The sequence below is a fragment of the Citrobacter sp. C348 genome, from assembly GCF_047467975.1.
Taxonomy (GTDB): Bacteria; Pseudomonadota; Gammaproteobacteria; order Enterobacterales; family Enterobacteriaceae; genus Citrobacter; species Citrobacter gillenii.
Genome location: NZ_JASJUJ010000009.1, coordinates 170,746 through 228,416, shown reverse-complemented (window position 1 = coordinate 228,416; position 57,671 = coordinate 170,746). Strand labels below are relative to the sequence as shown.

The 57,671-nt window shown below is 52.3% G+C and carries 54 protein-coding genes and 1 rRNA gene (2 of these 55 only partly in view); 25 read left to right on the top strand and 30 right to left on the bottom strand.

Annotated elements, in window-relative coordinates:
* Window positions 1-112 (top strand): 5S ribosomal RNA (rrf, locus tag QNN86_RS17690); it begins 4 nt to the left of the window's first position.
* Window positions 113-182: 70 nt separating this feature from the next.
* Here the strand turns inward: rrf and QNN86_RS17685 are convergent.
* From QNN86_RS17685 to QNN86_RS17655, 7 genes are all read right to left on the bottom strand, one after another.
* On the bottom strand, window positions 183-941 hold the full coding sequence (locus tag QNN86_RS17685) for an amino acid ABC transporter ATP-binding protein (protein ID WP_096755448.1): 759 nt from the start codon (window positions 939-941) through the stop codon (window positions 183-185).
* A 7-nt stretch (window positions 942-948) separates the two neighbouring features.
* On the bottom strand, window positions 949-2,052 hold the full coding sequence (locus tag QNN86_RS17680) for an amino acid ABC transporter permease (protein ID WP_279278093.1): 1,104 nt from the start codon (window positions 2,050-2,052) through the stop codon (window positions 949-951).
* 9 nt (window positions 2,053-2,061) lie between these two features.
* Window positions 2,062-3,243, bottom strand: coding sequence for an amino acid ABC transporter permease (locus QNN86_RS17675; protein ID WP_181618033.1), 1,182 nt, complete (start codon window positions 3,241-3,243; stop codon window positions 2,062-2,064).
* 69 nt (window positions 3,244-3,312) lie between these two features.
* Complete coding sequence (locus tag QNN86_RS17670) at window positions 3,313-4,338, bottom strand: amino acid ABC transporter substrate-binding protein (protein WP_096755451.1); 1,026 nt, start codon at window positions 4,336-4,338, stop codon at window positions 3,313-3,315.
* Window positions 4,339-4,796: 458 nt separating this feature from the next.
* The gene (locus tag QNN86_RS17665; RefSeq protein ID WP_096755452.1) at window positions 4,797-5,018 is read right to left on the bottom strand and encodes a lipoprotein; all 222 of its coding nucleotides are present in this window, start codon (window positions 5,016-5,018) and stop codon (window positions 4,797-4,799) included.
* Between the two features lie 269 nt (window positions 5,019-5,287).
* Entirely contained in the window at window positions 5,288-8,401 is a 3,114-nt protein-coding gene (locus QNN86_RS17660; RefSeq protein WP_096755453.1) for an efflux RND transporter permease subunit, read from the bottom strand.
* Window positions 8,402-8,412: 11 nt separating this feature from the next.
* A complete protein-coding gene (locus QNN86_RS17655; protein ID WP_115257348.1) occupies window positions 8,413-9,570 on the bottom strand; it encodes an efflux RND transporter periplasmic adaptor subunit in 1,158 nt (385 codons plus the stop codon).
* A 413-nt stretch (window positions 9,571-9,983) separates the two neighbouring features.
* Here QNN86_RS17655 and envR point away from each other — a divergent pair, with 413 nt between their 5' ends.
* Entirely contained in the window at window positions 9,984-10,640 is a 657-nt protein-coding gene (gene envR / locus QNN86_RS17650) for an acrEF/envCD operon transcriptional regulator (protein ID WP_096755455.1), read from the top strand.
* Between the two features lie 62 nt (window positions 10,641-10,702).
* Here the strand turns inward: envR and QNN86_RS17645 are convergent, their stop codons facing one another.
* From QNN86_RS17645 to QNN86_RS17590, 12 genes are all read right to left on the bottom strand, one after another.
* Entirely contained in the window at window positions 10,703-10,867 is a 165-nt protein-coding gene (locus tag QNN86_RS17645; protein ID WP_048213464.1) for a DUF2556 family protein, read from the bottom strand.
* 82 nt (window positions 10,868-10,949) lie between these two features.
* A complete protein-coding gene (yhdJ, locus tag QNN86_RS17640) occupies window positions 10,950-11,834 on the bottom strand; it encodes an adenine-specific DNA-methyltransferase (RefSeq protein ID WP_414211988.1) in 885 nt (294 codons plus the stop codon).
* A gap of 87 nt (window positions 11,835-11,921) precedes the next feature.
* Window positions 11,922-12,218, bottom strand: a complete 297-nt coding sequence (fis, locus tag QNN86_RS17635; RefSeq protein ID WP_000462905.1) for a DNA-binding transcriptional regulator Fis — start codon at window positions 12,216-12,218, stop codon at window positions 11,922-11,924.
* A 24-nt stretch (window positions 12,219-12,242) separates the two neighbouring features.
* Complete coding sequence (gene dusB, locus QNN86_RS17630) at window positions 12,243-13,208, bottom strand: tRNA dihydrouridine synthase DusB (RefSeq protein ID WP_181618030.1); 966 nt, start codon at window positions 13,206-13,208, stop codon at window positions 12,243-12,245.
* 779 nt (window positions 13,209-13,987) lie between these two features.
* Complete coding sequence (gene prmA / locus QNN86_RS17625) at window positions 13,988-14,869, bottom strand: 50S ribosomal protein L11 methyltransferase (RefSeq protein ID WP_181618029.1); 882 nt, start codon at window positions 14,867-14,869, stop codon at window positions 13,988-13,990.
* Window positions 14,870-14,880: 11 nt separating this feature from the next.
* Window positions 14,881-16,332 carry a sodium/pantothenate symporter gene (gene panF, locus QNN86_RS17620; protein ID WP_096755459.1) on the bottom strand — a complete coding sequence of 484 codons (1,452 nt, stop codon included), beginning with the start codon at window positions 16,330-16,332 and terminating at the stop codon, window positions 14,881-14,883.
* The gene (locus QNN86_RS17615) at window positions 16,322-16,564 is read right to left on the bottom strand and encodes a YhdT family protein (RefSeq protein WP_279277590.1); all 243 of its coding nucleotides are present in this window, start codon (window positions 16,562-16,564) and stop codon (window positions 16,322-16,324) included. Before QNN86_RS17615 ends, panF begins: the two co-directional genes overlap by 11 nt.
* A 107-nt stretch (window positions 16,565-16,671) precedes the next feature.
* Complete coding sequence (accC, locus tag QNN86_RS17610) at window positions 16,672-18,021, bottom strand: acetyl-CoA carboxylase biotin carboxylase subunit (RefSeq protein WP_096755461.1); 1,350 nt, start codon at window positions 18,019-18,021, stop codon at window positions 16,672-16,674.
* A gap of 10 nt (window positions 18,022-18,031) precedes the next feature.
* Window positions 18,032-18,502 carry an acetyl-CoA carboxylase biotin carboxyl carrier protein gene (gene accB / locus QNN86_RS17605; protein WP_135324123.1) on the bottom strand — a complete coding sequence of 157 codons (471 nt, stop codon included), beginning with the start codon at window positions 18,500-18,502 and terminating at the stop codon, window positions 18,032-18,034.
* 392 nt (window positions 18,503-18,894) lie between these two features.
* Complete coding sequence (gene msrQ / locus QNN86_RS17600) at window positions 18,895-19,494, bottom strand: protein-methionine-sulfoxide reductase heme-binding subunit MsrQ (protein ID WP_182270900.1); 600 nt, start codon at window positions 19,492-19,494, stop codon at window positions 18,895-18,897.
* Window positions 19,495-20,496 (bottom strand): protein-methionine-sulfoxide reductase catalytic subunit MsrP, encoded by a 1,002-nt coding sequence (gene msrP, locus QNN86_RS17595; protein ID WP_414211974.1) that lies wholly within the window; start codon window positions 20,494-20,496, stop codon window positions 19,495-19,497. It lies immediately after the preceding gene.
* Between the two features lie 77 nt (window positions 20,497-20,573).
* Complete coding sequence (locus QNN86_RS17590; RefSeq protein ID WP_414211972.1) at window positions 20,574-21,548, bottom strand: MDR family oxidoreductase; 975 nt, start codon at window positions 21,546-21,548, stop codon at window positions 20,574-20,576.
* 225 nt (window positions 21,549-21,773) lie between these two features.
* Between QNN86_RS17590 and csrD the strand changes: the two genes are divergently transcribed.
* Window positions 21,774-23,714 (top strand): RNase E specificity factor CsrD, encoded by a 1,941-nt coding sequence (csrD, locus tag QNN86_RS17585; protein ID WP_182270901.1) that lies wholly within the window; start codon window positions 21,774-21,776, stop codon window positions 23,712-23,714.
* A gap of 8 nt (window positions 23,715-23,722) precedes the next feature.
* On the opposite strand, the gene QNN86_RS17580 is transcribed toward csrD, so the two are convergent.
* Window positions 23,723-24,043, bottom strand: coding sequence for a hypothetical protein (locus QNN86_RS17580; RefSeq protein ID WP_153880057.1), 321 nt, complete (start codon window positions 24,041-24,043; stop codon window positions 23,723-23,725).
* Here QNN86_RS17580 and mreB point away from each other — a divergent pair.
* From mreB to tldD, 7 genes are all read left to right on the top strand, one after another.
* Entirely contained in the window at window positions 24,021-25,064 is a 1,044-nt protein-coding gene (mreB, locus tag QNN86_RS17575) for a rod shape-determining protein MreB (protein WP_034498906.1), read from the top strand. The genes QNN86_RS17580 and mreB overlap by 23 nt on opposite strands.
* A 64-nt stretch (window positions 25,065-25,128) precedes the next feature.
* Entirely contained in the window at window positions 25,129-26,151 is a 1,023-nt protein-coding gene (mreC, locus tag QNN86_RS17570) for a rod shape-determining protein MreC (protein WP_096755467.1), read from the top strand.
* Window positions 26,152-26,640 (top strand): rod shape-determining protein MreD, encoded by a 489-nt coding sequence (gene mreD, locus QNN86_RS17565; RefSeq protein WP_103928680.1) that lies wholly within the window; start codon window positions 26,152-26,154, stop codon window positions 26,638-26,640.
* A gap of 7 nt (window positions 26,641-26,647) precedes the next feature.
* Window positions 26,648-27,241: a Maf family protein gene (locus QNN86_RS17560; RefSeq protein ID WP_414211968.1), complete on the top strand. Its 594-nt coding sequence runs from the start codon at window positions 26,648-26,650 to the stop codon at window positions 27,239-27,241.
* Window positions 27,231-28,700: a ribonuclease G gene (rng, locus tag QNN86_RS17555; protein WP_096755470.1), complete on the top strand. Its 1,470-nt coding sequence runs from the start codon at window positions 27,231-27,233 to the stop codon at window positions 28,698-28,700. The genes QNN86_RS17560 and rng overlap by 11 nt, the downstream gene beginning before the upstream one ends.
* 105 nt (window positions 28,701-28,805) lie before the next feature.
* Complete coding sequence (yhdP, locus tag QNN86_RS17550) at window positions 28,806-32,606, top strand: AsmA2 domain-containing protein YhdP (protein WP_414211966.1); 3,801 nt, start codon at window positions 28,806-28,808, stop codon at window positions 32,604-32,606.
* 88 nt (window positions 32,607-32,694) lie between these two features.
* Complete coding sequence (gene tldD / locus QNN86_RS17545) at window positions 32,695-34,140, top strand: metalloprotease TldD (RefSeq protein ID WP_096759323.1); 1,446 nt, start codon at window positions 32,695-32,697, stop codon at window positions 34,138-34,140.
* Between the two features lie 93 nt (window positions 34,141-34,233).
* On the opposite strand, the gene aaeR is transcribed toward tldD, so the two are convergent.
* On the bottom strand, window positions 34,234-35,163 hold the full coding sequence (gene aaeR, locus QNN86_RS17540; protein WP_414211964.1) for an HTH-type transcriptional activator AaeR: 930 nt from the start codon (window positions 35,161-35,163) through the stop codon (window positions 34,234-34,236).
* A 184-nt stretch (window positions 35,164-35,347) separates the two neighbouring features.
* Here aaeR and aaeX point away from each other — a divergent pair, with 184 nt between their 5' ends.
* The 4 genes from aaeX (at window position 35,348) to QNN86_RS17520 (ending at window position 38,860) form a co-directional block, all read left to right on the top strand.
* Complete coding sequence (aaeX, locus tag QNN86_RS17535) at window positions 35,348-35,551, top strand: p-hydroxybenzoic acid efflux pump operon protein AaeX (protein WP_003025177.1); 204 nt, start codon at window positions 35,348-35,350, stop codon at window positions 35,549-35,551.
* Between the two features lie 7 nt (window positions 35,552-35,558).
* Complete coding sequence (aaeA, locus tag QNN86_RS17530; RefSeq protein ID WP_096755473.1) at window positions 35,559-36,491, top strand: p-hydroxybenzoic acid efflux pump subunit AaeA; 933 nt, start codon at window positions 35,559-35,561, stop codon at window positions 36,489-36,491.
* Window positions 36,492-36,496: 5 nt separating this feature from the next.
* Window positions 36,497-38,464, top strand: a complete 1,968-nt coding sequence (aaeB, locus tag QNN86_RS17525; RefSeq protein ID WP_181618021.1) for a p-hydroxybenzoic acid efflux pump subunit AaeB — start codon at window positions 36,497-36,499, stop codon at window positions 38,462-38,464.
* Between the two features lie 117 nt (window positions 38,465-38,581).
* Complete coding sequence (locus QNN86_RS17520; RefSeq protein ID WP_181618020.1) at window positions 38,582-38,860, top strand: hypothetical protein; 279 nt, start codon at window positions 38,582-38,584, stop codon at window positions 38,858-38,860.
* Between the two features lie 58 nt (window positions 38,861-38,918).
* Here the strand turns inward: QNN86_RS17520 and yhcN-B are convergent, their stop codons facing one another.
* Together yhcN-B and argR are read right to left on the bottom strand one after the other, a co-directional pair.
* Window positions 38,919-39,185, bottom strand: coding sequence for a DUF1471 family stress response protein YhcN-B (gene yhcN-B, locus QNN86_RS17515; protein ID WP_096755476.1), 267 nt, complete (start codon window positions 39,183-39,185; stop codon window positions 38,919-38,921).
* A gap of 374 nt (window positions 39,186-39,559) precedes the next feature.
* On the bottom strand, window positions 39,560-40,030 hold the full coding sequence (argR, locus tag QNN86_RS17510; RefSeq protein ID WP_096755477.1) for a transcriptional regulator ArgR: 471 nt from the start codon (window positions 40,028-40,030) through the stop codon (window positions 39,560-39,562).
* Window positions 40,031-40,466: 436 nt separating this feature from the next.
* Here argR and mdh point away from each other — a divergent pair, with 436 nt between their 5' ends.
* Entirely contained in the window at window positions 40,467-41,402 is a 936-nt protein-coding gene (gene mdh, locus QNN86_RS17505; RefSeq protein ID WP_181618019.1) for a malate dehydrogenase, read from the top strand.
* Between the two features lie 187 nt (window positions 41,403-41,589).
* Here the strand turns inward: mdh and degS are convergent, their stop codons facing one another.
* The 3 genes from degS to zapG all read right to left on the bottom strand — a co-directional run bounded on the left by degS (window position 41,590) and on the right by zapG (window position 44,681).
* On the bottom strand, window positions 41,590-42,657 hold the full coding sequence (gene degS / locus QNN86_RS17500; RefSeq protein ID WP_414211959.1) for an outer membrane-stress sensor serine endopeptidase DegS: 1,068 nt from the start codon (window positions 42,655-42,657) through the stop codon (window positions 41,590-41,592).
* Between the two features lie 89 nt (window positions 42,658-42,746).
* Complete coding sequence (gene degQ / locus QNN86_RS17495; RefSeq protein WP_096755480.1) at window positions 42,747-44,114, bottom strand: serine endoprotease DegQ; 1,368 nt, start codon at window positions 44,112-44,114, stop codon at window positions 42,747-42,749.
* A gap of 168 nt (window positions 44,115-44,282) precedes the next feature.
* Complete coding sequence (gene zapG / locus QNN86_RS17490; protein ID WP_045448139.1) at window positions 44,283-44,681, bottom strand: Z-ring associated protein ZapG; 399 nt, start codon at window positions 44,679-44,681, stop codon at window positions 44,283-44,285.
* A 192-nt stretch (window positions 44,682-44,873) separates the two neighbouring features.
* On the opposite strand from zapG, the gene zapE reads away from it, so the two are divergent.
* From zapE to sspB, 5 genes are all read left to right on the top strand, one after another.
* A complete protein-coding gene (zapE, locus tag QNN86_RS17485) occupies window positions 44,874-46,001 on the top strand; it encodes a cell division protein ZapE (protein ID WP_181596180.1) in 1,128 nt (375 codons plus the stop codon).
* A gap of 218 nt (window positions 46,002-46,219) precedes the next feature.
* On the top strand, window positions 46,220-46,648 hold the full coding sequence (gene rplM, locus QNN86_RS17480) for a 50S ribosomal protein L13 (protein WP_096755482.1): 429 nt from the start codon (window positions 46,220-46,222) through the stop codon (window positions 46,646-46,648).
* A gap of 15 nt (window positions 46,649-46,663) precedes the next feature.
* Entirely contained in the window at window positions 46,664-47,056 is a 393-nt protein-coding gene (gene rpsI, locus QNN86_RS17475; RefSeq protein ID WP_062774136.1) for a 30S ribosomal protein S9, read from the top strand.
* 315 nt (window positions 47,057-47,371) lie between these two features.
* The gene (gene sspA, locus QNN86_RS17470) at window positions 47,372-48,010 is read left to right on the top strand and encodes a stringent starvation protein SspA (RefSeq protein ID WP_096755483.1); all 639 of its coding nucleotides are present in this window, start codon (window positions 47,372-47,374) and stop codon (window positions 48,008-48,010) included.
* 5 nt (window positions 48,011-48,015) lie between these two features.
* On the top strand, window positions 48,016-48,519 hold the full coding sequence (sspB, locus tag QNN86_RS17465; protein WP_181618017.1) for a ClpXP protease specificity-enhancing factor: 504 nt from the start codon (window positions 48,016-48,018) through the stop codon (window positions 48,517-48,519).
* 46 nt (window positions 48,520-48,565) lie between these two features.
* On the opposite strand, the gene dcuC is transcribed toward sspB, so the two are convergent.
* Complete coding sequence (gene dcuC, locus QNN86_RS17460) at window positions 48,566-49,933, bottom strand: anaerobic C4-dicarboxylate transporter DcuC (RefSeq protein WP_181618016.1); 1,368 nt, start codon at window positions 49,931-49,933, stop codon at window positions 48,566-48,568.
* A gap of 359 nt (window positions 49,934-50,292) precedes the next feature.
* Here dcuC and nanR point away from each other — a divergent pair, with 359 nt between their 5' ends.
* The 5 genes from nanR (at window position 50,293) to nanQ (ending at window position 55,141) form a co-directional block, all read left to right on the top strand.
* Window positions 50,293-51,084, top strand: a complete 792-nt coding sequence (nanR, locus tag QNN86_RS17455; protein WP_414211954.1) for a transcriptional regulator NanR — start codon at window positions 50,293-50,295, stop codon at window positions 51,082-51,084.
* Window positions 51,085-51,218: 134 nt separating this feature from the next.
* A complete protein-coding gene (gene nanA / locus QNN86_RS17450) occupies window positions 51,219-52,112 on the top strand; it encodes an N-acetylneuraminate lyase (RefSeq protein ID WP_414211952.1) in 894 nt (297 codons plus the stop codon).
* A 110-nt stretch (window positions 52,113-52,222) separates the two neighbouring features.
* A complete protein-coding gene (gene nanT / locus QNN86_RS17445; protein WP_414211950.1) occupies window positions 52,223-53,713 on the top strand; it encodes a sialic acid transporter NanT in 1,491 nt (496 codons plus the stop codon).
* An 88-nt stretch (window positions 53,714-53,801) separates the two neighbouring features.
* On the top strand, window positions 53,802-54,677 hold the full coding sequence (nanK, locus tag QNN86_RS17440; RefSeq protein ID WP_414211948.1) for an N-acetylmannosamine kinase: 876 nt from the start codon (window positions 53,802-53,804) through the stop codon (window positions 54,675-54,677).
* Entirely contained in the window at window positions 54,674-55,141 is a 468-nt protein-coding gene (gene nanQ, locus QNN86_RS17435) for an N-acetylneuraminate anomerase (RefSeq protein WP_414211946.1), read from the top strand. Before nanK ends, nanQ begins: the two co-directional genes overlap by 4 nt.
* 34 nt (window positions 55,142-55,175) lie before the next feature.
* Here nanQ and QNN86_RS17430 read toward each other — a convergent pair whose 3' ends face one another.
* The 3 genes in view from QNN86_RS17430 to QNN86_RS17420 are tightly spaced (at most 42 nt apart) and all read right to left on the bottom strand, a layout consistent with a single transcriptional unit that may run on beyond the window.
* Complete coding sequence (locus tag QNN86_RS17430) at window positions 55,176-56,480, bottom strand: cytosine deaminase (RefSeq protein WP_414211944.1); 1,305 nt, start codon at window positions 56,478-56,480, stop codon at window positions 55,176-55,178.
* Entirely contained in the window at window positions 56,470-56,811 is a 342-nt protein-coding gene (locus QNN86_RS17425; RefSeq protein ID WP_414211942.1) for a cytosine permease, read from the bottom strand. The genes QNN86_RS17430 and QNN86_RS17425 overlap by 11 nt, the downstream gene beginning before the upstream one ends.
* Before the next feature lie 42 nt (window positions 56,812-56,853).
* On the bottom strand, window positions 56,854-57,671 hold the 3' portion of the coding sequence (locus QNN86_RS17420) for an FAD-dependent oxidoreductase (protein WP_182270905.1). Its footprint extends 601 nt past the window's final position; the window shows 818 of its 1,419 coding nt (coding positions 602-1,419); its start codon lies beyond the right edge, outside the window; its stop codon occupies window positions 56,854-56,856.

The following is a 57,671-nucleotide window of genomic DNA, read 5'->3' as shown; positions in this document are numbered from 1 at the left end:
GCGGCTGTAGCGCGGTGGTCCCACCTGACCCCATGCCGAACTCAGAAGTGAAACGCCGTAGCGCCGATGGTAGTGTGGGGTCTCCCCATGCGAGAGTAGGGAACTGCCAGACATCAAATAAGTGAAAAGGCCATCCGAAAGGATGGCCTTTTTGCATTTATACGTCTCCAGGACAGCCAGATCTAATGGATAACCTGAGACAAAAATGCACGTGTACGTTCAGAACGTGGATTAGCAAAAAACTCATCTGGGGGGGCCTGTTCCACTATTTCACCTAGATCCATAAAAATCACTCTGTCGGCTACCGTGCGTGCAAAGCCCATTTCATGGGTGACACACAACATCGTCATGCCTGATTGCGCCAGGCCAATCATAGTATCCAGTACTTCTTTCACCATTTCAGGATCCAGCGCCGAGGTGGGTTCGTCAAACAACATAATTTTGGGTTTCATACACAGTGAGCGCGCAATAGCCACACGCTGCTGCTGTCCTCCGGAGATTTGTCCCGGGAATTTATGCGCATGTTCCGCAATACGAACCCGTTCAAGATAGTGCATGGCCAGAACCTCAGCCTCTTTCTTTGGCATCTTGTGGACCCAAATAGGGGCCAATGTGCAGTTTTGCAAGACCGTCAAATGCGGAAAGAGATTAAAGTGCTGAAAGACCATACCGACTTCTTGCCTGACACGCTCAATATTGCGGATGTCTTCGTTGAGTTCAATCCCATCCACCACAATGCGTCCTTGCTGATGCTCTTCCAGATGATTAATACAGCGGATGGTTGTCGATTTACCAGAGCCAGAAGGCCCACATAATACGATGCGCTCCCCCTGTTTTACCTTCAGGTTAATATTTTTAAGAACATGAAACTGCCCATACCACTTGTTGACGTTTTCCAGCGTAATCATCGCGTCGGTAGACGGCATTAATAATTGGCTCATAAATTCCTCAGTGCGGTGTACGCCCGGTGTTAAAACGTTTTTCCAGATGCTGGCTGTAACGAGACATGCTGAAACAGAAAATCCAGTAAATCAGTGCGGCAAAAACGTAGCCTTCTGTCGACATCCCCAGCCAGGCGGGATCGACGGTTGCTTGTTGTACGCTACTAAAAAGATCAAACAGACCTATGATGATGACCAGGCTGGTATCTTTGAACAGTGCGATAATGGTGTTGACCAGGCCGGGAATGACCAACTTCAGCGCCTGGGGAAGAATAACCAGTCCCTGCGTCTTCCAGTATCCTAGTGCCAGTGACTCGGCGGCTTCATACTGCCCCTTTGGTAAGGCTTGTAATCCTCCGCGCACCACCTCCGCGACATAGGCAGACTGGAAAAGGATCACCCCAACCAGCGCGCGAATTAGTTTGTCGATGCTGGTACCTTCCGACATAAACAATGGCAGCATCACTGAGGACATAAACAGCACGGTGATCAACGGTACTCCACGCCAGAACTCAATGAAAATAACGGATAAAATCCGCACGACGGGCATATGAGAACGACGGCCTAATGCCAGTAAAATTCCCCATGGAAGTGCACCGGCAATACCGACGGAGGCGATAATCAGGGTTAGCGTTAATCCTCCCCACTGCCGGGTTTCGACACGTTCGAGACCGAAAAAACCACCGTACATCAGCCACCAGACCACAATGGGGTAAACCACTGCCCAGACGGCGATATAGCGACCACGGTGGGACATGGCTTTCCAGAACATCGGGGCGATAGAAAGCAGACCGATAACCAGGGCCAGATTTACTCGCCAACGCTGATCGTGTGGATAGAGTCCATACATAAATTGGCCAAAGCGTTCATGGATGAACACCCAGCAGGCTCCTGCTTTCGTACAATCTGCCCGGGTAGATCCTACCCAGTTCGCCTGTAGAAATGCCCAGTTCAATAGAGGGGGAATAAACGCCCACATTAACCACACGCACAACAGCGTGAGCAGGCTATTTGACCAACTAGAGAACAGGTTCTTGCGTACCCACAAAATAACGCGTCCTGCGCGATGACTGTTCTGGCGCGTGGGGTGAGACAGCAGTGCTTTTGTCATCATGGCTCCTTAGCGCTCAATCAGTGCTATCCGACGGTTATAAATATTCATCAACAGAGAAATGCTCAGGCTGATGATCAGATACACCGACATGGTAATGGCAATGGTTTCAATGGCTTGTCCTGTTTGGTTAAGGACAGTTCCAGCAAACAGTGAAACCATATCCGGGTAGCCAATGGCTGCAGCCAGAGAGGAGTTTTTAACGATATTCAGATACTGGCTGGTCAGCGGGGGAATGATGACGCGCAGCGCCTGCGGAATAATAACCTGACGAAGCGTTACCGGATTTGGCAGCCCCAGTGAGCGTGCTGCCTCGTGCTGTCCATAAGGCACGGCCTGAATACCTGCGCGGATAATTTCTGCAATAAATGCGGAGGTATACACCGAAAGTGCCAGCGTCAGCGCAGCCAGTTCTGGAATAAGCACCATGCCGCCACGGAAGTTAAAGCCGCGTAGTTCAGGCACATCCCAGTGTAGCGCTGCGCCAAAAATCCACTGTGAAAGCATCGGTAAAAAAGCGAACAGCGCCAGGGCCGTAGGCCAGGTCCGTCGTAACTGACCTGTTTTAGTCTGATGCATTTTATTAAAGCGAAATAACCCAATAGAGATGATGGCAGCAATTAGGGTGGCAGCGCAAAAGGCAACAAGACCCTCTGCCATTTGTGGTGCCGGAATATAGAGCCCGCGGTTGCTCAGGAATGCGATATCCAATGCGTTAACAGCCTGGCGTGGGCCAGGTAAATTACGTAACACAGCAAAATACCAGAAGAAGATTTGCAGCAGCGGGGGAATATTGCGGAACGTTTCGATATAAATCGTTGAGAGCTTGCGCAGTAACCAGTTATCCGACAACCGCGCCAGTCCGAGAAAAAAACCGAGAAATGACGCGAAAACAATGCACAGCGCTGAGACTAACAGTGTATTAAGCAGACCGACCAGAAAGACGCGGCCATAGGTATCGCCCTGCTCGTAATCAATCAGATGCTGAACAATGCCAAATCCGGCACTGCGATCGAGAAAAGAAAACCCCGAGGTAATACCGCGGCTGCTCAGGTTATTAATCGTGTTATGAATGAGGTAGACCGCAATGCTGACGACCGCAATGACGGCGAGTATTTGAAATAACCAGGCGCGGACCGCAGGGTTAGAAAAGGAGAATGATCCTTTTACGCTTGAGCGGCGATGGGGCATAAGAAAACCTCGGTAACTGTGACTCTGGGCTGAGCGCCGCAACTGCGGCGCCCGTTACATCGCTACGGATTAACGCACCGGCGGTGCGTATTGGATGCCGCCGTTATTCCAGAGGTTGTTCTGTCCGCGTTTGATCTTCAGCGGGCTTTCCGATCCCACGTTACGTTCAAAGATCTCCGCGTAATTTCCTACCTGCTTAATAATATGGTAAGCCCATTTGTTATCGAGCTTCAGATCCTTGCCGTAGTCACCTTCTTTGCCTAGCAGGTGAGCCATATCCGGTGTTGCCGGGTTAGCTGCTTTTTCATCAACGTTTTTCGAGTTAACACCCATCTCTTCAGCGTTCAGCATGGCGAACAGGGTCCAGCGAACAATGGAAAACCACTCGTCATCCCCACGGCGGACGACAGGTCCCAGCGGCTCTTTGGAGATAACTTCAGGCAGGACGATCCATTCTGCAGGATTGCTTAGCTTGATTCGCAGGGCATACAGCTGAGACTGGTCGGAGGCAAGCGTATCGCAGCGACCAGATTCCAGTGCCTTGGCGGATTCGTCCGATCGGTCAAAGGTGACGGGGGTGTACTTCATGTTGTTGGCCTTAAAGTAATCGGCCACGTTCAGTTCGGTATCTGTACCTGCCTGAATACACACCGTTGCGCCATCCAGTTCTTTAGCGCTCTTCAGACCAGCTTTATTGTGGGTGAGAAAACCAATGCCATCGTAATACGTTACACCAGTAAAGGACATGCCCATACCAGCATCACGAGAAGAGGTCCAGGTGGTGTTACGTGAGAGCAGATCGACTTCGCCGGACTGTAACGCTGTGAAGCGTTCTTTGGCGGTGAGTGGGGTATATTTTACTTTTGTATCATCACCGAATACGGCAGAGGCAACACCGCGGCAAACATCGACATCAATACCCGAAAATTTACCGTTCGCATCGGCGTAAGAAAAACCAGGCAAACCATCACTGATACCACATTGTACAAATCCTTTTTTCTTTACGGCATCAAGCGTTGCGCCGGCATGTGCCTGATTTGCAATCGCAAGCATCACGCCGGCCGCAGCCAGGCTGGCTATTATCATCTTTTTCATAGAGCATCCTGTGTGGAGGAATTATTGTTATGGAGACGTTTTGAAAACGTCTTTTACCTGTCTGTGGCTTTGGCCATACTCTTCTAAGCAAAGGTAGTGCCAGTTTTTTGCGACCGAATATTCGACGCAATATGCAGAGTGTAGACAGGAAAAAATAAATGCAGCGCCCTGAAGTGGTGCAAAATTGAAACGTAAGCCACATTTCGGCGCAAAAAATTTAAAATTCAGACAGGACGCAGGATAACGATTTCGGGCGGTAATATTGATGGCGTGAGAATAACGATAGGAGGACATGTTGTTACGAAGAATACAAAAAATGCTAATTTCACATCGCGGATATGTGAGTGGAATCTATAATAATCTTATTCTATGATTGATGTCTTACACCAACCTTTTGTCTTATATGATAATTATCATTCTGATTAAAAGCGCGGCAGGTACCGCGCTTTTAAGAGGATTCATTTGGTTAGGGCAACGATCCCAAGTGTTAGGCCGGCAATGGCAGCTGCACCACCGGCGATTGCACCTGCTGTTTCCCAGTTATCCTGCGTGGTGCCTTTCATACAGGTATTGGTATGAACCAGGCGGCCCTGATCGTCATAGACAGGTACGCAAGGAGAATCGTGTGCACAGCCTGCCAGTAATGCAGTCAGCAATGCAACGGAAATTAATCTTTTCATGGTGTTACCTCTAAAATAAACGTTTCGCTAATAAAGCAAAGACAAACGCAAAGCCATCTGCGAAATCGAAAGCTATTTTACCACCTCTTAAAAAAAGACTGACATGAGGAATAATCTCAATTCGTGTGGTTTGTAAACATAATGAATAAAGCAGATAGCAATAAATGCTTTTTTCTGAGGGGTGAGAAAAAATAAATGGCTATCTTATTAATAAATAAAGATCTCAATATCCGGTAAAAAGGCGTCCGTAGACGCCTTTATTTTACAAATTAATCATTGTGTCGACTAAAACGTCGTCTAACGACAACAAAGAAGACAGGAACGAAGAAGATAGCGAGCAATGTGGCGGTGAGCATTCCCCCCATCACACCGGTACCAACCGCATTTTGTGCGCCACTACCTGCGCCGCGACTGATTACCAACGGCATAACCCCCAGAATAAAGGCCAGCGAAGTCATCAGGATTGGGCGAAGACGCATTCGGGAGGCTTCCAGCGTCGCTTCAATCAAGCCTTTACCCTCTTTATCCATCAGGTCTTTGGCAAATTCCACAATCAGTATGGCGTTTTTGGCAGAGAGACCGATGGTGGTAAGCAGGCCGACCTGGAAGTACACATCGTTATTCATTCCGCGCAGCGACGCGGCCAGTAGCGCGCCCACAACACCCAGTGGAACCACGAGCATGACGGAGAAGGGGATCGACCAACTCTCATACAATGCGGCAAGGCAAAGGAAGACAACAATTAACGAGATGGCATACAACGCAGGTGCCTGGTTACCTGACAGGCGTTCCTGGTAAGACATACCGGTCCAGTCATGACCGATACCGGTTGGCAGTTTTTCTGCCAGGCTTTCCATCATCGCCATGGCTTCACCGGTACTTCTACCCGGTGCGGCTTCTCCCAATAGCTCCATTGATGGCATACCGTTGTAACGTTCCAGTCGCGGTGAACCATAGACCCATTGAGAAGAGCTAAATGTTGAGAATGGCACCATTTCGCCATTGGCGCTGCGGACATACAGATTATTGATGTCTTCCGGCAACATACGGAATTTGGCATCAGCCTGGACGTACACCTTTTTCACACGGCCACGGTCAATGAAGTCATTGACGTAGTAGCCGCCCAGTGCAGCAGAAATGGTTTCGTTAATATCAGAAAGGGAAACTCCCAGCGCCTGCGCTTTTTCCTGATCAACATCCAGCTTGAACTGTGCGGTATCTTCCAGGCCATTAGGGCGTACACGAACCAGCAGGTCCGGGTGTTGGGCGACCATCCCCATCAACTGATTACGTGCCTGGGTTAACGCCGTGTGTCCCAGTCCTCCCTGGTCAATCAGCTCAAAGTCAAAGCCAGTTGCCGTGCCCAATTCAACAATGGCCGGCATGTTGAAGGGGAATACCAGGCCATCACGAATCTGGCTAAAGGCGCGGGTCGCACGGGCAATAATCGATTCAACGTTATTTTCCGTTCCGCTACGCTCTTCCCAGGGTTTGAGGCTGACAAACGCCATCCCTGAGTTTTGCCCTTGTCCGCTGAAGCTAAAGCCGTTAACCGTAAAGACGCTTTCAACGTTGGCTTTCTCCGTGTTCAGGTAGTAGTGGGTGACCTGATCCAGCACCTTTTGGGTACGTTCTTGTGTTGCGCCAGCCGGAAGTTGAATCATGGTCAGGAATACGCCCTGATCTTCTTCCGGCAGGAAGGAGGTGGGTAGGCGCATAAACAGCACCGCCATTCCCACAACGATTACCAGATAGACGACCAGATAACGTCCGGTTTTACGAATAATGCCACTGACGCTATTGGTATAGTGGTTGACGCTGTGATCGAATTTGGCATTAAACCAGCCGAAGAAGCCGCTCTTTTTCTCGTGGTGCTCTGCTGACACCGGTTTGAGCAATGTGGCACAGAGCGCAGGGGTCAAAATCAATGCGACCAGTACCGAAAGTGCCATGGCAGAAACGATGGTGATTGAGAACTGGCGGTAAATTGCCCCGGTGGAACCACCAAAGAAGGCCATCGGGATAAACACCGCAGACAGCACCATGGCGATACCCACCAACGCCCCCTGAATCTGCGACATGGATTTCTCCGTCGCCTCTTTGGGGGGGAGATTTTCTTCTATCATCACGCGTTCAACGTTCTCGACCACCACTATCGCATCATCGACCAACAGGCCGATGGCGAGTACCATCCCGAACATCGTCAGGGTGTTTATCGAGTAGCCAAACGCTGCCAGTACGGCAAAGGTACCCAGTAATACGACGGGCACGGCGATGGTTGGAATGAGCGTGGCGCGGATGTTTTGCAGAAACAGGTACATCACGAGGAACACCAACACGATCGCTTCGAACAGTGTTTTCACTACCTCATGAATAGAGATGGTGACGAACGGCGTGGTGTCATATGGGTAAACAACCTTCATTCCCTGCGGGAAGAACGGTTGCAGTTCGACCAGTTTAGCTTTAATTGCGTTGGCGGTATCCAGCGCGTTAGCACCGGTAGCCAGCTTGATACCAAGGCCGGATGCCGGTTTACCGTTAATACGGGCAACGACGTTGTAGTTTTCTCCACCTAACTCAATGCGCGCCACATCCTTCAAGTGAACAACAGAGCCATCACTGTTCACGCGTAATGTCACTTTGCCGAACTCTTGTGGATCTTTCAGGCGTGTTTGCGCAATTATCGAAGCGTTAAGCTGCTGATTAGGTAATGCAGGCGTCCCGCCTAACTGGCCTGCGGCTATCTGATCGTTTTGCACCTTCAACTGGTTAATGACATCAACCGGTGTGAGCTGGTATTTATTCAATAAATTCGCATCCAGCCAGATACGCATGGCGTACTGTGCACCAAACAGCTGCACGTCGCCCACGCCGTTTAAACGACTGATGGAGTCTTTAATGTTTGAGGCGACATAGTCCGAGATGTCATCTTGCGTGGTCTGTGGATTGTCAGAAACAAAGCCCGCGACCATCAAAAAGCTGCTGCTTGATTTCTCAACGCCGATACCCTGCTGCTGGACTTCCTGTGGCAGTAATGGGGTCGCGAGCTGCAGTTTGTTTTGTACCTGTACCTGAGCAATATCAGGATCGGTGCCGGACTGGAACGTCAGCGTGATAGTCACGCTGCCAGCTGAGTCGCTGGTGGATGACATATACATCAGGTTATCGATACCGTTCATGTTTTGTTCGATAACCTGTGTGACCGTGTCCTGCACGGTTTGCGCATCCGCACCTGGGTAGGTTGCGGAAATCGCAACGGCAGGAGGGGCAATAGTAGGATACTGCGCCACGGGCAGCTGCATGATTGCCAGCGCACCCGCCATCATCAAAATGATGGCCAGTACCCAGGCAAAGATAGGACGCCTAATAAAAAAGTTTGCCATGTCCTGTTACCTTATTGCGCCGCAGTCGCTGCAGGGACATCGGTGGTGGCTTTAACCTGCACGCCAGGGCGCGCTTTCTGTAAACCACTTACGATGACTTTGTCACCCGACTGTAAGCCTTCGCTAATCAGCCACTTGTCGCCAATAGCTTGCACGGCGACGACTGGGCGAGTTTCAGCCTGGCTCTTGTCGTTAACGACCATCACGGTGGCATCGCCGCGCGGCGTACGCGTCACGCCCTGCTGTGGAACGAGGATGGCATTGGGTTGAACGCCTTCATCAACGCGTGCGCGCACAAACATACCGGGTAGCAGAGTGTGCTGCGGGTTAGGGAATACGGCTCGGAGAGTGATTGACCCAGTGCTTTCATCAACCGTCACGTCAGAAAATTGCAACGTGCCTTTCAGCGGGTATGACTGGCCATTTTCCATCACCAGTTCGACGGTGCTGCTGGTGTTGTCTTTATGCAGACTGCCTTGTGCAATAGACTGTTTGAGGCGCATAAAGTCGTTACTGGACTGCGTCACATCGACGTAAATCGGATCGAGCTGTTGCACGGTAGCGAGCGCTGTAGCCTGACCATTAGTGACCAGCGCGCCCTCGGTGACGCTAGATTTACCGATGCGTCCGCTAATCGGTGATGTCACTTTGGTGTAGGCAAGGTTAATACGCGCGCTTTCGACAGCCGCTTTGGCGGCAATAACGGAGGCATCGGCCTGACGTGCGTCAGCAATGGCCTGATCGTATTCTTGCTGGCTGATATATTTTGTTCCGACCAGTGGAACATAGCGTTTTACCGTTAAGTGCGCGATTGCTGCCGCGGCTTCGCTTTTTGCCAGTTCACCTTTAGCGCTGTCATAGTCAGCCTGATAGGTCGCGGGATCGATCTGGTAAAGCGACTGGCCAGCTTCAACATCACTGCCTTCGGTGAAATTCCGTTTAAGTACAATCCCGCTGACCTGAGGGCGTACTTCTGCAATGCGAAATGCGCTTGTACGCCCCGGTAATTCGGTCGTCACGGCTAAGGGGGCTGACTCAACAACATGGACTGTCACCTGTGGCTCGGTGGGATGTGCCTGTGTTTCTCCTTGATCGTTACAGCCGGCGAGTAATGCAGCGGAGATGATGATGAATGAGGGCAGGAGCGAGAACCTGGCAGTTTTCGTCATTTCTATTCCTTAAAGAACCGAAGGCTCGTTATTTACCGGAGTAATGGCAGGTGATAACGCGCACAAATAAAAAATAATAGTTAGCTATCCTACAAATAATTAGCTTGCGATGTAAGCAATACTTATTTTGCGGCGTAATCCACGGCACATAAAAACAAAAAAAGAAGAAACAACTGCCCTTTCATTAAGCGAAGATTAGTCATGTTATGACTTGCATTAACACATATTGAAATAGGTATTGCATTGATGAATGTATTTTTTCATTTTATTCACATTGTTTATTTGTGCTGAGTGTATGTAATGAAATATTTTAGAACTCGTCTAAATAAAGGCTAAGTGATACATTAATTCCGTACAGTAAATATTAGATAAGAAAGTTTATCATTCCCTACTCTGTCTCAGGCATTCGAACCATGGCGAGAAAAACGAAAGCTGATGCCCTCAAAACGCGCCAGCATCTGATTGAAACGGCGATTGTACAGTTTGCGGCACGGGGTGTCGGCAATACAACGCTTAATGACATAGCGGATGCCGCTAACGTGACGCGAGGTGCAATCTATTGGCATTTCGACAATAAGAGTCAGTTGTTTAATGAGCTTTGGCTGCAGCAACCTCCCTTGCGCGATCTTATTCAGGACCAACTCATCGGACGTTGGGGTGACAATCCGCTACAGAGGCTACGGGAGAAATTAGTCGTGGGTTTGCAATATATTGCAAAAATCCCTCGCCAGCAGGCATTAATGCAAATTTTATATCATAAATGTGAATTCCATAACGATATGATATCGGAACAGGATATTCGCGATAAAATAGGCCTTTGCCATCAAAGAATACGTGATTCATTACAGAAATGTATGGATGAAAATCTTATCGCCACCAGTCTGGATTTAGACGTTATCCTGATTATTTTACACGGGAGCTTTAGTGGGATAATAAAAAACTGGTTAATGAATCCAGTCAGTTATGATCTTTATGAACAGGCGCCAGTATTAGTCGATAACGTATTAAAAATGCTAAGTCCCGATGGCTGTGTGATGCAATTTGTTGAGCGTGAAAATCAGGTAGGGTAGTTTCGGCTGATCGCAGTCAGCCGCCATGGCATGACGGCTGGAAACGCGCGTTAGCGGATGCGTTATTCAAGGTCGATGCAGTTGACCAGCTTGAGGGGATTCACCGAGTTCATATTCCGGCACTTATCATGCTCTGTTGTCATTAACTCAATCCACTGTATGAGTAGGGCATCAAAAAGAAAAACAAAGACAGCAAAAACAACCAGCCACCAATACTTGCGAATCATTACCAAATCCTGTGTATTCATACCCAAGCGTGCAGGGAATATACACGAAATATCTATGCTGAAAAGCAGACTTACAATGCTTTTACTTTGTTGAAATTACGTTGTTCTTTTCAGCTAATCGGCTATTTTTAGACAGGTTTTTTGTCTTTCGCTTTTTGACCTTTGCAAGGTCATTTTCTGAAAAGTGGGAGCTAATGCTCAGTCTTCTAAGCCCCATTTTTACGTATTCATCATTGACTTCGATACCGATAAATCTGCGATTCAACGCCACTGCCGTCGCGCCCGTTGTGAAGCTTCCTGCGAACGGATCTAACACTATCTCGCCTGGGTTGGAGGATGCCAGAATGATGCGTTCTAACAGCGCCTGAGGTTTTTGAGTGGGGTGGTTTTCGTATTCATCCATCAGATAGCGTACGCGCGGAAATTCCCAGACGTTACCGGGGACCTTTTTCTGATTGTAAGGCTGAGGCGGGTTCTTTCGGTAATCGATCAGCGCGCGTTTGGCGCCCGTTTTAGCTTCAACCAGAACGTCGTCACGATTAAAGGTATAGTTTTTCGAGTTTTTAACCATCATCAGGATAGGCTCATACATTGAGCCAAAGAAATTTTTGGCCTGGACTCCCGAGCTATCATAGGACCACACGATACGGCTTTTGATGGTAAAAAGCTGACGGCATTTGAGGTCGATATACGGCATGTTCTCCGTACTGTTCATCAAATACATGCTGCCTTGCGGCGTGAGAATTCGATGGCATTCATCAATGCACTCAAACAACCATGCCAGAAAGGTCTCTTCGTCCCAGGATTCCACCAGCCCATCAAAATCTTTGCCGATGTTATAAGGTGGGTCGGCAAAAATGAGGTCGGCGCTTGCAGGTGGGAGTTTTTTCAGTTCGGTCAGCGCATCACCGTGGATTATCTTTTTCGATTCATCGCCAAAATAGACGGGTTCACATCCTGCGTTCATCGCCAAAGCCTCCGAGTGATGCTGATAAAAAAGGCGCTTCCCCATGCCGAGTAGCGCCTTTTAAAACAAACATTTAACTGATTAGTATCAGTTCATGCCGTATTTTTTCAGTTTTTTACGCAGCGTACCACGGTTGATGCCCATCATCAGGGCAGCACGGGTCTGGTTACCGCGGGTGTATTGCATCACCATGTCCAACAGGGGCTGTTCTACTTCAGCCAGTACCAGCTCATAGAGATCATTAACATCCTGACCATTCAGTTGAGCAAAATAGTTCTTCAGTGCCTGTTTAACCGAGTCACGCAGGGGTTTTTGAGTTACCTGATCCTGAGAGTTAACGGTAGAAACGGTCAGTACGTCAGAATTTACGCGTTGTTCGAACATAGTTCTGTCAGCTCTTTATTTCTATTACGCAAAATTTTCGAAGTATGCCTCCAACGCCGCCAGCTGTTCGCTGGAATCTTCAATGGCGTTGAATGTGCGCCGAAACTGGTCATTTGGAGCGTGTTCCTGGAGATACCAGGATACGTGTTTACGCGCAATTCGGTACCCTTTTGCCTGACCATAAAAGTCGTGCAGTTCCCGAACGTGCGCACAAAGCAAGCGCTTCACCTCTGCCAGAGGCAGCGGGGGCAGCAGCTCCCCAGTGTCCAGATAATGCTGGATTTCCCGAAAGATCCAGGGTCTTCCCTGAGCTGCACGGCCTATCATCAGGGCATCCGCCCCCGTATAGTCGAGCACAGCTCTGGCTTTATGCGGGTCAGTAATGTCGCCATTCGCGATAATCGGAATGGAAACTTTCTGCTTAACTGCCCGAATACTGTCGTACTCAGCATCTCCATTGAACAAACAGGCGCGGGTGCGTCCATGAATGGTCAGAGCCTGAATGCCACAGTCTTCAGCCAGTTGGGCAATCTCTACGCAGTTACGGTGTTCCGGAGCCCAGCCGGTGCGAATCTTGAGAGTGACAGGAACGTCCACTGCATTGACGACCTCGGTTAGTATCGACTTCACTAAATCCGGGTACTGCAAGAGGGCTGAACCTGCAAGCTTACGATTCACTTTTTTAGCCGGACACCCCATATTGATATCAATAATTTGGGCGCCGCTTTCCACGTTAATACGTGCGGCATCGGCCATTTCAACAGGGTCGCTACCGGCAATTTGCACCGTACGAATTCCTGGTTCATCAACGTGTACCATCCGTAAACGAGATTTGTCGCTTTCCCAAACCTGCGGGTTAGAAGACATCATCTCGGATACCGTCAATCCTGCTCCCATCTCGTAGCACAGCGTCCTGAATGGTCTGTCAGTGATGCCAGCCATAGGTGCTGCGATCAGGCGATTTCTGAGCTGATATTGTCCGATACGCATGAGTTAAGAAATGACCATACTGTGACTGCAAGGCGGCGTATATTACGCATTTTTTGCACGAGATGAAAGGCCAAACTTTGACCAATCCACTGAGGTGGATCAATGAATTGCCGTAAATGTGAACGGATGAAAATATTTAATTATATAAATCATTGGATTATAAAAATGTGTCTGTTTTATATACACATATAATTTTGCGTAACTTCTCATTTTTTCTTCGAGGTCAGGCGATCTGGCAAGATAATCTGCTGAATTAATCAGCAGAATATTGCGACATAATGTGACTATTCTCTCATTTCAGAACATGATCGCAGGGGGGGTGAAGATTACTCGACGATCACGCGACCATTGAGTCGTTGCTCTGGCCGGTTGTTGTTGTGATGCATAGTCTGGGTGAATTTTTGAGCTGTGCTTCTGAAAGCGTCATCGGGCCATCGGTATATTGCGTGTCCAGCGGCGAGAGATGTGCTGTAAGTGTCGTGTTGATGTTTATGGGGGACCGGTCTGGCAAGGTTTTATACTCCTCGCTGAGCGCGCCCCAGTGCGCAGGAGAGCCCTCTCCCTCATAGCTCTAGTGGGATGCAAAAACCGTCACGGGCATGATGCTGAGCACCAGGATCGCGACCTTGCTAAAAGTTGCTTTCATATAATTCGTTCAGTGAATGGTTTATTTTTTCTTTAACTTCAATGGATTAATTGGGTATTTTAGCGCGGGGACGTACGAGTTGGTGTACAAAAAGCGGGAAAAGCGTGGCCTGCCTGGAGGCCACGTATAGAAACTATTTTTTCTTACCGGTAATGCGGCACCACTCTTCTTTCTCGATAACCGGATCGAGCGTAAAGAGATCGGCGTAGGCCTCACAGACGCTGTCTGCCTGGCTGGCAAGAATACCAGAAAGGCCCAGTAAGCCGCCCTCAACCGGCAACACGCTGATTAACGGTGCCAGTTCACGCAATGGGCCAGCAAGGATGTTGGCAACCACCACGTCAGCTTTCATGGCTTCTGGCTGATCCTGTGGCAGGTACAGTTCCAGGCGGTCAGAAACGCCATTACGCTGCGCATTATCGCGGCTTGCCTGAATGGCTTGCGGATCGATATCCACACCGATGGCTTTTGCTGCTCCCAATTTGAGCGCTGCAATAGCCAGAATGCCAGAACCGCAACCAAAGTCGATAACCGTCTTCCCGTTCAGGTCTAGACCATCCAGCCATTGCAGGCACAGAGATGTGGTAGGATGAGTGCCTGTACCAAATGCCAGACCCGGGTCCAGCATCACGTTGACGGCGTTCTCATCCGGCACATCGCGCCAGCTTGGGCAAATCCACAGACGTTCGCCAAAGCGCATAGGGTGGAAGTTATCCATCCATTCGCGCTCCCAGTCTTTATCTTCCAGCTGTTCAATTTTATGCACGAACCCCGCACCGAGCAGCGGATGCTGTTCCAGAAGGGCAACGACTTCTTTCATGTCGGTTTCTGCATCGAACAGACCCGTTACATCGGTGTCGCCCCAAAGGCGGGTTTCGCCCGGCAGTGGTTCAAACACTGGTGTATCATGCGTGTCCTGGAAGGTGATAGAAACGGCACCCGCCTCCATCAGCGCATCGCTCAGGTCTTCTGCGTTTGCACCGGTGGTATTCAATTTCAGTTGGATCCATGGCATGGCAAAACTCTTTATTTATCAGTAGTCAATATGGCGGCTTGTGGGGCGGCAGAACCAAAACGGTTTCCGACCAGGAAAGCCAGCAAACTTAGCAGCAACGAGGGCACAATTGGATGGAAGCCCAGGTACTGAATGTTAAAGGTAGCGAGTATGGCATACAGCACACCGCCGACAATCATGGCGCTCAGTGCGCCCGCTGCATTCGCTCGCTCCCAGTACAGGCCCAGCACCAGCGGCCACAGGAATACCGCTTCCAGCCCGCCAAACGCCAGCAGGTTGAGCCAGATGATCATCTCTGGTGGTTTCCACGCGGCCAGCAACAACAACGCCCCCAATAACAGGGTGATCACCGCCGACATGCGCTTCAGGCGGGTTTCATTTTTCAGCTGTTCCGGGCGCAGATTCAGGTAGAGATCTTTAATTATCGTAGCGGAACTTTGCAGCAATTGGGCGTTGATCGTCGACATGATCGCCGCCATCGGTGCGGCAAGGAAGATCCCCGCGGCAATCGGTGGCAGGACTTTTACCATCAAGGTGGGGATAACCAGATCCGGTACCGTCAGGTCAGGGAGCACTGCGCGTCCTAATGCACCCGCCAGGTGCATACCAAACATCAGGATTGCCACCACAATCGTGCCGATAATCATCCCACGATGGACCGCTTTACTGTCCTTATAAGAGATACAGCGCACGGCGGTATGCGGCAGGCCAATCACGCCAAAGCACACCAGAACCCAGAACGAAGTCATAAAGGTTGGGGACAGCATGTCATCAGCGCCTTGTGGGGTCACCAGTTTCGGATCGATTGTTTGCAGCGTCTCCACCGCGTTGCTGAGGCCGCCCGCTGCGTGGACCACACCCACAAGCAGAACAATGGTCCCAACTAGCATCACCATGCCCTGCATGGTGTCATTGAGCACGCTGGCACGAAATCCGCCAAATGCGGTGTACAACGCGATGCTAATACCAAAGATCAGCAGACCAGTTTCGTAGGGAATACCCGCAGCGGTTTCCAGCAAACGTGCGCCGCCGATGAATTGCACTGTCATCGCGCCAACGAAAGCTACCAACAGGCTGAGGCTCGCCAGCCAGACCAGCAAACGGCTCTGATAGCGGGCAAACAGCATATCGTTAAGGGTGACGGCGTTGTAGCGTCGCGCCAGAATCGCAAATTTCTTGCCAAGAATACCCAGCGACAACCAGACGGCTGGCAGTTGGATCATCGCCAATAGCACCCATCCCAGCCCGTATTTATACGCGGCCCCCGGGCCACCAATAAACGAGCTTGCGCTGATATATGTTGCGGTCAGCGTCATGGCTAAAACGACCCCGCCCATTGAGCGGCTGCCGAGGAAATATTCATTCAGGAACGTGCCGGTTGTTCTCTTTCTCATCGCGTACACAGAGAGACCAAACACCACCACCAGATAGGCGACAAGCGGCAAAATCACTTCAAGCTGCATCGTCATCCTCCAGAGGAATATCGCGATAGATAAATTTCACCATCGCCCAGCACAGAACAATGAAAACCAGCGGGGTTAGTAAGCAGGCCATTTCGAACCAGTGCGGTAAGCCAGTAAAGCCCAGCGTGGAGTCTGGTAAGTAAGCGGCTACTAACCACATGGCAAGATAGAAAAGGGTCAGCCACAGCGCCCAGCGCGCCTCTTTATGGGCCTGAACAAAACGAGCGTCCATTTTTTGTCCCTTGTGGATAAAGAAAGCGGGGATTGTACCTTATGGGACGTGCCGGAGGGGAGAAAAACAAAAGGCCGGAGGATCCGGCCTTTGCAGTTAATGCGTACTTACTTTTCCTGAAGTCCGAGTTTCTTCTCCAGGTAGTGGATATTGGAACCACCACGCTGGAAGTGCTCGTCATTCATGATGCGGATCTGCAGATCGACGTTGGTTTTGATCCCGTCGATGATCAGTTCCTGCAAGGCGTTTTTCATGCGGGCAATCGCCACGTCACGGTTTTCGCCATAGCAAATAAGTTTGCCTATCATTGAGTCATAATATGGCGGTACGGTGTAGCCCGCGTAAATATGAGACTCCCAGCGCACACCAAAACCACCCGGCGCGTGGAAACGCGTGATTTTACCCGGGCTTGGCAGGAAGGTGTTCGGGTCTTCGGCGTTGATACGGCATTCTACCGCATGGCCTTTAACCACAACTTCATCCTGCGTAATGGACAGCGGCTGACCCGCAGCGATACGCAACTGCTCTTTGATCAGATCAACGCCGGTGATCATTTCGGTAACTGGATGCTCTACCTGGATACGGGTGTTCATTTCAATGAAATAGAACTCGCCGTTTTCGAACAGGAACTCGAAAGTACCCGCTCCACGGTAGCCGATATCCACACAGGCTTTGGAGCAACGTTCGCCGATGTAACGACGCAGTTCCGGGGTAATGCCCGGTGCTGGTGCTTCTTCGACCACTTTCTGGTGACGGCGCTGCATGGAGCAGTCACGTTCTGCCAGATAGATTGCGTTACCCTGACCGTCAGCCAACACCTGAATTTCGATGTGGCGTGGGTTCTCCAGGTATTTTTCCATGTAAACCATGTCATTGTTGAAAGCGGCTTTCGCTTCAGCTTTGGTCATGGAAATGGATTGAGCCAGTTCAGCATCGCCGCGTACAACACGCATACCGCGACCGCCGCCGCCGCCGGAGGCTTTGATGATGACCGGATAGCCGATGCGCTTGGCATGGGCGCGGTTTGCGTCCATATCGTCGCCCAGAGGGCCGTCAGAACCTGGAACGGTCGGTACGCCTGCTTTCTTCATAGCAGTAATTGCAGACACTTTGTCGCCCATCAGGCGGATGGTGTCGGCTTTCGGGCCGATGAAGATAAAGCCAGAGCGTTCTACCTGCTCAGCAAAGTTGGCGTTTTCAGACAGGAAGCCGTAACCCGGGTGAATAGCGACCGCGCCAGTGATTTCAGCGGCGCTGATGATTGCCGGGATATTCAGATAGCTTTTAACAGACGGAGCCGGGCCAATACAGACCGTTTCATCTGCCAGTAATACGTGTTTTAGATCGCGATCCGCGCTTGAGTGTACAGCGACGGTCTTGATGCCCAGTTCTTTACAGGCACGAAGAATACGCAGGGCAATCTCGCCACGGTTGGCGATAACGATTTTATCCAACATGTTCGCCTCGTTACTCGATGACGACCAGCGGCTCGTCAAATTCTACCGGTTGACCACTTTCTACCAGAATCGCTTTTACCACGCCGGATTTATCGGCTTCGATCTGGTTCATCATTTTCATGGCTTCAACGATGCAAAGGGTATCGCCCGCATTCACTTTCTGGCCCACTTCGATAAACGGTTTAGCGTCAGGGCCCGGGGTGCGGTAGAACGTACCAACCATCGGGGAACGTACGATGTGACCACTGATTTCCGCTGCAGCAGGGGCTTCCATGCTTGGCGCTGCAGTTTGCGCAACAGCGTTAGACAGAGCAGGTTGTTGCATCATTGGTGCAGCATAAGCCTGTTGCATCATCGGGAAACCTGCATTTGGCGCTGCGCGGCTGATGCGTACAGACTCTTCGCCTTCAGAAATTTCCAGTTCGGAGATGCCTGATTCTTCAACCAGCTCGATCAGTTTTTTAATCTTACGAATATCCATGAGTGGGTTCCGTACTCTTTGTTTAGTGAAATTGTGACAGGCGTTTTATCGCCGTCTGTATAGCATTTGAATAACTGTTGGTGACAAGATGCCACCCCTCTCTGGCGTTGCACTGCGTGCTGCAGCCATTAAACGAGATATCAAAACTTACCAGTCATTGTGTGGCTATCTTCTGCCATTTTCGGGTAAAAGACAAAATATACCTTCAATACCCGATTGTCACCCTTTCCGCGCGGTAAAAACGCCTCCAGGGAAAGCAAGGTCGCACATTATAACCATTTCGTAGCAATTGGCAGCTAAATACTGGTCTTATCAGGGAAGATAATCAACCGCCTGCATGTAAAGAACGTGGGTTCGTCTGTGTTTTGCAACGCACTGCACATATCGCGAAACTACCGCCACCACTGGCGGAACTTCTTATAACGGCAGGCTAAAAGCACGACGGCGAGCGCGGCATAAATGATTGGTTGCGGGGATAAAATCTTTACCGACCACAGGTAATGCACGGGGGCCAGGATCGCCACAAGATAGACGAAGTTGTGTAAAAGTTGCCAGCGTTTTCCCAGTTTCCGCTGTGCAGCCTGGGTGGAGGTGAGTGTGAGGGCAAATAACAGAGTCCAACTGATAATCCCCAGCATCAGATAAGGCCGTGTCGTTAGCTCTCGACCCAACAGACCCAGGTTGTTAATGCCCAGCTCCAGCAGCGCATAACTGGTTAAATGCAAGGTGGCCCAGGCAAAACACCAGAGTCCTAACAGGCGGCGAGTGCGTATTAAGAGTGGCTGCTTAGCGTAGCGCGCCAGCGGCGAGACCAGCAAGGTTGCCAACAAGAATTTCAGAGCCGTCCTACCGGTAAAGTGTTGAATGTCCTTGACCGGATCGGCGCTTAAGTCGCCATTATTAATGGCCCAAAAGAGCCAGGCAAAAGGTAAAAAGCCGGCAAGATGCAGGCAAACTTTCAGCCAGGTGATGTGTTTTGCCGTCAGACGCACTTAAAAATTCTCCCTCAAGTTAAGGCCGTGATACAGCGAAGCGACCTCATCGGCATAGCCGTTAAACAGCAGCGTAGGTTGACGCTGTACGTCGAGGATACCGCCTGCGCCAATAAAACGTTCAGTAGCTTGTGACCAGCGGGGGTGATCGACGCTGGGGTTCACATTGGCATAAAACCCATATTCATTAGGCGCCGCCATATTCCAGGTGGTCGGCGGGCGATCGCGCGTCAGCTTAATGCTGACTATCGACTTAATTCCTTTAAAACCGTATTTCCACGGTACGGTTAATCGAATAGGGGCGCCATTCTGCGGGGGAAGCGCTTTGCCATAAACGCCCACGGTGAGCAGCGTGAGCGGGTGCATGGCTTCATCAAGGCGTAAACCTTCAACGTAGGGGTATTTCAGCCCCCCGCCAATAAAGCGATCTTTCTGTCCCGGCATATCATCCGGTGCGTAGAGCGTTTCGAACGCCACATATTTCGCATTGCTGGTGGGTTCAACCAGTGCCAGCAGCTTATGTAAAGGAAAGCCAATCCACGGCACGACCATGGACCAGGCTTCTACACAGCGCATGCGATAAATGCGTTCCTCCAGCGGGAAGCGGGTGGTCAACGCATCGTGCTCGAGGGTTAATGGCTTTGCCACTTCGCCACTAATTTTCAGCGTCCACGGATCGGTTTTTAAACTGCCCGCGTTGGCCGCCGGGTCTGCTTTATCGAGACCGAACTCATAGAAGTTGTTGTAGCCGGTGACTTTATCTTCCGGCGTTAACGGCAATGTATTTTGCCAGGCGGCAGGTTTCGTGAAATCAAGCGGTTTTCCGGCGGGTGCGGGCGGTCGGTCATTGCCTTTAAACCAACTTAGCAGATCGGCCTGGGCGTTGGGAGAGAGGGAAAGGGCTGTCGCACTGATACCCAGCGCTTTCAATACCTGGCGACGTTGCAGCATAAAAACAGATTCTGCCGTTACGTCGGTTTCCGTCAGTTTTTTGGATTTCATATCATCCTCCGTCATGCGTTTTGCTAAGCATGACGGAGGCAAAGGCTTATCGCGAATTTATCACGAAAAATTGCAGATTAGGCGATCTTCACCAGCGTGCGGCCCTGCACCTGATTATTAATGATGGCGTCAGCAAGCTTCGGCGCGTCGGCGAGCGTAATTTCAGTTGCGGCCTGAGCGTAGAAAGATTCTGGCAGGTCAGTGACCAGACGTTGCCAGGCCTGAGCACGGCGCGCCGTTGGCGTCATAACGGAATCAACACCTTGTAGGCGCACATTGCGCAGAATGAACGGCATCACCGTGGTGGGCAGTGCAAAACCACCTGCCAGACCACAGGCAGCAACGCAGCCACCATAGTTCATCTGCGCGAGGACTTTTGCCAGTACTTTGTCGCCAACGGTATCAATGGCGCCAGCCCACAGCTGTTTTTCCAGCGGGCGAGTTTCAGCAAATTCATCACGACCGAGGATTCGGTTGGCGCCCAGACTACGCAGATAGTCGTGCGTGGTTTCGCGACCCGATACCGCTGCAACCTGATAGCCCAGCTTGTGCAGTAACGCAACGGCAGTGCTACCCACGCCGCCGCTGGCACCGGTGACAACAATCTCACCGTCTTGCGGGCGAATACCGGCATCTTCAAGCGCCATCACGCACAGCATGGCGGTAAAACCGGCAGTGCCGATGGTCATCGCGTTGCGGCTACTCAGTCCATTTGGTAGTGCAACCAGCCAGTCACCTTTTACACGAGCCCGTTCGGACAGTCCGCCCCAATGGTTTTCGCCCACGCCCCAACCGGTCAGCAACACCTCCTGACCAGCGTGAAAACGGGGATCTTCACTGTGGCGAACAGTACCGGCGAAATCGATACCAGGAATCATCGGAAAATTACGGATAATTTTTCCCTTGCCGGTGATGGCCAGGGCATCTTTATAGTTCAGGCTCGACCAGTGAACATCCACCGTCACATCGCCTTCCGGTAGCTGATTTTCGTCGAGGGGTTGAACGGATGCGAGGGTTTTACCGTCCTGTTGTTCTAAGATCAAAGCCTGCATAACCTGTCCTCAATTCATATAGTGGATTGGAAAATGAATGATGAAGACTATACTCGTTAATCAAAACATGATGCCGATTCTGCGCAATAAATTGCCAGATATACCTGATTTGGTAGTATGCCCACACTATTTATGTAAATTGACGGATTTCGCGTTCATTTTTGCATTTTCGTGTCGCTTTTCCATTTTCATGCCTAATTCATAACTGTCGGAGTTAACACAAGGATGCGATTAACGACGAAATTTTCAGCTTTTGTGACTTTGCTCACAGGGTTAACGATCTTTGTGACGCTGATCGGCTGCTCGCTGAGTTTCTACAATGCGATCCAATATAAGTTCACTAGTCGTGTCCATGCCGTCGCAACGGCGATCGACACGCACCTGGTCTCTAAAGATTTTATCGCCTTAACGCCGCAAATAGACGAGCTGATGGTGTCGGTTGATATCGTTCGCGTTGACCTGTTGCACGGGGAAAGCAAGGTTTATAGCCATTCCCGCACCAGCAGTTATCGCCCGGCGGGAACAAACAACCTGTATCGTGAAATCACCGTCCCTTTGCTCAAACATCCGGGGATGTCGCTGCGCCTGGTGTATCAGGATCCGATGGGCAATTATTTCCATTCGCTGATGACCACCGCACCGCTCACGCTGTCGATTGGTTTTATTATCCTGATGCTATTTTTGTCGGTGCGCTGGCTACAGCGCCAGCTTTCCGGGCAGGAACTGTTAGAGATTCGTTCTACGCGGATCCTTAACGGTGAACGTGGGCCGAATGTGCGGGGAACGGTGTATGAATGGCCGGCGCGCACCAGCAGTGCGCTCGATATGCTGCTCACCGAAATTCAAAGCGCTCGCGAGCAGCGCAGCAGGCTGGATACGCTTATCCGATCGTATGTGGCGCAGGATACAAAAACCGGGCTCAGCAATCGTCTGTTTTTTGACAATCAACTGGCGACGCTGCTGGAAGATCAGGAGAAAGTGGGCGCCCACGGCGTAGTAATGATGGTGCGTTTGCCGGACTTTACGCTTTTGCGCGACAGTTGGGGGGGGGATCTTGCGGAAGAACAAATCTCGGCGCTGGTCAATTTATTATCGACCTTTATTGCGCGTTATCCTGGGGCGCTGTTGGCGCGCTACCACCGTAGCGATTTTGCCATCCTGCTGCCGCACCGCACCTTGAAAGAGGCGGAAAGCATCGCTGGGCAGTTGTTAAAAGCGGTCGATGCCCTTCCGACTAATAAAAAAATTGATCGTGCCGATATGATTCATATTGGCATTTGCGTCTGTCGCAGCGGCCAGTCCGCTGAACAGGTGATGGAGCACGCTGAAACGGCAACCCGGAACTCGGTATTACAGGGCGGGAACAGTTGGTCAGTTTATGATGACTCGCTGCCGGAAAAAGGTCGGGGTAATGTACGCTGGCGCACGCTCATTGAGCAGATGCTCAGTCGGGGCGGTCCAAGGCTCTATCAGAAACCCGCGGTCACCCATGAAGGACGAGTACACCATCGGGAATTAATGTGCCGCATTTTTGATGGCAGTGAGGAGGTTATCTCGGCGGAATATATGCCGATGGTGCTGCAATTTGGCCTGGCGGAAGAGTATGACCGTTTGCAGATTAGCCGTCTGATCTTGTTATTGGGCTATTGGCCGCAGGAAAGTCTGGCGATCCAGACGACGGTTGAGTCACTTATTCGACCGCGTTTTCAGCGTTGGCTGCGTGATACCTTGATGCAGTGCGAAAAATCGCTGCGAAAACGCATAATTATTGAACTTGCTGAGGCAGATGTTTGTCAACACATCAGCCGGTTACAGCCCGTTATCCGTTTGATGGATGCGCTGGGTGTCCGCATTGCCGTGACGCAGGCGGGGTTGACGCTGGTGAGTACCAGTTGGATTAAAGAACTCAATGTCGAGCTCTTGAAGCTTCATCCAAGTCTGGTGAGAAACATTGATAAACGTACGGAGAACCAGCTGTTGGTTCAGAGCCTGGTGGAGGCCTGCTCAGGCACGCCAACGCAGGTGTATGCCACTGGCGTTCGTTCGCGTAGTGAGTGGCGTACGCTGACAGAACGTGGAGTCGCGGGTGGGCAAGGGGATTTTTTTGCCGCATCACAGCCACTTGACACAAACGTGAAAAAATATTCGCAAAGATACTCGGTTTAACCTGCCGTTTAATTTGTTTTCACGTAGAATAACGCGCGTTGTGCCTTCTGGGGGTGTGCTTGTCTGCTCGCCAGAATGTAACAGCAAACATGCAGGTGAATGACCTTTGACAGGTTGCAAACAAAAGCGAGGAGTGCTGCTGATTTTTTCAGCCCTGATGGACTCAGGCCGGTTTTGTAACAAAGGAAACGAACTGCACTAATTTTCACCGTAGCAGATGATTTTTCCGCCTTGTCGCTGCTGCGTGTGGTTGGTAAAGTAAGCGGATTTTGTTTTCCGCCCCAGCTTTCAGGATTATCCCTTAGTATGTTGAAAAAATTTCGTGGCATGTTTTCCAATGACCTGTCCATTGACCTGGGTACCGCGAATACCCTTATTTATGTAAAAGGACAAGGCATCGTATTGAATGAGCCTTCTGTTGTGGCCATTCGACAGGATCGTGCCGGTTCGCCGAAAAGCGTGGCAGCAGTAGGTCATGATGCGAAGCAGATGCTGGGTCGTACGCCGGGCAACATTGCTGCAATTCGCCCAATGAAAGACGGCGTTATCGCTGACTTCTTCGTGACTGAAAAAATGCTTCAGCACTTTATCAAACAAGTGCACAGCAACAGCTTTATGCGCCCAAGCCCGCGCGTGCTGGTGTGTGTTCCGGTTGGCGCAACTCAGGTTGAACGTCGTGCCATTCGTGAGTCTGCTCAGGGTGCCGGTGCGCGTGAAGTATTCCTGATTGAAGAGCCGATGGCGGCAGCGATCGGTGCAGGTCTGCCTGTTTCCGAAGCAACCGGTTCTATGGTTGTGGATATCGGTGGTGGTACCACTGAAGTTGCCGTTATCTCCCTGAACGGCGTCGTTTACTCCTCCTCCGTACGTATCGGTGGTGACCGTTTCGATGAAGCCATCATTAATTATGTGCGTCGTAACTATGGTTCCCTGATCGGCGAAGCGACCGCTGAACGTATCAAACACGAAATCGGATCGGCTTACCCGGGCGACGAAGTGCTTGAGATCGAAGTGCGCGGCCGTAACCTGGCTGAAGGCGTTCCACGTGGCTTTACCCTGAACTCTAACGAGATTCTGGAAGCGCTGCAGGAACCGCTGACTGGTATCGTCAGCGCGGTCATGGTTGCCCTGGAACAATGTCCGCCAGAACTGGCGTCTGACATCTCCGAGCGCGGTATGGTGTTAACCGGCGGTGGTGCACTGCTGCGTAACCTTGACCGTCTGTTAATGGAAGAGACCGGTATTCCAGTCGTTGTTGCTGAAGATCCGCTGACCTGTGTGGCGCGCGGCGGCGGCAAGGCGCTGGAAATGATCGATATGCACGGCGGCGACCTGTTCAGCGAAGAGTAATCGGATACCGGCAGGGTTAACATCCGATTGCCCTGCCGAATCTGATACGAGAATACGCAAACTTATGAAGCCAATTTTTAGCCGTGGCCCGTCGCTACAGATTCGCCTTATTCTGGCGGTGCTGGTGGCGCTCGGCGTTATTATTGCCGACAGCCGCCTGGGTATGTTTAGTCAAATCCGAACATACATGGATACCGCCGTCAGTCCTTTCTACTTTATTTCTAATGGTCCCCGTGAATTACTCGATGGCGTGTCGCAAACGCTGGCCTCGCGTGACCAACTTGAACTTGAGAACCGGGCGCTGCGTCAGGAACTGCTGCTGAAAAACAGTGAACTGCTGATGCTGGGGCAATATAAACAGGAGAACGCGCGCTTGCGCGAGCTGCTGGGATCGCCGCTGCGCCAGGATGAACAAAAGATGGTGACTCAGGTCATCTCAACGGTTAATGACCCTTACAGCGATCAGGTAGTTATCGACAAGGGTAGCGTGAACGGTGTCTATGAAGGGCAGCCGGTCATCAGCGACAAAGGCGTTGTGGGCCAGGTTGTTGCCGTGGCGAAACTGACCAGTCGCGTGCTGCTGATTTGTGATGCCACCCATGCGCTGCCAATCCAGGTATTGCGTAACGATATCCGCGTGATTGCTGCCGGTAACGGTTGTACGGACGATCTGCAGCTCGAGCATCTGCCGGCCAATACCGACATTCGCGTTGGCGACGTGCTGGTAACCTCCGGTCTGGGCGGCCGCTTCCCTGAAGGCTATCCGGTTGCCGTGGTCTCTTCCGTTAAACTGGACACTCAGCGTGCTTACACCGTGATTCAGGCGCGTCCGACGGCAGGGTTACAGCGTCTGCGTTACCTGCTGCTGTTGTGGGGGGCGGATCGTAATGGCGCCAATCCGATGACGCCGGAAGAAGTGCATCGCGTAGCCAATGAGCGTCTGATGCAAATGATGCCGCAGGTCCTGCCTGCACCGGACGCGATGGGCCCGCCTGCGCCCGTTCCTGCACCAGCGACTGGCGTGACGCCAACGCCTGCAACGACAACGCCGCCAGCACCTTCTCCGCGTAAGCCGGGAGGGCAGTAAGTGGCAAGCTATCGTAGTCAGGGGCGTTGGGTTATTTGGCTCTCGTTCCTTATCGCACTTTTACTGCAAGTCATGCCCTGGCCGGACGACATTCTTGTTTACCGGCCAAACTGGGTGCTGCTCATCTTGTTGTATTGGATCCTGGCACTGCCGCATCGCGTAAATGTGGGCACAGGATTTGTGGTGGGTGCCATACTGGATCTCATTAGCGGCTCCACACTTGGCGTGCGGGCTTTGTCGATGAGTATCATTGCCTACCTGGTTGCGCTGAAATTCCAGCTATTCCGTAACCTGGCGCTCTGGCAACAGGCGCTGGTGGTTATGTTGTTATCACTGGTCGTGGACATTATTGTTTTCTGGGCCGAGTTTTTAGTGATCAACGTCTCTTTCAGACCTGAAGTGTTCTGGAGTAGTGTAGTAAATGGTGTGCTTTGGCCATGGCTATTTTTACTGATGCGTAAAGTCCGCCAGCAGTTTGCGGTGCAATAAGGTTGATATGAATACTCTGTATCTGGCTTCAGGTTCTCCACGCCGTCAGGAATTATTGACCCAACTTGGCGTCACCTTTGAACGGCTGGTTCCAGGGATTGAGGAACAGCGTCACCCGCAAGAGAGCGCGCAGCAGTATGTTGTTCGCCTGGCGCGTGAGAAGGCGCAGGCTGGTGTTGCGCTGGCTGCGCGAGATTTACCGGTGCTGGGGGCTGATACCATTGTCATCCTGAATGGCGAAGTGCTGGAAAAACCGCACGACGCCGCGCATGCGGCCGCAATGCTGCATAAGCTGTCAGGCAAAACACATCAGGTGATGACGGCGGTGGCATTAGCCGATCGTCAGCACAGTCTGGACTGCCTGGTGGTTACGGACGTCACGTTCAGAGCACTAACAGATGAGGACATCGCGGGCTATGTTACCAGCGGTGAACCGATGGATAAAGCAGGTGCATACGGTATTCAAGGGTTGGGTGGTTGTTTTGTCAGGAAGATAAATGGCAGCTATCACGCCGTGGTCGGCTTACCGCTGGTAGAAACGTATGAGTTGCTGAGCAATTTTAACGCACTGCGTGAAAAAAGGGATAAACATGACGGCTGAATTGTTGGTAAACGTAACGCCCTCGGAAACACGCGTGGCGTACATTGATGGCGGTATTCTGCAGGAAATTCATATTGAACGTGAGGCGCGACGCGGAATCGTAGGCAATATCTACAAAGGTCGTGTAAGTCGTGTACTTCCGGGTATGCAGGCGGCTTTTGTAGATATTGGGCTGGATAAAGCCGCTTTTCTTCACGCTTCAGACATCATGCCGCACACCGAATGCGTGGCGGGTGAAGAACAGAAGCAGTTCACCGTGCGCGACATTTCCGAACTGGTTCGTCAGGGTCAGGATCTGATGGTGCAGGTGGTCAAGGATCCGCTGGGCACCAAGGGCGCTCGCCTGACGACAGACATCACGCTGCCTTCCCGTTACCTGGTCTTTATGCCTGGTGCTTCGCACGTTGGGGTTTCCCAGCGTATCGAAAGCGAAACCGAGCGTGAACGCCTGAAAAAAGTGGTGGCGGATTACTGCGATGAGCAGGGTGGATTTATTATTCGCACGGCTGCAGAAGGCGTGTGCGAGGACGATCTGGCCTCAGATGCGGCGTATCTCAAGCGTGTCTGGACCAAAGTCATGGAGCGCAAAAAGCGCCCGCAAACCCGTTACCAGATGTACGGCGAGCTGGCGCTGGCGCAGCGCGTGTTGCGTGATTTTGCTGATGCTCAGCTCGACAGGATCCGGGTGGACTCCCGTCTGACCTACGAAGCGTTACTGGAGTTTACAGCAGAATACATCCCTGAGATGACCAGCAAGCTGGAACACTACAGTGGACGACAGCCCATTTTCGATCTCTTTGATGTGGAAAATGAAATTCAGCGTGCACTGGAACGCAAGGTTGAGCTGAAATCCGGCGGCTATTTGATTATCGATCAAACCGAAGCTATGACCACCGTGGATATCAATACCGGTGCGTTTGTTGGGCATCGTAATCTCGATGACACCATCTTTAATACCAATATTGAAGCTACACAGGCCATTGCGCGTCAGCTGCGTCTGCGTAACCTGGGCGGCATTATCATTATCGATTTTATCGACATGAGTAATGAAGATCACCGCCGCCGGGTGCTGCACTCTCTGGAGCAGGCGCTGAGTAAAGATCGCGTTAAAACCAGCATTAACGGCTTTTCACAGCTGGGGCTGGTGGAGATGACGCGTAAGCGCACGCGTGAAAGCGTGGAGCATGTGCTGTGCAACGAATGCCCGACCTGCCACGGACGCGGTACGGTCAAAACGGTCGAAACCGTATGCTATGAAATTATGCGGGAGATCGTGCGTGTCCATCATGCTTACGACTCCGATCGTTTCCTGGTCTATGCTTCTCCGGCCGTGGCGGAAGCCCTGAAAGGTGAAGAGTCACACGCGCTGGCGGAAGTGGAAATTTTTGTCGGTAAGCAGGTTAAAGTACAAATCGAACCGCTCTATAACCAGGAGCAGTTTGACGTCGTTATGATGTAGTTAACCACCTGATGGCGATACCTTGTAGGCCGGATAAGGCGTTCACGCCGCCATCCGGCAAAACGATTTTGTGAGTCACATTTTTTGGCAGACAAGGAGAGATGCGTGAGGCGATTGCCGGGGATTTTACTGCTCACTGGGGCCGCGCTCGTCGTCATCGCAGCGCTGCTGGTCAGTGGCCTGCGCCTTGCGTTGCCGCATCTCGATAGCTGGCGGCCTGCGATCCTCAGTAAAATTGAGTCGGCCACCGGTATGGCCGTTTCTGCCAGCCAGCTCACCGCCAACTGGCAGAATTTTGGCCCCACCCTTGAAGCCCGCGATATCCACACTCGGCTTAGCGACGGCGGCGAATTCTCGGTCAAACGCGTTACGCTGGCGCTGGATGTCTGGCAAAGCTTGCTGCACATGCGCTGGCAGTTTCGCGATCTCACCTTCTGGCAACTGCAGCTACGTACCAATACCCCTATCCAGCGCAGCGACAGTGATGACGGTGTTGAACCCGGACGCGTCAGCGATCTGTTTTTACGTCAGTTCGATCACTTCGATCTCCGCGACAGCCAAATCAGCTTCTTAACCCTCTCTGGTCAGCGTGCGGAGCTGGCGATCCCCCAGCTTACCTGGCTGAACGGAAAAAACAGACACCGCGCCGAAGGCCAGGTTAGCCTCTCCAGCCTGACCGGGCAGCACGGTATCATGCAGGTGCGGATGGATCTGCGTGACGACGAAGGGCTGCTGAACAATGGCCGGGTCTGGCTACAGGCCGATGACATTGACGTCAAACCGTGGCTGGGGAAATGGATGGAGGATAACGTCGCGCTGCAAACGGCGCGCTTTAGCCTGGAAGGGTGGATGACGCTCAGCAAAGGTGAAATTTCCAGTGGCGATGTCTGGCTGAAGAAAGGCGGGGCAAGCTGGAAAGGTGACAATAACACGCACACGTTGTCCGTGGATAACCTGACCGCGCATATCAGCCGCGAACAGCCCGGTTGGGTGTTCGCGATCCCGGATACGCGCATCACGATGGATGACAAACCCTGGCCGAGCGGTGCGCTCACTCTGGCCTGGATCCCCGAGCAGGAAGTGGGGGGCGAGAACAACAAACGCAGCGATGAGCTGCGCATTCGAGCCAGTAACCTTGAGCTGGCGGGCCTGGAAGGGTTGCGCCCCATGGCGGCAAAGCTCTCTTCGGCGTTAGGTGACATCTGGCGGGCCACGCAGCCGAGCGGCAAGATAGATACGCTGGCGCTGGATATCCCATTACAGGCGACAGAAAAAACGCGCTTCCAGTCCTCGTGGACCGATCTGGCCTGGAAGCAGTGGAAGCTGTTACCGGGCGCCGAGCATTTCTCCGGTACGCTTGCCGGTAGCGTGGAAAATGGTGCGCTCACCGTTTCGATGAAGCAGGCAAAAATGCCGTATGAAACCGTCTTCCGCGCGCCGCTGGAAATCGAAGACGGGGTGGCGACGCTAAGTTGGCTGAAGAATGACAAAGGTTTTCAGCTGGATGGGCGAAATATTGATGTTAAAGCGAAAGCCGTCCATGCGCGCGGCGGCTTTCGCTATCTGCAGCCGACAGGTGATGAGCCATGGCTGGGCATTCTGGCGGGGATCAGCACCGACGACGGTTCTCAGGCCTGGCGTTATTTCCCGGAAAATCTGATGGGTAAAGACCTGGTCGACTACCTGAGCGGTGCGATTCAGGGCGGTGAAGCGGATAATGCCACGCTGGTGTACGGCGGAAACCCGCGTCTGTTCCCGTATCCACATAACGAAGGTCAGTTCCAGGTCCTGGTGCCGCTGCGCAATGCTAAGTTTGCTTTCCAGCCTGACTGGCCAGCGCTTACCAATCTCAACATTGAGCTGAACTTCATGAATAACGGTCTGTGGATGAAGACCGACGGCGTCAATTTAGGTGGGGTGAGAGCCAGCAACCTGACAGCTGATATTCCCGACTACGCGAAAGAAAAGCTGCTGATTGATGCCGACATTAATGGTCCGGGCAAGGCAGTTGGACCGTATTTTGATGAGACGCCGTTGAAGGATTCACTGGGCGCCACGCTGGAGCAGCTCCAGATTGACGGCGATGTGAATGCTCGCTTACATCTGGATATCCCGCTGGATGGCTCGCTGGTAACCGCTAAAGGTGATGTTAAGCTGCATAATAACAGCCTGTTTATCAAGCCACTCGACAGTACATTAAAGAACCTGAACGGCACATTTAGCTTTATTAACGGCGACCTCAAGAGTGAGCCGATGACGGCCAACTGGTTTAACCAGCCTTTGAATGTCGACTTTTCCACCACTGAAGGTGCTAAAGCCTATCAGGTTGCGGTGAATCTGAACGGTGACTGGCAGCCAACCCGCATGGGCATCCTGCCAGTGCAGGTGAACGAGGCCTTAGGCGGCAGCGTAGCGTGGAATGGCAAAGTGGGTATCGATTTGCCGTACCATGCCGGGGCGACCTACAGCATTGAGCTTAAAGGCGACCTGAAGAATGTAAGCAGTCACTTACCTGCGCCGCTGAATAAAGCGGCCGGCGAGTCTCTGCCATTAAACGTGAAGGCCGACGGCAACCTGCGCAGTTTCGATTTGACGGGTAACGCGGGGCCTAAAAATCACTTTAACAGCCACTGGCTGTTGAATCAGAAACTGACCCTTGATCGTGCTATCTGGGCTTCTGAAAGCCGCACTGTGCCTGACCTGCCCGAGCAACAAGGTATTGAGCTCAATTTGCCGCCAATGGATGGTGCGCAATGGTTGGCACTGTTTAACAAAGGCGCGGCGGACAGCGTGGGCACCAATGCGGACTTCCCGCAGCGTATAACGGTGCGCACGCCGTCGCTATCGTTGGGCGGTCAGCAGTGGAATAATCTCAGTATTGTATCTGAGCCTTCGTCGAATGGCAGTAAAGTCCAGGCGCAGGGGCGTGAGATCAACGCGACGCTAGCGATGCGCAATAATGCACCGTGGCTGGCGAACGTGAAGTATCTCTATTACAACCCGAGCGCCGCGAAACCCGCACTGAACGCCACTCCGGCCTCACCGTTTTCCGCGATCAATAACGTCAGCTTCCGGGGCTGGCCGGACGTTCAACTGCGCTGCGAAGAGTGCTGGATGTGGGGGCAGAAATACGGGCGCATTGATGCTGACGTCGCGATTAAGGGTGATACGTTGACCCTGGATAACGGACTGCTGGATACGGGCTTTGCCAGACTGACCCTCGACGGTGAATGGGTTAACGCGCCGGGTAATGTGCGCACGTCGCTTAAAGGAAAACTGAACGGTAATAAAATTGATTCTGCGGCTGGTTTCTTTGGTGTATCGACCCCGATCCGCAACTCCTCATTCAACGTCGAGTACGATTTGCACTGGCGTAACCCGCCCTGGGATCCGGATGAAGCGTCGCTGAATGGTATTTTGCGTACCCGTCTGGGCAAAGGTGAGATTACTGAACTCAGCACCGGGCATGCGGGGCAGTTGCTGCGCCTACTGAGCTTTGATGCGTTGCTGCGTAAACTGCGTTTCGATTTTAGCGATACGTTTAACGAAGGCTTTTATTTTGACTCCATTCGCAGTACGGCGTGGATCAAAGATGGCGTGATGCATACCGACGATACGCTGGTGGATGGTCTGGAAGCCGATATCGCCATGAAAGGCTCGGTCAATCTGGTGCGCCGTGAGCTGAATATGGAAGCCGTGGTCGCGCCGGAAATTTCTGCCACCGTGGGGGTTGCCGCCGCATTTGCCGTTAACCCGATTGTCGGCGCGGCGGTGTTTGCCGCCAGTAAAGTTCTGGGGCCGCTGTGGAGCAAAGTCTCGATTCTGCGCTATCGCATTACTGGTCCGGTCGATAAACCGCAGATTAACGAAGTTCTGCGCCAGCCGCGTAAAGAAAGCCAGCAATGATTTGACGGGGGCGAGTAATTGCCCCAATCTCAGTAAATATGATCTTCTTACCGCTGTTTTACGGCGGCAACTAATGAGTAGCAAAACGATGAGTCTGAACCTGGTAAGTGAACAATTGCTAGCGGCGAATGGCCTGAAACATCAGGACCTGTTTGCCATTCTGGGCCAACTGGCCGAACGCCGTCTTGATTACGGCGATCTCTATTTTCAGTCGAGCTATCACGAATCCTGGGTTTTAGAAGACCGCATCATTAAAGATGGTTCTTACAACATCGATCAGGGCGTTGGTGTGCGTGCCATCAGCGGCGAAAAAACCGGGTTTGCCTATGCGGACCAGATAAGTCTGCTGGCGCTGGAGCAAAGTGCTCTTGCTGCCCGTACTATTGTGCGCGACAACGGTGATGGCAAAGTGAAAACGCTGGGTGCAGTAGAGCATCAGGCGCTTTATACCTCACTTGATCCGTTGCAGAGCATGAGCCGTGAAGAGAAGCTGGATATTCTGCGTCGCGTTGATAAGGTCGCGCGTGCCGCCGACAAACGTGTGCAGGAAGTGACCGCTAGCTTGACCGGCGTTTATGAGCTGATTCTGGTTGCGGCGACTGACGGTACGTTGGCGGCTGATGTTCGTCCTCTGGTGCGCCTGTCCGTTAGCGTGCAGGTTGAAGATGACGGTAAGCGTGAACGTGGCGCTAGCGGCGGTGGTGGTCGTTTTGGCTATGACTATTTCCTCGCCTCCCTTGACGGCGAAGTCCGTGCCGATGCATGGGCGAAAGAAGCCGTGCGCATGGCGCTGGTGAATCTCTCCGCGGTAGCCGCGCCAGCAGGCGCACTACCGGTCGTGCTGGGTGCAGGCTGGCCGGGCGTGCTGCTGCACGAAGCGGTCGGTCATGGCCTTGAAGGTGACTTCAATCGTCGTGGGACATCAGTCTTTAGCGGCCACATGGGTGAGCTGGTGGCATCTGAGCTGTGCACCATCGTGGATGACGGCACGATGGCGGATCGCCGTGGTTCAGTGGCTATTGATGATGAAGGTACGCCTGGCCAGTACAATGTCCTGATTGAAAACGGTATTCTGAAAGGCTATATGCAGGACAAGCTGAACGCGCGTCTGATGGGTGTAGCGCCGACCGGTAACGGACGTCGTGAATCTTACGCACATTTGCCAATGCCGCGCATGACCAATACCTATATGCTGCCGGGTAAATCTACGCCGCAGGAAATTATTGAGTCCGTTGAATACGGTATTTATGCTCCGAACTTCGGCGGCGGTCAGGTGGACATCACGTCCGGGAAGTTTGTGTTCTCAACGTCTGAAGCGTATCTGATTGAAAACGGTAAAGTGACCAAGCCGGTGAAAGGTGCGACGCTGATCGGCTCCGGCATCGAAGCGATGCAGCAGGTTTCGATGGTGGGTAATGACCTTAAACTGGATAACGGCGTCGGCGTTTGCGGTAAAGAAGGGCAGAGTCTGCCAGTGGGCGTGGGTCAGCCGACGTTGAAGGTAGATAGCCTTACCGTAGGCGGTACCGCGTAACTGTACATGCCGGATGGCAACGCTTCGCGTTTTATCCGGCCTACATATCTGCACCGACCGTAGGCCCGGTAAGCGAAGCGCCACCGGGCATTTTTATTTATCTTTACCTCTGCCGTACATCCCCTGAAACAACTGCGCCACATCGACAAAATAATCTGTGAGAGAGTTAATCACCACCTGCACCTTGAGCGGCAGTTTGTCTTTTTCCGTATACAGCGCGTAAACCGGACGCGGATCAGACTGGTAGCGGGGAAGCAGGACCTCCAATTCACCACGATTGATCTCATTGATCACCCACATCAGCGGGACATAGGCAATCCCCGCTCCTGCGGCCAGCCAACGCACCAGCGTCATGGGATCGTTGGTTACGAAGCGTCCCTGCGGGATCAGTCGGGTTGAAATCCCTTCCGGGGCAATAAGCTCAAATTCATTATCTGGACGCACGCTGTATTCCAGCCACGAATGGCTGCTGAGATCGGCGGGCTTTTCCGGAATGCCAAACTGGGCGAGATAGCTTTTAGCGGCACAAACCACCATTGGCATCGTCCCCAGACGACGTGAAAAAAGACTGGAGTCCTGGAGAGCGCCCACACGGATAACCACGTCCAGACCGTCAGCAATTAAGTCCGGGGCCGGGATGCCGGTGACCAGATTGACCGCCAGTCCGGGGTACTCTTTCAGCATTTTTGCGGTCAGTCCGGCGAGGACATTTTGTGCCATAGTTGAAGAACAGCCGATCCGTAGTGTACCGATTGGCGTGTTGTTAAACGCGTAGAGTTGCTCATGAACGTCCTGCACTTCGTGCAGCATGCGACGGCAGCCCTGATAATAGATTTTTCCGGCCTCGGTCAGCCCAATGCTGCGTGTACTGCGGTTTAGCAGCTTAACCTGCAGTTCATCTTCCAGTTTTGATACCGTCTGGCTTATCGATGAAACGCTCATTTGCAGCTGTCTGGCTGCGGCAGTGAAGGAGCCAAATTCGACGACTTTGGCGAACACCGACATACGTTTTAATCGTTCCATTGTTCACTCTGGCTTAAAAGTGATTTAGATCACATAATATAGATAACAGCATAACAGTTACGTTAATATATTATTATTCAAATAACAGCTATGTCGCTCTCGCCTGGCTCATCCTTGCCCTTCTCTGCGGCGACATACGCTCAATAAACGATCGCCTGCACTCTCTTAAGCTACCAAGGTCAACATGAGTCTGTTTCCCGTTATCGTGGTGTTTGGTCTTTCCTTCCCACCGATTTTTTTCGAGTTACTTTTGTCACTGGCGATTTTCTGGCTGGTGCGCCGGGTGCTGGTTCCAACTGGCATCTATGATTTTGTCTGGCATCCGGCCCTGTTTAACACCGCGCTGTATTGCTGTCTGTTCTATCTAATAACGCGCCTGTTCGTTTGAGGTTGAAGTGAAAACACTAACAAGAAAACTCTCCCGTACGGCCATGACTCTCGTACTGGTCATTCTGGCTTTTATCGCTATTTTCCGCGCATGGGTCTATTACACCGAGTCGCCGTGGACGCGTGATGCGCGTTTTAGTGCTGAGGTTGTTGCTATCGCCCCGGACGTCGCGGGCCTGATTACTCACGTTAACGTGCATGATAACCAGCTGGTGAAAAAGGATCAGGTCCTGTTCACCATCGACCAACCGCGCTATAAAAAAGCCCTCGAACAAGCCGAAGCGGACGTCGCCTATTATCAGGTCCTGGCGCAGGAAAAACGCCAGGAAGCGGGGCGTCGTAACCGTCTTGGCGTTCAGGCCATGTCCCGCGAAGAGATTGACCAGTCGAATAACGTGCTGCAAACCGTATTACATCAGCTGGCGAAGGCGCAGGCGACCCGCGATCTGGCAAAACTCGATCTTGAACGTACGGTTATCCGTGCGCCAGCCGACGGCTGGGTGACGAATCTTAACGTCTATTCCGGTGAGTTTATTACCCGTGGTTCGACGGCGGTGGCGCTGGTCAAACAGCACTCTTTCTACGTGCTGGCTTATATGGAAGAGACCAAGCTGGAAGGTGTGCGTCCGGGGTATCGCGCTGAAATTACGCCGCTTGGCAGCAACAAGGTTTTGAAAGGTACCGTTGATAGCGTGGCGGCGGGCGTGACGAATGCCAGCAGTACGCAGGATGCGAAAGGCATGGCGACCATTGACTCCAACCTTGAATGGGTGCGACTGGCTCAGCGTGTGCCAGTGCGCGTCCGTCTTGATGACCAGCAGGGAACGTTGTGGCCAGCCGGGACCACGGCGACTGTGGTCATTACCGGGAAGCAGGATCGCGATGCCAGCCAGGAGTCCTTCTTCCGTAAAATGGCGCACCGTCTGCGCGAGTTTGGTTAATCGCGATGGGCATTTTCTCCATTGCCAATCAGCATATCCGCTTTGCGTTAAAACTGGCATGCGCCATTGTGCTGGCGCTGTTCGTTGGCTTTCATTTTCAGCTTGAGACCCCGCGCTGGGCGGTGTTGACCGCGGCGATTGTGGCGGCTGGCCCGGCTTTTGCCGCCGGAGGGGAACCTTATTCGGGTGCGATCCGCTATCGTGGGATGCTGCGTATTATCGGCACGTTTATCGGCTGTATTGCGGCCCTGGTGATTATCATCAGCATGATCCGTGCGCCGCTGCTGATGATCCTCGTGTGCTGTGTCTGGGCCGGTTTTTGTACCTGGATCTCTTCGCTGGTGAAGATCGAGAACTCCTATGCCTGGGGGCTTTCGGGCTATACGGCGCTGATTATCGTCATTACTATTCAGGCTGAGCCCCTGCTGACACCGCAATTTGCCCTCGAGCGCTGCAGCGAGATTGTGATCGGTATTGTTTGCGCCATTGTTGCTGATCTGCTCTTTTCTCCCCGCTCGGTGAAACAAGAAATTGACGTTGAACTGGACAGCCTTCTGGTGGCGCAGTATCGGCTTATGCAACTGTGTATTAAGCATGGTGACAGTGAAGAAGTGGACAAAGCCTGGGGCGATTTAGTTCGTCGGACTGCGGCGCTGGAAGGCATGCGCAGTAACCTGAATATGGAGTCCTCACGCTGGGGGCGCGCCAACCGCAGGCTCAAAGCGCTGAACACGCTGTCACTGACGTTGATTACCCAATCCTGTGAAACCTATCTTATCCAGAACACGCGTCCGGAACTGATTACGGATACCTTCCGTGAGCTGTTCGATACGCCGGTGGAAACTGTGCAGGATGTGCATAAACAACTGAAGCGCATGCGCCGGGTGATGGTCTGGACCGGCGAGCGTGAAACGCCGGTGACCCTTTATAGTTGGGCCAGTGCGGCAACCCGTTACCTGCTGCTGAAACGAGGGGTGATTAGCAACACGAAAATCAGCGCTACGGAAGAAGAGATCCTACAGGGCGAGCCGCTGGTGAAAGTGGAATCCGCCGAACGCCACCATGCGATGGTCAACTTCTGGCGCACCACGCTGTCCTGCGTGCTGGGCACCTTGTTCTGGCTGTGGACTGGCTGGACGTCAGGTAGCGGCGCAATGGTGATGATTGCGGTGGTGACCTCACTGGCGATGCGTTTACCCAACCCGCGGATGGTGGCAATCGACTTTATTTACGGCACGCTGGCGGCGTTACCGCTGGGTGCGCTCTACTTTCTGGTGATCATCCCCAATACGCAGCAAAGTATGTTGTTACTGTGCCTGAGCCTGGCGGTGCTGGGGTTCTTTCTCGGTATCGAGGTTCAGAAGCGACGTCTGGGCTCAATGGGCGCGCTGGCCAGTACCATTAACATCATCGTGCTGGATAACCCGATGACCTTCCACTTTAGCCAGTTCCTCGACAGTGCGCTTGGGCAGATTGTCGGATGCGTGTTGGCGTTTCTGGTGATCTTACTGGTGCGTGATAACTCGCGTGACAGAACCGGTCGCGTGCTGCTTAATCAGTTCGTGTCGGCGGCAGTTTCAGCGATGACCACCAATGTGGTTCGTCGCAAAGAAAACCATCTCCCGGCGCTTTACCAGCAGCTCTTTTTGCTGATGAACAAATTCCCCGGTGACCTGGCGAAGTTTCGTTTGGCGCTGACGATGATCATCGCACACCAGCGTCTGCGCGATGCACCGGTACCGGTAAACGAGGATTTATCCGCCTTTCACCGTCAACTGCGACGTACTGCCGATCACATCATATCCGCAGGGAGCGACGACAAACGCCGACGCTACTTTAGCCAGTTGCTGGAGGAGCTTGATGTCTATCAGGAGAAGTTAACCCTCTGGCAAGCGCCGCCTCAGGTGACGGAGCCGGTGAAGCGACTCACCGGTATGCTCCACAAATACCAGCATGCACTGACCAACAGTTAAGACTGATAAACCGACGCCAGAAGCGTCGGTTTTTTTATGGCTATACTTACCTGATGTGCGGGAATCCCTGCATAGAGAGAGCCTGTAGAGCGACTGGCGTTGGGATGGTAGCTATAGATGAACATCTATACATTTGATTTTGACGAGATTGAAGAACAAGGTGATTTCTACCGCGAGTTTACGCGGGCATTCGGCCTTGCCCGGGAAAAGGTGAGCGATCTCGATTCGCTGTGGGAAGTGGTGATGGGCGATATTCTACCCCTGCCACTGGAAATTGAGTTTGTTCATTTGCCAGACAAACAGCGCCGACGCTACGGTGCGCTGATATTGCTGTTTGATGAAGCAGAAGAAGAGCTGGAAGGGCAATTACGCTTTAACGTCCGTCATTCAATGTAAGGCATAAAAAAGCCCCCGACAGGCGGGGGCAAGTCGTCTCGGACCAGACGACGAGGGTTTATTTGTACAGTTCAGCGGTTGCGTGCCAATGCGCGCCTTCGCGCAGTTCGGTCACGCGGTAGCTGCTGGCGCCTGCTTTTTCAGCTTTGGCGACGATTTCCTGACGCATATCCATCGGTGAGCTGCCAATCTGAGAAACAGAGATGGTACCCATAGATTGCAAATTCTGTGCTTCTTGTGTGTTCACCTGATTAACCGCCGCACTGGCGCCAAAAGAGAGAACGGAAAGAAGGCTTAAGGTTGCAACAGTCGTTTTGATTTTCATGATATTTACCTCGTCGAATTCTTTTATTGGGGTCTTCGTTTCGTGACCCTCATCACAAAATCAAGTATACACTAATCACTCGATAAATTAATACCACGCTAATGGTTTCTGCTGTAATTAAGTGTTAAGAAATGTGGTTTTAATAACTTATTGGAATTAAAAACGCATAATTGAACTCATTATTTTAAAAAGTACACTAAATTCAAGATGATAGTTAATTTCGCAATTTGTGCGTTTTTATTTCGAAGTATTCACTGTGTGAATGTTTTTGGATGGTGAAACGCACTATTTGTTAAATGACAGGCAGAGGAAATGAGAGGTCAGGAGTCAGAAAGAAAGGTTTTTCCCCGCCACGCGATGCGACGGGGAGGGGATCACAGCTCTTGTTCGAACAGTTCCAGAATAGCTTCGTACAGATCTTTTACCGAGAACCCCATCGCCGGCGTGGTGAAGATGGTATCGTCGCCCGCAATAGTGCCGAGGATACCTTCTGCTTTACCCAGTGAATCCAGCAGACGTGCAATCAACTGTGCGGCGCCTGGGCTGGTATGAATGACCACCACGGCATCGTTGTAGTCAATGTCCAGCACCAGATTTTTCAGTGGACTGGAGGTCGTCGGAACCCCCAATTCAGCCGGAAGGCAGTACACCATTTCCATTTTGGCATTGCGGGTACGCACGGCGCCAAACTTGGTCAGCATGCGTGAAACCTTGGACTGGTTGATATTATCAAAGCCCTGATCCTGCAATGCGAGGACGATTTCACCCTGAGAGCTGAATTTTTCTTCTTTGAGAAGCGCTTTAAACGCCTTAACTAATTCTTCTTGTTTAGCCGAGCTTCGCATAAGTCACCCGTAATATGGCGGTAGAAACAACATTATTGTGCATACAGATGAATTTTTATGCAAACGGTCTTCCCCATTTAGGGCTGAAATAATGTTATGAAAGAGCGGAATTTTATCAAATTTCGTTATCAAGAAACATGCCTATGTCACGCCACGCAAATAAGCTTAAAAGTAAATCAATTGTTATCAAATTGATGTTGTTTTGAGGGGGCAGTTAGGTATATTGTCAGCACCTGTTGGAAAGTTGCTCTACTGTGCGAGTCGTTTTGAATTACGTAACTTAGGTTTTATTTTACGTAAATTAAATGCATAAAAGCCAAATTTGCGTGACTACGCATTCTTGACGCGTGGTTGTTGTGTTCATTGAATTTGTGAATTATGGTCGCCGCCGCGGAGCAATAGACACTTTGCTTATCAATATAATAAGGAGTTTAGGATGAAAGTTGCAGTCCTCGGCGCTGCTGGTGGAATCGGTCAGGCGCTAGCATTACTGTTAAAAACCCAACTGCCTTCAGGTTCAGAACTCTCCCTGTACGACATCGCTCCAGTAACGCCTGGTGTGGCCGTTGATTTGAGCCACATCCCTACTGCTGTGAAAATCAAAGGTTTCAGCGGCGAAGATGCGACCCCGGCACTGGAAGGTGCTGACGTGGTACTGATCTCCGCAGGCGTCGCGCGTAAACCGGGTATGGACCGTTCCGACCTGTTTAACGTCAACGCAGGTATCGTGAAGAATCTGGTTCAGCAGGTTGCGACCACCTGCCCGAAAGCATGCATCGGTATCATCACTAACCCGGTGAACACCACCGTTGCAATCGCTGCAGAAGTGCTGAAAAAAGCAGGCGTTTACGACAAGAACAAACTGTTTGGCGTGACCACGCTGGACATCATCCGCTCCAACACCTTTGTGGCGGAACTGAAAGGCAAGCAGCCGACCGACGTTGAAGTTCCGGTTATCGGCGGACACTCTGGCGTAACCATTCTGCCACTGCTGTCACAGATCCCAGGCGTAAGCTTCACCGAGCAAGAAGCGGCTGAACTGACCAAACGTATCCAGAATGCGGGTACTGAAGTCGTCGAGGCTAAAGCCGGTGGCGGTTCCGCAACCCTGTCTATGGGCCAGGCCGCAGCACGTTTCGGTCTGTCGCTGGTTCGCGCGCTGAGCGGCGAAAAAGGCGTGGTGGAATGTGCATACGTTGAAGGTGACGGCCAGTACGCTCGTTTCTTCTCTCAACCGCTGCTGCTGGGCAAAAACGGCGTAGAAGAGCGCCAGTCTATCGGCAAACTGAGCGCGTTTGAACAGAGCTCGCTGGAAGGCATGCTCGACACGCTGAAGAAAGATATCACCCTGGGCGAAGAGTTCGTTAAGTAACGCGAAAAGGGTCCGGATGCCGGATGGCGGTGTAAACACCTTATCCGGCCTACGGTCAGCGTGTATTTGTAGGCCTGATAAGCGTAGCGCCATCAGGCATTACGTGCTAAGTCCCTACGATATCGCCTAATAAAAACCGGAGCTAATTGTGCTCCGGTTTTTTTTGGTAAGTGGGGAAGGCGTGATGTTAATTGGTGGCCGGGTATTCCTGAATGGTGACCTGCAACGTTAACTGTTTATCATCACGCATCACGACGACGGAGATCACCGAGCCTGGGCGAATTTCCGCCACCTGGTCCATGGTTTCCAGCGCAGAGACGGCCGGTTTATTATTGACCGAGATAATCAGATCGTTAACCTGAATGCCTGCCTGTGCCGCCGGGCCATCCGGGGAGACTTCGTTAACCACAATCCCCTGAATTTGATCCATTCCGCCGCCCTGCGCGTGCAGTGGCGCAATCTCGCGACCGCTAATCCCGATGTACCCGCGAATGACGCGACCATCACGAATCAGCTTATCCATAATCTTGGTTGCTAACTGGAAGGGAATAGCAAAGCCGATCCCTTCCGGCGTTTCGCCATCGTTGCTCTTATCAAACGACAGGGTGTTAATGCCCATCAGCTCACCCAGCGAGTTGACCAGCGCCCCGCCGGAGTTGCCGTGGTTGATAGAGGCGTCCGTTTGCAGAAAGTTTTGCCGTCCCGTGGGGTTCAGGCCAATACGACCGGTGGCGCTGATGATCCCCTGAGTAATGGTTTGCCCGAGGTTGTACGGGTTCCCGATAGCAAGAACGACGTCGCCAATGTGCGGTATCCGTTTGTTGTTGATAGGGATTGTGGGCAGCCCGCCAGAGGCGTTGATTTTCAGCACCGCCAGGTCAGTCAGGGTATCGGAGCCGACCAGCAGCGCTTCAAACACGCGTCCATCCTGCAGAGCGACGATGATTTGGTCGGCATCATTAATCACGTGTTTGTTGGTGATGATATAGCCGCGCTGATCCATGATAACGCCGGAGCCGAGTGTGCGGATCTCGAGTTGGTTGTGCGTCGTGCTGTTCATACTGCGGTTATACACGTTAACAACGGCGGGTGCGGCACGGCGAACCGCCGGGTTATAGCTGGCAGGCATTTCATCAGCACTGTCAAACTGGGGTGCTGTAAGCGTATTAATTTTGCGCAGAGAGGGCATCGCGGCCAGCAGAATGGCGCCGACGATTAAACCAATCGCGACCGAACGTAAAAGCTTCACAAACATGATAGCGGCGTCATTAAAAAGGGGAACGGCAGCAGCATATCACGAGTTTACCGGACATCACACGGTGGGCTGATGTCCGGTCTACAAGCTTAACGCAGGAGCAGATAAATATTCTCGTTACCGCGTACCACCTGCAACGCGATGATCGACGGTTTTGCTTCCAGCACCTTGCGCATTTCGGCAATGGAGTTCACGCGATCGCGGTTTACACCGATGATAACGTCATCTTTGTGCAGACCGGCTTGCGCGGCTGGGCTGCTTTTTTCGACGTTATCAATCTTGATGCCTTTAGTGCCGTCTTTTAACTGACCGTCGCTAAGCGTTGCACCTTGTAACGCCGGGGCGATCATTTCCGCGCTGGCGGACGACGACGTGCTGGTATCCAGCGTGACCTCCACCTCCAACGGCTTACCGTTACGTAGCAGACCCAGTTTAACCTTGGTGCCCGGTTCAGTGGTGGCAATACGCGAGCGTAACTCGGCAAAACTATTCAACGGCTTGCCGTTGAGGCTGGTAATGACGTCACCGGATTTCACGCCTGCCTTCGCGGAGCCGGAGTTCGGCAGAACTTCGCTGACAAACGCGCCGCGCTGCACATCCAGCTTGAACGCTTTGGCGATGTCGGCGGTCATTTCCGTCCCTTTAATCCCCAGCAGGCCGCGTTTGATTTCGCCAAACTGCATTAACTGCTGCGCCAGCGTGCGTGCCATGTTGCTGGGAATGGCAAAGCCAATACCGATACTGCCGCCGCCCGGTGCCAGAATGGCCGTGTTAATACCGATCAGTTCACCGTTCAGGTTAAGCAGCGCCCCACCGGAGTTACCCCGGTTAATGGACGCGTCGGTCTGAATAAAGTTTTCCAGGCCTTCCAGATTCAGGCCGCTGCGACCCAATGCCGAGACGATGCCGGAAGTTGCCGTTTGCCCCAGCCCGAACGGGTTGCCGACGGCGACGGCAAAATCACCCACGCGGAGTTTGTCGGAGTCGGCGATGGCAATTTGTGTCAGGTTGCTAGGGTGCTGGATTTGCAGCAGGGCGATATCGCTCTGATCGTCGCTACCAATCAGCTTGGCGTCAAACTCGCGACCGTCGTTGAGCTGGATACTGATCTTCTGTGCCTGATTAATAACGTGGTTATTGGTTAGCACGTAGCCTTTGGCGGCGTCGATGATGACTCCTGAACCCAGGCCTTCGAACGGTTGTGACGGCTGATCGGGTAGGTCATCGCCAAAAAATTTTTTGAATTCTTCCGGGACTTTCTGCCCCTGCGCGGCGGTACCTTCGACCCTCACGCTCACGACCGCAGGTAACACTTTCTCCAGCATTGGTGCGAGGCTGGGGAGTGCGGCTTGACCGGGAACCTGGCCGGGTATCGACGCAATGGCCTGAAACGGCGCCGAGAGAGTTAACCCGACACTTAACGCTAATGCACTCAACAGCTGGGTTTGTTTTTTCATTGATCCTGCTCTCGTACCTTGAGTAAACGGAAGATGATTCAAAACAGTTTGATGTTATTGAATTTTCGGTTTGGTCACAATGCGGCTAACGACTAAATAATAGCTGGGACGGGAAGAGAAGCGGAGGGCGCAATTGCTGCGCCCAATAAATTTCTTAACGATGTGCAGTTAGTCGCGCTTTGCGCCACTACGCAGCAGGCCGGAGGCCCCTTCGGAATAGTCGCGTGGCATCTGAACCGGTGCCTGATCGTTGCCTGCTTCAGACTCTGCCAGACGGTTACGGAACGGGTTGGATTCTGGCGACATACCCGGCAGCAGGTTGCTGGAACTTTTTGCCATATGTTGGTAGATCTGACGATAGTCGTCGGCCATGTTATCCAGTAGCTCAGCGCTGCGGGCAAAGTGGCTTACCAGCTCTTCACGATACTCTTCCAGCTCAGCTTTGTTTTTTTCCAGTTCGTACTGCAATGCCTGCTGTTGGCGTAATTTACGATTACCAAAACGCATGGCTACGGCACCAATAATGATACCGACGACTAACCCAATTAGCGCATATTCCCAGGTCATGAACATCTCCCGTTGTCTTGTGTTTCCGTAGGGTGTTGGCTTTAGGCTCCATGCCTGCGCCTGATTATGCCACTATAACCGCTAATCCCGTAGAAGTGGAATCCCGACTTTATATCGCGTAGTGTAGAACGGCCTTTTTTTCGTCAACCGTGAGCGACGGCACATCGATTCTCAAGGAATAACAATAACATCATGCAAAGCTTTTCCCCGACATCGCGTTACCTGCAGGCCCTCAACGACGGCAGTCATCAACCCGACAACGTACAGCAAGAGGCAGTGAATCGACTGGATATTATTTTCCAGGAACTGACTGCCCCAACCCGTCCTGCGTTGCAGGAGAGTGGGCTGATTGCTCGCTTTAGCAAATTTTTGGGTAAACGTGAACCGACGGAGAGCACGCCGGTGCGTGGTCTGTATATGTGGGGGGGCGTGGGGCGCGGGAAAACCTGGCTGATGGACCTTTTCTACCATAGCCTGCCGGGCACGCGTAAACAGCGTTTGCACTTTCACCGCTTTATGCTGCGCGTACATGAAGAGTTGACCGCCCTGCAAGGGCAAAGCGACCCGCTGGAAGTGATTGCCGACCGCTTTAAGGCAGAAACTGACGTGCTGTGCTTTGATGAGTTTTTTGTCTCGGATATCACCGATGCGATGCTGCTCGGTGGATTAATGAAAGCGCTGTTCGCCCGCGGCATCACGCTCGTGGCGACATCCAATATTCCGCCTGATGACCTGTACCGCAATGGTCTGCAACGTGCCCGCTTTCTTCCGGCGATTGAGGCTATTAAACAGTACTGCGACATCATGAATGTGGATGCCGGAGTTGATTACCGTCTGCGTACGTTAACCCAGGCGCATTTATGGTTATCGCCGCTGAATGATGAAACCCAACGGCAGATGGATAAGCTGTGGCTGGCGTTAGCGGGAAGCAAAAGTGAACATGCGCCGACGCTTGAGATAAATCATCGCCCGATGCAGACACTGGCCGTCGAAAACCAAACGCTGGCCGTCTCGTTTACTACCCTGTGCGTCGATGCCCGCAGTCAGCACGACTATATTGCGCTATCGCGCCTGTTTCACACCGTGTTGCTCTCTGACGTCCCAGTGATGACGTCGTTGATGGAGAGCGAAGCCCGGCGCTTTATCGCGCTGGTCGATGAGTTCTACGAGCGTCACGTCAAGCTGGTGGTGAGCGCGGCAGTTCCTTTATATGAGATCTACCGGGGAGAGCGCCTAAAGTTTGAATTCCAGCGCTGTTTGTCGCGTTTGCAGGAGATGCAAAGCGAAGAGTATCTGAAGCGCGAACATTTAGCCGGTTAAACCCATCGCAAATCACATAAAGGGGTCGATCTTTGACCCTGACTTCTCTATAATCTTGCGACCCCACGTTACGAGAGAGTTTTTTTCCCAAAACTTTCTATGTGCCGGCATAGGCTATTCGAAGGGGTAGGTTTGCTGGACAATGTCGTGTGAACCTCAACTGACAAAACGTTTGGGTGTTCACCAACGTGTAACTAATTTATTTGGGTAAGCTTTTAATGAAAACTTTTACAGCTAAACCAGAAACCGTAAAACGCGACTGGTATGTTGTTGACGCGACCGGTAAAACTCTGGGCCGTCTGGCTTCCGAACTGGCTCTGCGCCTGCGCGGTAAGCACAAAGCGGAATACACTCCGCACGTAGATACCGGTGATTACATCATCGTTCTGAACGCTGACAAAGTTGCGGTAACTGGCAACAAGCGTACTGACAAAATGTACTACCGTCACAGTGGCTACGTCGGTGGTCTTAAAGAAGCGACCTTTGAAGAGATGATTGCTCGCCATCCTGAGCGTGTGATTGAAATCGCGGTTAAAGGCATGCTGCCAAAAGGCCCGCTGGGTCGTGCAATGTACCGTAAACTGAAAGTTTACGCGGGCAATGAGCACAACCACGCGGCACAGCAACCGCAAGTTCTTGACATCTAATCGGGATTATAGGCAATGGCTGAAAATCAATACTACGGCACTGGTCGCCGCAAAAGTTCTGCAGCTCGCGTTTTCATCAAACCGGGCAGTGGTAAAATCGTTATCAATCAACGTTCTCTGGAACAGTACTTCGGTCGTGAAACTGCCCGCATGGTAGTTCGTCAGCCGCTGGAACTGGTCGACATGATTGGTAAACTGGACCTGTACATCACCGTTAAAGGTGGTGGTATTTCTGGTCAAGCTGGTGCGATCCGTCACGGTATCACCCGCGCACTGATGGAATATGACGAGTCACTGCGTGGCGAACTGCGTAAAGCAGGCTTCGTTACTCGTGATGCTCGTGAAGTTGAACGTAAGAAAGTCGGCCTGCGTAAAGCACGTCGTCGTCCTCAGTTCTCCAAGCGTTAATTGGTTTCTGCTTCGGCAGATTGCAATTTGCGAAAAAACCCGCCTCGGCGGGTTTTTTTATGGATTTTTACCCGCGAATAAGCACGGTAATCTGCTGATTGCCACCTCTTTTTTCCCATTTCCAGAATCGACTCACCACAAAGGTCACAAAATCTGGTAAACTATCATCCAATTTTCTGCCCAAATGTCCGGTATTGTTCATTTTTTGTTTGTATTTTGAACAGCAATGGCTTTTCCGAATCTGGGTGACATCACTTCTGACTGGCCACCTGGTGGCTGGTAGCAGTAAAATTCTTAATATACCTGGAGGTTTTCATGGCTGTCGCTGCCAACAAACGTTCGGTAATGACGCTGTTTTCTGGTCCTACTGACATCTATAGCCATCAGGTCCGCATTGTACTGGCGGAGAAAGGTGTTAGTTTCGAGATTGAGCATGTGGAGAAAGACAATCCACCTCAGGATCTGATCGACCTCAACCCGAATCAGAGCGTACCGACACTGGTGGATCGTGAGCTGACCCTATGGGAATCTCGCATCATTATGGAATACCTGGATGAGCGTTTCCCGCATCCGCCGCTGATGCCGGTTTACCCGGTTGCGCGTGGTGAAAGCCGCCTGTACATGCAGCGTATTGAAAAAGACTGGTATACGCTGATGAACGTCATCGTAAACGGTTCTGCTTCTGAAGCGGACGTCGCGCGTAAGCGACTGCGTGAAGAGCTGCTGGCGATTGCGCCAGTGTTTAGTCAGAAACCGTATTTCCTGAGCGATGAGTTCAGCCTGGTAGACTGCTACCTGGCACCACTGCTGTGGCGTTTACCGCAACTGGGTATTGAATTCAGCGGTGCGGGTTCGAAAGAGCTGAAAGGGTATATGACCCGCGTATTTGAACGTGACTCTTTCCTGGCTTCTCTGACTGAGCCTGAACGTGAAATGCGTCTGGGCCGGGGTTAATCTGTATGGATTTGCCACAGCTATCACCGCGCCGTCCGTATCTGCTGCGCGCATTCTATGAGTGGTTGTTGGACAACCAGCTCACGCCGCACCTGGTGGTGGATGTGACGCTTCCGGATGTGCAGGTTCCCATGGAATATGCGCGTGACGGGCAAATTGTTCTGAATATTGCTCCACGTGCAGTGGGCAACCTGGAACTGGCAAACGACGAAGTGCGTTTTAACGCGCGCTTTGGCGGCATACCGCGTCAGGTTTCCGTGCCGCTGGCTGCGGTCCTGGCTATCTATGCCCGTGAAAACGGCGCAGGTACCATGTTCGAGCCAGAAGCGGCCTACGACGAAGATGTCGCCAGCTTAAATGATGACGACAACGATGCGTCCGGCTTTGAAAGCGAAACGGTCATGTCCGTCATTGATGGCGATAAGCCCGATCACGGTGATGACAACGACCCGGATGACACGCCGCCACCTCCGCGTGGTGGGCGTCCGGCGCTACGCGTAGTGAAATAGAATCAAACAGGCCCATTCGGGCCTGTTTTGTTTTCTGTGCCAGCTATCAATAAAACAGCACAATCGTGGCTATCATATTCACCACAAATCCTACCGCCATCGGGATCGCCGTGCGTTTAACCACGTCAAAAGGCGATACGCCAGCAATGCCGGAGGTCACCACAATAACCGCAGTAATCGGTGAAACCGCGCGGGCCAGCGTGGTGGCAAAGTGCATTGGCATAATCATTACCACCGCCGGAATATGCAGCCCTGCGGCGATGTCCGGGATCAGGCTGGCGAATGACATAAACGGTGCGTTACCGGAGCCCATGACAATGGCGCAGGCCGCGATGACTACAGCCATGATGATCATCACGCCGATACCGCCAAGCCCGGAATGCTCCGCGCCCCTAATCACCGCGTCGACGGTGCCTATGGTGGTTAAGCCTTTGGCAAAGATCTCACCGGCGACAACCAGCGTAACGACATTGGCGAACTGGGTGCCCATACCGTCAAAAAACGCCTGCACATCATCCATGGTTTCGCGCAGATTGTGTGTGCGAAAGAATTCGACAAGCATGGTGACTGTCATGCTCATCAGCATTACCACCACCAGATTCAGCTCTGCTTTCATTAATCCACTATGCGCAAGGAACAGAGAGCCTAGCATCAGAATCAGTGGCATCACTGGTAAAATGGCGTAATAGAGCGGCGGAACATCTTCCAGCACCTTTTGTTCGGCAAAGCCAATGCTTTCTGGTGCCGACTTGCGGTCAAACCGACGCTGTACAAAAAAGTGTGCAATCGCGACAGCGATTATCACGCACGAGGCCACAGGTAGTTGGTAATGAAAGAAGTAGGTGGCAATCTTCATTCCCGCCACCTGTGCGGCAAAAATCGAGTTAGTTTCCAGAATACCCCATTCAATCGACATTGACGTGGCAATGACCGCTACTGCCGATAAACGGCTTACGCCAAGGCTGACCAGCGTTGGGAAGAGTGTGACCATCAGCAACATCCCTAACCCGGAGGCGCTGGTAATGAACTGTGCCATGATCTGACCGATCACATAGGTGGCGGCCAGCACGATATACGGTGAGCGGATAAGCTTTAGCGGACGACTCAGCAGGCTTACCATCGCCCGGCTGGCTCCCATCCTGTCCATATAGCGGGCATAGCCACCGACGGCCATAATAGACAGCCCCAAACCTGCGGCGCGACTGGAGAGCATGCGCAGAATTTCGTTATAAATATCAACCAGCAGGTAGCCGCTGCTTTTCTCGGGTGCAACCAGCGCACCGTATCCCAGCCAGACTCCGCAGATCATTAAGAAGATCCCTGCAGCCGCAAGGACCACCTGGGGTTTGTAGTTTTTGAGGATCAGGTAACCCATCGTTAATAGAACGATGACAGAAAGTATGATGCCGAACATTTTTTCACTCCATGCAGGAAAGAAGATAAATCCGGTAATAGCGCTGTTATAAAAGTGGATGTTATATTTTTTTTACCGTTTTTTATGGAGTGAATATCGTGTTTTTAAAATAGAGGATAAAATATTTTTCGTTTTAAAATAGGTTGTTATGATATTTTTTCACGATCATATTCGCAGATTTCATTAATGTGGCGTAATTCCCGAGAATTAAAATTCGTCAGGCTACTTGCAGGCGAAAAGATATTTGTATTTCATATATTATTAATATGTCGTTTTACCCAATTGACCGCCATTTCACCCCGCTTTCGATCCTGTGTTACGATGAACCTGCTGTTGTTTTTCTCCAATGACTTAGCTGAATGGGCCCTATGAACGCATTTGATTCGCAAGCTGAAGACTCTCCATCCACCATTGGCCGTAGTTTACGTAACCGCCCGCTGGCGCGTAAAAAACTGTCTGAAATGGTTGAAGAAGAACTGGAACAGATGATTCGTCGTCGGGAGTTTGGCGAGGGGGAACAGTTGCCGTCCGAGCGGGAGCTGATGGCCTTCTTTAACGTCGGTCGTCCCTCGGTGCGAGAAGCCCTGGCGGCGTTAAAACGTAAAGGCCTGGTGCAAATCAACAACGGCGAACGTGCCCGCGTTTCGCGTCCATCTGCGGACACCATCATTGGTGAACTGTCGGGGATGGCGAAAGATTTTCTCTCGCATCCCGGCGGCATCGCCCACTTTGAACAGTTGCGACTGTTCTTTGAGTCAAGCCTGGTGCGTTACGCCGCCGAGCATGCAACCGACGAGCAAATTGACAGACTGGCGAAAGCGCTGGAGATTAACAGCCAGTCGCTGGATGACAACGCGCTGTTCATTCGTTCGGACGTGGATTTTCACCGTGTGCTGGCGGAGATCCCTGGTAATCCTATCTTTATGGCGATCCATGTCGCGCTGCTGGACTGGCTGATCGCCGCACGTCCGACCGTCGCTGACCGCGAATTATACGAGCACAATAGCTTAAGTTATCAACAGCATATTGCTATTGTCGACGCCATTCGTCAGCACGATCCTGATGAAGCAGACCGCGCATTACAAGACCATCTCAACAGCGTGTCCGCCACCTGGCACGCTTTCGGTAAAAATAAAAAATTGAGGAAGTGATCGCGATCCTGATGATCGTTTAGTGAGGCAGATCGCAATATAAGCGTTCTGTATTGTATTGCTGCTTATTTGATCTGGTATAACAGGTATAAAGGTATGCAATTAGACAACACTAATCATCGACAGAGGTAGTTATGGCAAGAGATTTAAGAGGCGTAATGCCAGCGTTGTTAACCCCATTCGACAACCAACAGCGACTGGACATTGAGAGCCTACGTCGTCTGGTACGTTTCAACATTGGGCAGGGTGTTGATGGCCTGTACGTCGGTGGCTCAACGGGTGAAGCGTTTGTCCAGAACCGGGCTGAAAGAGAGCAGGTACTGGAGATCGTGGCGGAAGAAGCGAAGGGTAAAGTCACGCTTATCGCACATGTGGGCACGGTGAGCACCGAAGAGAGCCAGCAGTTGGCGAGCGCAGCCCATCGCTACGGCTTTGATGCTGTCTCTGCCGTCACACCGTTTTACTATCCGTTCAGTTTTGAAGAGCACTGCGATCACTACCGTGCAATTATTGATTCCTCTGATGGCTTGCCAATGGTGGTCTATAACATCCCGGCGCTGAGCGGCGTAAAACTGACGCTGGATCAGATCAACACGCTGGTCACGTTGCCGGGTGTTGGCGCGTTGAAGCAGACCTCTGGCGATCTCTATCAAATGGAGCAGATCCGTCGCGCCCATCCGGATCTGGTGCTGTACAACGGCTATGACGAAATTTTCGCGTCAGGCCTGCTGGCTGGGGCAGACGGTGGTATCGGCAGTACCTACAACATTATGGGCTGGCGCTATCAGGGAATAGTGAAAGCACTCAAAGAAGGCGACATCCAGACGGCACAAAAGCTGCAAACCGAGTGCAATAAGGTTATCGATTTACTGATTAAAGTCGGCGTGTTCCGTGGACTGAAAACGGTTCTGCACTATATGGGCGTGGTTTCCGTCCCACTGTGTCGTAAGCCGTTTGCCCCTGTTGACGAAAAGTACCTGCCAGAACTGAAAGCGCTGGCTGACCAACTGCTGGCAGAAAAGGCGTAACAGCGGATTGCCGGGGGCTCTTTGCTTGCCAGGCCTACACAGGCAGACCGTAGGCCGGATGAGGCACAGTCGCCCACCAGTACAACAATGAAAATCGTCGGGAGAGTCACATGAGTACTTCTACCCAGAGCATTCCGTGGTACCGCCATCTCAACCGGGCACAATGGCGCGCATTCTCCGCCGCCTGGCTGGGATATTTGCTGGATGGTTTTGATTTTGTCTTGATTGCCCTTGTGCTGACGGAAGTACAAGGTGAATTCGGGTTGACGACGGTGCAGGCTGCCAGCCTGATCTCGGCCGCCTTTATTTCTCGCTGGTTTGGCGGGCTGATGCTGGGGGCGATGGGCGATCGCTACGGGCGTCGCCTGGCGATGGTCACCAGTATTATTCTGTTCTCGCTAGGGACGTTGGCCTGCGGTTTTGCACCGGGCTACACCACCATGTTTATTGCTCGCCTGGTCATCGGTATGGGGATGGCAGGTGAGTACGGTTCAAGTGCGACCTATGTGATTGAAAGCTGGCCTAAACAGTTGCGCAATAAAGCCAGTGGTTTCCTGATTTCTGGCTTCTCCGTGGGGGCCGTGATCGCCGCTCAGGTCTACAGTCTGGTGGTACCGGTGTGGGGGTGGCGGGCGCTGTTTTTCATCGGCATTGTACCGATTATCTTCGCCCTCTGGCTGCGTAAAAATATTCCGGAAGCCGAAGACTGGAAGGAAAAACACGAAGGCAAAGCGCCGGTGCGCACGATGGTGGATACCCTCTATCGGGGTGAACATCGGGTCATTAATATTCTGATGACGCTCGCCGCCGCAACCGCGCTGTGGTTCTGTTTTGCCGGTAACCTGCAAAACGCGGCTATCGTGGCGATCCTCGGTCTGGTCTGCGCGTTTATCTTCATTAGCTTTATGGTGCAAAGCAGCGGTAAACGCTGGCCGACGGGCGTAATGCTGATGGTAGTGGTGCTGTTCGCCTTCCTCTACTCGTGGCCAATTCAGGCGTTGCTGCCGACCTACCTGAAAACTGAATTGATGTATGACCCGTCGACGGTCGCCAGGGTGCTGTTCTTCAGCGGCTTTGGGGCGGCGGTAGGCTGTTGTGTCGGTGGTTTTCTGGGTGATTGGCTGGGTACGCGCAAAGCCTATGTCTACAGCCTGCTGGCCTCACAGTTGCTGATTATTCCCGTGTTTGCGATTGGCGGTGCCAACGTCTGGGTACTGGGTCTGCTGCTGTTTTTCCAGCAAATGCTCGGGCAGGGGATCTCCGGGATCTTACCCAAACTGATCGGCGGTTATTTCGATACTGACCAACGTGCGGCGGGTCTGGGCTTTACTTACAACGTGGGTGCGCTGGGTGGGGCACTGGCGCCGATCATCGGTGCGCTGATTGCACAGCGTCTGGATCTGGGCACGGCGCTGGGATCGCTGTCGTTTAGCCTGACTTTCGTGGTGATCCTGCTGATTGGCCTTGATATGCCGTCCCGCGTGCAGCGCTGGCTGCGTCCGGAAGCACTGCGTACTCATGATGCCATCGACGGTAAACCGTTTAGTGGAGCCGTGCCGTTTGGCAGCGATAAAAACGCGCTGGTGAAATCAAAAAGTTAATCCGATTGCCCGGTCCTGTGCCGGGCTATTTTGGTAAGGGAATAAGTATGTCGTTACTTGAGCAACTGACGCTGAAAAAGGTCGTGCTATGACAACGCTGGCGATTGATATTGGCGGCACCAAACTGGCCGCTGCACTGGTCGACTGCGATTTACAGATCCGCGAACGTCGTGAACTGCCGACACCTGCCAGCAAAACGCCGGATGCCCTGCGGACCGCGTTACAGACGCTTATTGAGCCACTGCAGGCGCAAGCAGAGCGCGTTGCCATTGCCTCCACCGGTATTATCCGCGAGGGCACACTACTGGCGATTAATCCGCTCAATCTTGGCGGGCTGATGCACTTCCCGCTGGTACAAACCTTAAGAGAGTTGACCGGCTTGCCGACCATGGCGGTCAATGATGCGCAGGCGGCGGCCTGGGCGGAATACCACGTAATGGCTGACGAGATAAGCGACATGGTATTTATCACCGTGTCGACAGGTGTGGGCGGCGGCGTGGTCAGCAACGGCAAGTTACTCACCGGGGCTGGTGGTCTGGCGGGGCATTTAGGGCATACGTTGGCAGACCCTAATGGACCAGTCTGTGGCTGCGGTCGTACCGGCTGCGTGGAGGCTATTGCATCTGGTCGCGGAATTGCCGCTGCCGCACAGGGCGACCTTGCCGGTTGCGATGCCAGAACGGTGTTTACGCGTGCGGTGCAAGGGCATAAACAGGCCACGCGGTTGATTGCACATTCTGCACAGGTGCTGGCGCGACTGATTGCCGACGTCAAAGCGTCTACCGACTGCCAGTGCGTAGTTGTGGGTGGCAGCGTCGGGTTGGCGCAAGGATATCTGACGCAGGTCCGCACACTGCTGGCGCAGGAACCCTCGGTGTATCACGTCCCACTGCGCGCAGCACATTACCGACATGACGCCGGGTTGCTGGGCGCAGCATTGTTAGCACAAGGAGAGTTATCATGATATTAGGCGAGTTACAGTCGCTATCCGCCGCGGGATTACCCCCTGTTCTGCTTGATGCGCTGACCCTTGCGCTGGCGGCAGACGTGCAGAATAACGCGCCGGGACACTATGTACTGAAAGGCGACGATCTGTTTATGAACGTGATGCAGTTCGCCACGCAACCGCCACAAGAAAAAAAGGCGGAGCTGCATGAATGCTATATTGATATCCAACTGCTGCTGGCAGGTGAAGAGCGTATTTTGTTTGGTTTGCCAGGTTCCGCACGTCAGTGCGAAGACGTGCATGTTGAAGAGGATTATCAACTGTGCAGCGAGATTGCCGATGAACAGGTTGTTACCCTGAAACCGGAGATGTTCGCGGTGTTTATGCCTGGCGAGCTGCATAAACCGGGCTGCGTGGTTAAGGATGCGGTGGAAATCAAAAAGGTTGTTATTAAGGTGCGCGCCAGCTTATTACAAGCCTGACGATGAGAGGTTGTGTCGGATAGCAAGGCTTGCGCTATCCGACATTGAAAATAACGGCCTGGCGCTTAAACGTCACCGCCTCTGGTTGCGTCAGATGCAGCGTTGTTTGGCTTGGTACGGTCTCGGTGATGACTCGCCCGTGGCGAATGGAATAACGGGCAGGTGTCTGGCGACGAACTGCGTCAAACCCATTCTCTGCCGGTAAAATTACCAGGTTAGCGGAGTTGCCAACGATCAGGCCGTAGTCTTGCAAGTGCAGGGTTTTTGCGCTGTGAGTGGTTATCAGGTTCAGCCCATCATTAATCTGCCCGTATCCCATCAGTTGGCACACGTGTAATCCCATATGCAGCACCTGCAGCATATTCGCGGTGCCCAGCGGATACCACGGATCAAAGACATCATCATGACCAAAGCAGACGTTGATCTCTGCCTCCAGCATCTCTTTGACGCGGGTGACACCGCGACGCTTGGGATAGGTGTCAAAACGTCCCTGCAGGTGAATGTTCACCAGAGGATTCGCAACAAAGTTAATACCTGACATTTTCAGCAGACGGAAAAGACGGGAAGCATACGCACCGTTGTAGGAATGCATCGCTGTGGTATGGCTGGCAGTAACGCGCCCGCCCATTCCGTCGCGATGCGCCAATGCTGCAACGGTTTCAACAAAGCGTGATTGTTCATCATCAATTTCGTCACAGTGCACGTCGATAAGGCGGTCGTACTTCTGGGCCAGGGCGAAAATTTTATGCAGCGACTCCACGCCATATTCACGCGTAAATTCAAAGTGGGGAATCGCACCAATCACGTCGGCACCCAGGCGCACCGCTTCCTCTAACAGTGCCTCACCGTTGGGGTAAGACAGAATGCCTTCTTGTGGGAACGCCACAATTTGCAGCTCCACCCACGGAGCGACTTCTTGCTTCACTTCCAGCATCGCTTTCAGTGCCGTTAGCGTGGGATCGGAAACGTCAACGTGCGTACGAACATACTGGATGCCGTTGGCCATCTGCCATTTCAGGGTCTGCATGGCACGCGTCTTCACGTCTTCGTGAGTCAGCATCGCTTTACGTTCAGCCCAGCGCTCAATACCTTCAAACAGCGTACCCGACTGATTCCAGTTTGGCTCGCCTGCCGTTTGCGTGGTGTCCAGATGGATATGCGGCTCGACGAATGGCGGGATAGCGAGTCCACCTTCGGCGTCCAGTACCTCACCTTGCGGTAAAGATGCGGCTTCCTGGGATTCAATACGGCTAAAACGCCCGTTTTCAATGGTGAGTTGCCATAACCCGTCGCGACCCTGTAAACGTGCCTGACGAATAGTGAGGGTATTAGTCTGCATGGCTGACCTCCGTGGACTGAACAAGACTGCGATTAAAAAGTGGATTCAGCAGGATATAGCTGAATACGCCGCCGAGTACAGCGTTGACGGACACGATACCGAGAATAGAGTGACCGGCGGCAATGCCCAATGCAACGGACAGGATAGCTATCCAGTTTACGGATATAAATTGTGCTTTGCTGAAATCGGCATAGCAACGATGGTTCAACAGATAGTCGGCGATAGTCACCCCGCCGATCGGCGGAATCGCTGCCAGTGCGGGCATCAGTATTTGCGAGTCGCTTTCCAGGAATGACGTGAATGTGTGAAGCAGAAGAAAACAGGCCCCCATCCAGCAATGTGAATTTTGGCAGGGGGCCAGCAGAGAGACTTTTTACACTTCCAGGTAATTCAGGATCCCGTCAGCGGCTTTACGGCCTTCGGCAATTGCCGTCACCACCAGATCCGAACCGCGCACGATGTCGCCACCGGCGAAGATTTTCGGGTTGCTGGTCTGGAACGCGTTGTCGCTGCGTTCCGGGGCGATAATGCGGCCCTGCGAATCCAGCTCGACGCTGTGCTTTGCCAGCCATTCCATGCTGTGCGGACGGAAACCGAATGCCATCACCACGGCATCGGCGGGTACCACGTGTTCAGAACCGGGCACGATCTCCGCACGGCGGCGGCCTTGTGCGTCCGGCGCACCCATTTCAGTATGCGCCATTTTCACACCGCATACTTTACCGTTGGCGTTAATTTCCACGCCCAGCGGCTGCACGTTGAACTGGAACTCGACGCCTTCTTCACGCGCGTTTTTTACTTCGCGTTTCGATCCAGGCATGTTTTCTTCGTCGCGACGATAGGCGCAAATCACGTGTGAGGCGTTCTGACGAACGGAAGTCCGCACGCAGTCCATCGCAGTATCACCGCCGCCCAGTACCACCACGCGTTTGCCTTCCATACTGATGTACGGCTCGTCGCTGCTTTCGCCAAAGCCCATCAACTGCTTGGTATTGGCAATCAGGAACGGCAGGGCATCGAATACGCCATCGGCATCTTCGTTTTCCAGCCCGCCGCGCATCGACTGATAGGTTCCGACGCCGAGGAATACCGCATCGTAATCTTTCAGCAGAGCGTCGAGCTGCACGTCACGACCCACTTCTACGTTGAGTTTGAACTCAATGCCCATACCGGCGAAGATTTCACGACGGC

Coding starts and splice junctions, on each gene's coding strand:
- QNN86_RS17685 (WP_096755448.1), bottom strand. CDS start 941: ATGAGCCAATTATTAATGCCGTCTACCGACGCGATGATTACGCTGGAA.
- QNN86_RS17680 (WP_279278093.1), bottom strand. CDS start 2,052: ATGACAAAAGCACTGCTGTCTCACCCCACGCGCCAGAACAGTCATCGC.
- QNN86_RS17675 (WP_181618033.1), bottom strand. CDS start 3,243: ATGCCCCATCGCCGCTCAAGCGTAAAAGGATCATTCTCCTTTTCTAAC.
- QNN86_RS17670 (WP_096755451.1), bottom strand. CDS start 4,338: ATGAAAAAGATGATAATAGCCAGCCTGGCTGCGGCCGGCGTGATGCTT.
- QNN86_RS17665 (WP_096755452.1), bottom strand. CDS start 5,018: ATGAAAAGATTAATTTCCGTTGCATTGCTGACTGCATTACTGGCAGGC.
- QNN86_RS17660 (WP_096755453.1), bottom strand. CDS start 8,401: ATGGCAAACTTTTTTATTAGGCGTCCTATCTTTGCCTGGGTACTGGCC.
- QNN86_RS17655 (WP_115257348.1), bottom strand. CDS start 9,570: ATGACGAAAACTGCCAGGTTCTCGCTCCTGCCCTCATTCATCATCATC.
- envR (WP_096755455.1), top strand. CDS start 9,984: ATGGCGAGAAAAACGAAAGCTGATGCCCTCAAAACGCGCCAGCATCTG.
- QNN86_RS17645 (WP_048213464.1), bottom strand. CDS start 10,867: ATGATTCGCAAGTATTGGTGGCTGGTTGTTTTTGCTGTCTTTGTTTTT.
- yhdJ (WP_414211988.1), bottom strand. CDS start 11,834: ATGAACGCAGGATGTGAACCCGTCTATTTTGGCGATGAATCGAAAAAG.
- fis (WP_000462905.1), bottom strand. CDS start 12,218: ATGTTCGAACAACGCGTAAATTCTGACGTACTGACCGTTTCTACCGTT.
- dusB (WP_181618030.1), bottom strand. CDS start 13,208: ATGCGTATCGGACAATATCAGCTCAGAAATCGCCTGATCGCAGCACCT.
- prmA (WP_181618029.1), bottom strand. CDS start 14,869: ATGCCATGGATCCAACTGAAATTGAATACCACCGGTGCAAACGCAGAA.
- panF (WP_096755459.1), bottom strand. CDS start 16,332: ATGCAGCTTGAAGTGATTTTGCCGCTTGTCGCCTATCTGGTGGTGGTG.
- QNN86_RS17615 (WP_279277590.1), bottom strand. CDS start 16,564: ATGGACGCTCGTTTTGTTCAGGCCCATAAAGAGGCGCGCTGGGCGCTG.
- accC (WP_096755461.1), bottom strand. CDS start 18,021: ATGTTGGATAAAATCGTTATCGCCAACCGTGGCGAGATTGCCCTGCGT.
- accB (WP_135324123.1), bottom strand. CDS start 18,502: ATGGATATTCGTAAGATTAAAAAACTGATCGAGCTGGTTGAAGAATCA.
- msrP (WP_414211974.1), bottom strand. CDS start 20,496: ATGAAATCCAAAAAACTGACGGAAACCGACGTAACGGCAGAATCTGTT.
- QNN86_RS17590 (WP_414211972.1), bottom strand. CDS start 21,548: ATGCAGGCTTTGATCTTAGAACAACAGGACGGTAAAACCCTCGCATCC.
- csrD (WP_182270901.1), top strand. CDS start 21,774: ATGCGATTAACGACGAAATTTTCAGCTTTTGTGACTTTGCTCACAGGG.
- mreB (WP_034498906.1), top strand. CDS start 24,021: ATGTTGAAAAAATTTCGTGGCATGTTTTCCAATGACCTGTCCATTGAC.
- QNN86_RS17580 (WP_153880057.1), bottom strand. CDS start 24,043: ATGCCACGAAATTTTTTCAACATACTAAGGGATAATCCTGAAAGCTGG.
- mreC (WP_096755467.1), top strand. CDS start 25,129: ATGAAGCCAATTTTTAGCCGTGGCCCGTCGCTACAGATTCGCCTTATT.
- QNN86_RS17560 (WP_414211968.1), top strand. CDS start 26,648: ATGAATACTCTGTATCTGGCTTCAGGTTCTCCACGCCGTCAGGAATTA.
- rng (WP_096755470.1), top strand. CDS start 27,231: ATGACGGCTGAATTGTTGGTAAACGTAACGCCCTCGGAAACACGCGTG.
- tldD (WP_096759323.1), top strand. CDS start 32,695: ATGAGTCTGAACCTGGTAAGTGAACAATTGCTAGCGGCGAATGGCCTG.
- aaeR (WP_414211964.1), bottom strand. CDS start 35,163: ATGGAACGATTAAAACGTATGTCGGTGTTCGCCAAAGTCGTCGAATTT.
- aaeX (WP_003025177.1), top strand. CDS start 35,348: ATGAGTCTGTTTCCCGTTATCGTGGTGTTTGGTCTTTCCTTCCCACCG.
- aaeB (WP_181618021.1), top strand. CDS start 36,497: ATGGGCATTTTCTCCATTGCCAATCAGCATATCCGCTTTGCGTTAAAA.
- QNN86_RS17520 (WP_181618020.1), top strand. CDS start 38,582: ATGAACATCTATACATTTGATTTTGACGAGATTGAAGAACAAGGTGAT.
- yhcN-B (WP_096755476.1), bottom strand. CDS start 39,185: ATGAAAATCAAAACGACTGTTGCAACCTTAAGCCTTCTTTCCGTTCTC.
- argR (WP_096755477.1), bottom strand. CDS start 40,030: ATGCGAAGCTCGGCTAAACAAGAAGAATTAGTTAAGGCGTTTAAAGCG.
- mdh (WP_181618019.1), top strand. CDS start 40,467: ATGAAAGTTGCAGTCCTCGGCGCTGCTGGTGGAATCGGTCAGGCGCTA.
- degS (WP_414211959.1), bottom strand. CDS start 42,657: ATGTTTGTGAAGCTTTTACGTTCGGTCGCGATTGGTTTAATCGTCGGC.
- degQ (WP_096755480.1), bottom strand. CDS start 44,114: ATGAAAAAACAAACCCAGCTGTTGAGTGCATTAGCGTTAAGTGTCGGG.
- zapG (WP_045448139.1), bottom strand. CDS start 44,681: ATGACCTGGGAATATGCGCTAATTGGGTTAGTCGTCGGTATCATTATT.
- zapE (WP_181596180.1), top strand. CDS start 44,874: ATGCAAAGCTTTTCCCCGACATCGCGTTACCTGCAGGCCCTCAACGAC.
- rplM (WP_096755482.1), top strand. CDS start 46,220: ATGAAAACTTTTACAGCTAAACCAGAAACCGTAAAACGCGACTGGTAT.
- rpsI (WP_062774136.1), top strand. CDS start 46,664: ATGGCTGAAAATCAATACTACGGCACTGGTCGCCGCAAAAGTTCTGCA.
- sspA (WP_096755483.1), top strand. CDS start 47,372: ATGGCTGTCGCTGCCAACAAACGTTCGGTAATGACGCTGTTTTCTGGT.
- sspB (WP_181618017.1), top strand. CDS start 48,016: ATGGATTTGCCACAGCTATCACCGCGCCGTCCGTATCTGCTGCGCGCA.
- dcuC (WP_181618016.1), bottom strand. CDS start 49,933: ATGTTCGGCATCATACTTTCTGTCATCGTTCTATTAACGATGGGTTAC.
- nanR (WP_414211954.1), top strand. CDS start 50,293: ATGGGCCCTATGAACGCATTTGATTCGCAAGCTGAAGACTCTCCATCC.
- nanA (WP_414211952.1), top strand. CDS start 51,219: ATGGCAAGAGATTTAAGAGGCGTAATGCCAGCGTTGTTAACCCCATTC.
- nanT (WP_414211950.1), top strand. CDS start 52,223: ATGAGTACTTCTACCCAGAGCATTCCGTGGTACCGCCATCTCAACCGG.
- nanK (WP_414211948.1), top strand. CDS start 53,802: ATGACAACGCTGGCGATTGATATTGGCGGCACCAAACTGGCCGCTGCA.
- nanQ (WP_414211946.1), top strand. CDS start 54,674: ATGATATTAGGCGAGTTACAGTCGCTATCCGCCGCGGGATTACCCCCT.
- QNN86_RS17430 (WP_414211944.1), bottom strand. CDS start 56,480: ATGCAGACTAATACCCTCACTATTCGTCAGGCACGTTTACAGGGTCGC.
- QNN86_RS17425 (WP_414211942.1), bottom strand. CDS start 56,811: ATGGGGGCCTGTTTTCTTCTGCTTCACACATTCACGTCATTCCTGGAA.